This window comes from Roseovarius sp. A-2 (genome assembly GCF_002072155.1).
GTDB lineage: Bacteria > Pseudomonadota > Alphaproteobacteria > Rhodobacterales > Rhodobacteraceae > Roseovarius.
This window is the reverse complement of record NZ_BDIY01000011.1, coordinates 1-55,203: the sequence shown is the minus strand read 5'-3', so window position 1 is coordinate 55,203 and position 55,203 is coordinate 1. Positions and strand designations below refer to the sequence as shown.

Annotated in this window: 58 protein-coding genes and 3 tRNA genes (1 of these 61 only partly in view); 29 read left to right on the top strand and 32 right to left on the bottom strand. The window is 63.7% G+C overall.

The window, feature by feature from the left end; all coding sequences use genetic code 11:
- The 3 genes from BHD06_RS13490 to BHD06_RS13480 form a co-directional block, all read left to right on the top strand.
- A protein-coding gene (locus tag BHD06_RS13490) for an ABC transporter permease (RefSeq protein WP_080457502.1) crosses the window boundary here: on the top strand, positions 1–696 show its 3' portion. The gene continues 57 nt to the left of window position 1, outside the view; the window shows 696 of its 753 coding nt (coding positions 58–753); the start codon falls outside the window, past its left edge; its stop codon occupies positions 694–696.
- On the top strand, positions 693–1,517 hold the full coding sequence (locus BHD06_RS13485) for an ABC transporter permease (protein ID WP_080457559.1): 825 nt from the start codon (positions 693–695) through the stop codon (positions 1,515–1,517). The genes BHD06_RS13490 and BHD06_RS13485 overlap by 4 nt, the downstream gene beginning before the upstream one ends.
- A gap of 99 nt (positions 1,518–1,616) precedes the next feature.
- A complete protein-coding gene (locus tag BHD06_RS13480) occupies positions 1,617–2,372 on the top strand; it encodes an SDR family NAD(P)-dependent oxidoreductase (RefSeq protein WP_080457501.1) in 756 nt (251 codons plus the stop codon).
- A 7-nt stretch (positions 2,373–2,379) separates the two neighbouring features.
- Here BHD06_RS13480 and BHD06_RS13475 read toward each other — a convergent pair whose 3' ends face one another.
- From BHD06_RS13475 to BHD06_RS13460, 4 genes are all read right to left on the bottom strand, one after another.
- Complete coding sequence (locus BHD06_RS13475; protein WP_080457558.1) at positions 2,380–3,165, bottom strand: potassium channel family protein; 786 nt, start codon at positions 3,163–3,165, stop codon at positions 2,380–2,382.
- 43 nt (positions 3,166–3,208) lie between these two features.
- Positions 3,209–5,026, bottom strand: a complete 1,818-nt coding sequence (locus tag BHD06_RS13470; RefSeq protein WP_080457500.1) for an ABC-F family ATP-binding cassette domain-containing protein — start codon at positions 5,024–5,026, stop codon at positions 3,209–3,211.
- A gap of 41 nt (positions 5,027–5,067) precedes the next feature.
- Complete coding sequence (locus tag BHD06_RS13465) at positions 5,068–5,799, bottom strand: GNAT family N-acetyltransferase (RefSeq protein WP_080457499.1); 732 nt, start codon at positions 5,797–5,799, stop codon at positions 5,068–5,070.
- 79 nt (positions 5,800–5,878) lie between these two features.
- On the bottom strand, positions 5,879–6,349 hold the full coding sequence (locus BHD06_RS13460; protein ID WP_080457498.1) for an outer membrane protein assembly factor BamE: 471 nt from the start codon (positions 6,347–6,349) through the stop codon (positions 5,879–5,881).
- Between the two features lie 79 nt (positions 6,350–6,428).
- On the opposite strand from BHD06_RS13460, the gene BHD06_RS13455 reads away from it, so the two are divergent.
- The 8 genes from BHD06_RS13455 (at position 6,429) to BHD06_RS13420 (ending at position 12,119) form a co-directional block, all read left to right on the top strand.
- Positions 6,429–6,995, top strand: coding sequence for a DUF177 domain-containing protein (locus BHD06_RS13455; protein ID WP_254892417.1), 567 nt, complete (start codon positions 6,429–6,431; stop codon positions 6,993–6,995).
- Between the two features lie 165 nt (positions 6,996–7,160).
- Positions 7,161–7,367, top strand: a complete 207-nt coding sequence (gene rpmF / locus BHD06_RS13450) for a 50S ribosomal protein L32 (RefSeq protein WP_050661262.1) — start codon at positions 7,161–7,163, stop codon at positions 7,365–7,367.
- A 22-nt stretch (positions 7,368–7,389) separates the two neighbouring features.
- A complete protein-coding gene (gene plsX, locus BHD06_RS13445; RefSeq protein WP_080457497.1) occupies positions 7,390–8,496 on the top strand; it encodes a phosphate acyltransferase PlsX in 1,107 nt (368 codons plus the stop codon).
- Positions 8,493–9,467, top strand: a complete 975-nt coding sequence (locus BHD06_RS13440; protein ID WP_080457496.1) for a beta-ketoacyl-ACP synthase III — start codon at positions 8,493–8,495, stop codon at positions 9,465–9,467. Before plsX ends, BHD06_RS13440 begins: the two co-directional genes overlap by 4 nt.
- Positions 9,468–9,576: 109 nt before the next feature.
- Entirely contained in the window at positions 9,577–9,879 is a 303-nt protein-coding gene (gene ihfA, locus BHD06_RS13435; protein ID WP_080457495.1) for an integration host factor subunit alpha, read from the top strand.
- Between the two features lie 14 nt (positions 9,880–9,893).
- Positions 9,894–10,829, top strand: a complete 936-nt coding sequence (locus tag BHD06_RS13430) for a MerR family transcriptional regulator (protein WP_080457494.1) — start codon at positions 9,894–9,896, stop codon at positions 10,827–10,829.
- A gap of 57 nt (positions 10,830–10,886) precedes the next feature.
- Positions 10,887–10,963 (top strand) — tRNA-Pro (locus BHD06_RS13425).
- A 79-nt stretch (positions 10,964–11,042) separates the two neighbouring features.
- Positions 11,043–12,119, top strand: a complete 1,077-nt coding sequence (locus tag BHD06_RS13420) for a 2'-deoxycytidine 5'-triphosphate deaminase (RefSeq protein WP_080457493.1) — start codon at positions 11,043–11,045, stop codon at positions 12,117–12,119.
- Between the two features lie 9 nt (positions 12,120–12,128).
- On the opposite strand, the gene BHD06_RS13415 is transcribed toward BHD06_RS13420, so the two are convergent.
- From BHD06_RS13415 to BHD06_RS13405, 3 genes are all read right to left on the bottom strand, one after another.
- Positions 12,129–12,962 carry a 1-acyl-sn-glycerol-3-phosphate acyltransferase gene (locus BHD06_RS13415; protein WP_254892416.1) on the bottom strand — a complete coding sequence of 278 codons (834 nt, stop codon included), beginning with the start codon at positions 12,960–12,962 and terminating at the stop codon, positions 12,129–12,131.
- Entirely contained in the window at positions 12,959–13,726 is a 768-nt protein-coding gene (locus tag BHD06_RS13410) for a GNAT family N-acetyltransferase (RefSeq protein WP_080457491.1), read from the bottom strand. The genes BHD06_RS13415 and BHD06_RS13410 overlap by 4 nt, the downstream gene beginning before the upstream one ends.
- 106 nt (positions 13,727–13,832) lie before the next feature.
- Positions 13,833–14,015: a DUF3553 domain-containing protein gene (locus BHD06_RS13405; RefSeq protein WP_080457490.1), complete on the bottom strand. Its 183-nt coding sequence runs from the start codon at positions 14,013–14,015 to the stop codon at positions 13,833–13,835.
- 29 nt (positions 14,016–14,044) lie between these two features.
- Between BHD06_RS13405 and BHD06_RS13400 the strand changes: the two genes are divergently transcribed.
- Entirely contained in the window at positions 14,045–14,641 is a 597-nt protein-coding gene (locus tag BHD06_RS13400) for a histidine phosphotransferase family protein (RefSeq protein ID WP_080457489.1), read from the top strand.
- Between the two features lie 17 nt (positions 14,642–14,658).
- Here BHD06_RS13400 and BHD06_RS13395 read toward each other — a convergent pair whose 3' ends face one another.
- The 7 genes from BHD06_RS13395 to BHD06_RS13365 form a co-directional block, all read right to left on the bottom strand.
- Positions 14,659–15,924 (bottom strand): glutamate-5-semialdehyde dehydrogenase, encoded by a 1,266-nt coding sequence (locus tag BHD06_RS13395; RefSeq protein ID WP_080457556.1) that lies wholly within the window; start codon positions 15,922–15,924, stop codon positions 14,659–14,661.
- Between the two features lie 24 nt (positions 15,925–15,948).
- Positions 15,949–17,055, bottom strand: a complete 1,107-nt coding sequence (gene proB, locus BHD06_RS13390) for a glutamate 5-kinase (RefSeq protein WP_080457488.1) — start codon at positions 17,053–17,055, stop codon at positions 15,949–15,951.
- Positions 17,043–18,080, bottom strand: a complete 1,038-nt coding sequence (gene obgE, locus BHD06_RS13385; RefSeq protein ID WP_080457487.1) for a GTPase ObgE — start codon at positions 18,078–18,080, stop codon at positions 17,043–17,045. The genes proB and obgE overlap by 13 nt, the downstream gene beginning before the upstream one ends.
- A gap of 40 nt (positions 18,081–18,120) precedes the next feature.
- Positions 18,121–18,660, bottom strand: coding sequence for a GNAT family N-acetyltransferase (locus tag BHD06_RS13380; RefSeq protein WP_080457486.1), 540 nt, complete (start codon positions 18,658–18,660; stop codon positions 18,121–18,123).
- 189 nt (positions 18,661–18,849) lie between these two features.
- Positions 18,850–19,119, bottom strand: a complete 270-nt coding sequence (rpmA, locus tag BHD06_RS13375; RefSeq protein WP_080457485.1) for a 50S ribosomal protein L27 — start codon at positions 19,117–19,119, stop codon at positions 18,850–18,852.
- A gap of 11 nt (positions 19,120–19,130) precedes the next feature.
- Positions 19,131–19,772, bottom strand: a complete 642-nt coding sequence (locus BHD06_RS13370; RefSeq protein WP_080457484.1) for a 50S ribosomal protein L21 — start codon at positions 19,770–19,772, stop codon at positions 19,131–19,133.
- A gap of 212 nt (positions 19,773–19,984) precedes the next feature.
- Entirely contained in the window at positions 19,985–20,797 is an 813-nt protein-coding gene (locus BHD06_RS13365) for a DUF2059 domain-containing protein (RefSeq protein WP_254892420.1), read from the bottom strand.
- A gap of 160 nt (positions 20,798–20,957) precedes the next feature.
- Here BHD06_RS13365 and BHD06_RS13360 point away from each other — a divergent pair.
- A tRNA-Ser gene (locus tag BHD06_RS13360) sits at positions 20,958–21,047 on the top strand.
- A gap of 197 nt (positions 21,048–21,244) precedes the next feature.
- A complete protein-coding gene (locus BHD06_RS13355) occupies positions 21,245–21,844 on the top strand; it encodes a lysozyme inhibitor LprI family protein (protein WP_080457482.1) in 600 nt (199 codons plus the stop codon).
- 547 nt (positions 21,845–22,391) lie between these two features.
- On the opposite strand, the gene BHD06_RS13345 is transcribed toward BHD06_RS13355, so the two are convergent.
- Positions 22,392–23,477 carry an ABC transporter ATP-binding protein gene (locus tag BHD06_RS13345; protein WP_176214357.1) on the bottom strand — a complete coding sequence of 362 codons (1,086 nt, stop codon included), beginning with the start codon at positions 23,475–23,477 and terminating at the stop codon, positions 22,392–22,394.
- A 161-nt stretch (positions 23,478–23,638) separates the two neighbouring features.
- Between BHD06_RS13345 and BHD06_RS13340 the strand changes: the two genes are divergently transcribed.
- Positions 23,639–24,118: a DUF2059 domain-containing protein gene (locus BHD06_RS13340; protein ID WP_080457479.1), complete on the top strand. Its 480-nt coding sequence runs from the start codon at positions 23,639–23,641 to the stop codon at positions 24,116–24,118.
- A gap of 4 nt (positions 24,119–24,122) precedes the next feature.
- Here BHD06_RS13340 and lpxB read toward each other — a convergent pair whose 3' ends face one another.
- From lpxB to BHD06_RS13305, 8 genes are all read right to left on the bottom strand, one after another.
- Entirely contained in the window at positions 24,123–25,262 is a 1,140-nt protein-coding gene (gene lpxB, locus BHD06_RS13335) for a lipid-A-disaccharide synthase (RefSeq protein ID WP_080457555.1), read from the bottom strand.
- Positions 25,259–26,164 (bottom strand): UDP-2,3-diacylglucosamine diphosphatase LpxI domain-containing protein, encoded by a 906-nt coding sequence (gene lpxI / locus BHD06_RS13330; RefSeq protein ID WP_080457478.1) that lies wholly within the window; start codon positions 26,162–26,164, stop codon positions 25,259–25,261. Before lpxI ends, lpxB begins: the two co-directional genes overlap by 4 nt.
- A 3-nt stretch (positions 26,165–26,167) precedes the next feature.
- Positions 26,168–26,962 carry an acyl-ACP--UDP-N-acetylglucosamine O-acyltransferase gene (gene lpxA / locus BHD06_RS13325; protein WP_080457477.1) on the bottom strand — a complete coding sequence of 265 codons (795 nt, stop codon included), beginning with the start codon at positions 26,960–26,962 and terminating at the stop codon, positions 26,168–26,170.
- A 4-nt stretch (positions 26,963–26,966) separates the two neighbouring features.
- The gene (fabZ, locus tag BHD06_RS13320) at positions 26,967–27,431 is read right to left on the bottom strand and encodes a 3-hydroxyacyl-ACP dehydratase FabZ (RefSeq protein WP_080457476.1); all 465 of its coding nucleotides are present in this window, start codon (positions 27,429–27,431) and stop codon (positions 26,967–26,969) included.
- A 96-nt stretch (positions 27,432–27,527) separates the two neighbouring features.
- The gene (locus BHD06_RS13315) at positions 27,528–28,142 is read right to left on the bottom strand and encodes an OmpH family outer membrane protein (protein ID WP_080457475.1); all 615 of its coding nucleotides are present in this window, start codon (positions 28,140–28,142) and stop codon (positions 27,528–27,530) included.
- 2 nt (positions 28,143–28,144) lie between these two features.
- Positions 28,145–30,448, bottom strand: coding sequence for an outer membrane protein assembly factor BamA (bamA, locus tag BHD06_RS13310; RefSeq protein WP_254892415.1), 2,304 nt, complete (start codon positions 30,446–30,448; stop codon positions 28,145–28,147).
- Positions 30,449–30,548: 100 nt separating this feature from the next.
- On the bottom strand, positions 30,549–30,674 hold the full coding sequence (locus BHD06_RS24345) for a hypothetical protein (RefSeq protein ID WP_254892414.1): 126 nt from the start codon (positions 30,672–30,674) through the stop codon (positions 30,549–30,551).
- 105 nt (positions 30,675–30,779) lie between these two features.
- A complete protein-coding gene (locus BHD06_RS13305) occupies positions 30,780–31,922 on the bottom strand; it encodes a pyridoxal phosphate-dependent aminotransferase (RefSeq protein WP_080457473.1) in 1,143 nt (380 codons plus the stop codon).
- Positions 31,923–31,983: 61 nt separating this feature from the next.
- Between BHD06_RS13305 and BHD06_RS13300 the strand changes: the two genes are divergently transcribed.
- From BHD06_RS13300 to BHD06_RS13290, 3 genes are read left to right on the top strand one after another with little or no spacing between them, the layout of a single operon-like run.
- A complete protein-coding gene (locus BHD06_RS13300) occupies positions 31,984–33,318 on the top strand; it encodes a M48 family metalloprotease (RefSeq protein WP_080457472.1) in 1,335 nt (444 codons plus the stop codon).
- A complete protein-coding gene (locus BHD06_RS13295) occupies positions 33,315–34,064 on the top strand; it encodes a DsbA family protein (RefSeq protein WP_254892413.1) in 750 nt (249 codons plus the stop codon). The genes BHD06_RS13300 and BHD06_RS13295 overlap by 4 nt, the downstream gene beginning before the upstream one ends.
- A gap of 4 nt (positions 34,065–34,068) precedes the next feature.
- On the top strand, positions 34,069–34,584 hold the full coding sequence (locus tag BHD06_RS13290; protein WP_254892412.1) for a thioredoxin family protein: 516 nt from the start codon (positions 34,069–34,071) through the stop codon (positions 34,582–34,584).
- Positions 34,585–34,631: 47 nt separating this feature from the next.
- Here the strand turns inward: BHD06_RS13290 and gndA are convergent, their stop codons facing one another.
- From gndA to BHD06_RS13275, 3 genes are all read right to left on the bottom strand, one after another.
- Positions 34,632–36,032 carry an NADP-dependent phosphogluconate dehydrogenase gene (gene gndA / locus BHD06_RS13285; RefSeq protein WP_080457470.1) on the bottom strand — a complete coding sequence of 467 codons (1,401 nt, stop codon included), beginning with the start codon at positions 36,030–36,032 and terminating at the stop codon, positions 34,632–34,634.
- A 158-nt stretch (positions 36,033–36,190) separates the two neighbouring features.
- A complete protein-coding gene (argF, locus tag BHD06_RS13280) occupies positions 36,191–37,117 on the bottom strand; it encodes an ornithine carbamoyltransferase (protein WP_080457469.1) in 927 nt (308 codons plus the stop codon).
- Between the two features lie 79 nt (positions 37,118–37,196).
- The gene (locus BHD06_RS13275; protein WP_080457468.1) at positions 37,197–38,372 is read right to left on the bottom strand and encodes an aspartate aminotransferase family protein; all 1,176 of its coding nucleotides are present in this window, start codon (positions 38,370–38,372) and stop codon (positions 37,197–37,199) included.
- A 473-nt stretch (positions 38,373–38,845) separates the two neighbouring features.
- On the opposite strand from BHD06_RS13275, the gene BHD06_RS13270 reads away from it, so the two are divergent.
- Genes BHD06_RS13270 through BHD06_RS13260 form a run of 3 tightly spaced genes read left to right on the top strand, consistent with a single transcriptional unit; the run spans position 38,846 to position 41,119 of the window.
- On the top strand, positions 38,846–39,745 hold the full coding sequence (locus tag BHD06_RS13270; RefSeq protein WP_080457553.1) for a DMT family transporter: 900 nt from the start codon (positions 38,846–38,848) through the stop codon (positions 39,743–39,745).
- A gap of 46 nt (positions 39,746–39,791) precedes the next feature.
- The gene (locus BHD06_RS13265) at positions 39,792–40,184 is read left to right on the top strand and encodes a hypothetical protein (protein ID WP_080457467.1); all 393 of its coding nucleotides are present in this window, start codon (positions 39,792–39,794) and stop codon (positions 40,182–40,184) included.
- Positions 40,181–41,119, top strand: a complete 939-nt coding sequence (locus BHD06_RS13260) for a sterol desaturase family protein (protein ID WP_080457466.1) — start codon at positions 40,181–40,183, stop codon at positions 41,117–41,119. Before BHD06_RS13265 ends, BHD06_RS13260 begins: the two co-directional genes overlap by 4 nt.
- A 206-nt stretch (positions 41,120–41,325) precedes the next feature.
- Here the strand turns inward: BHD06_RS13260 and BHD06_RS13255 are convergent, their stop codons facing one another.
- The 3 genes from BHD06_RS13255 to BHD06_RS13245 all read right to left on the bottom strand — a co-directional run bounded on the left by BHD06_RS13255 (position 41,326) and on the right by BHD06_RS13245 (position 45,370).
- Positions 41,326–42,729 carry an MATE family efflux transporter gene (locus BHD06_RS13255; protein ID WP_080457465.1) on the bottom strand — a complete coding sequence of 468 codons (1,404 nt, stop codon included), beginning with the start codon at positions 42,727–42,729 and terminating at the stop codon, positions 41,326–41,328.
- A 93-nt stretch (positions 42,730–42,822) separates the two neighbouring features.
- Positions 42,823–44,085, bottom strand: coding sequence for an FAD-binding oxidoreductase (locus BHD06_RS13250; RefSeq protein WP_080457464.1), 1,263 nt, complete (start codon positions 44,083–44,085; stop codon positions 42,823–42,825).
- Between the two features lie 61 nt (positions 44,086–44,146).
- Positions 44,147–45,370, bottom strand: coding sequence for an acyl-CoA dehydrogenase (locus BHD06_RS13245; RefSeq protein ID WP_080457463.1), 1,224 nt, complete (start codon positions 45,368–45,370; stop codon positions 44,147–44,149).
- Between the two features lie 102 nt (positions 45,371–45,472).
- Between BHD06_RS13245 and BHD06_RS13240 the strand changes: the two genes are divergently transcribed.
- Both BHD06_RS13240 and BHD06_RS13235 read left to right on the top strand, forming a co-directional pair.
- On the top strand, positions 45,473–46,384 hold the full coding sequence (locus BHD06_RS13240; RefSeq protein ID WP_080457462.1) for a LysR substrate-binding domain-containing protein: 912 nt from the start codon (positions 45,473–45,475) through the stop codon (positions 46,382–46,384).
- 135 nt (positions 46,385–46,519) lie between these two features.
- A tRNA-Thr gene (locus tag BHD06_RS13235) sits at positions 46,520–46,595 on the top strand.
- Positions 46,596–46,836: 241 nt separating this feature from the next.
- On the opposite strand, the gene BHD06_RS13230 is transcribed toward BHD06_RS13235, so the two are convergent.
- The gene (locus BHD06_RS13230) at positions 46,837–47,115 is read right to left on the bottom strand and encodes a hypothetical protein (protein WP_080457461.1); all 279 of its coding nucleotides are present in this window, start codon (positions 47,113–47,115) and stop codon (positions 46,837–46,839) included.
- A gap of 86 nt (positions 47,116–47,201) precedes the next feature.
- Here BHD06_RS13230 and BHD06_RS13225 point away from each other — a divergent pair, with 86 nt between their 5' ends.
- Positions 47,202–47,432, top strand: coding sequence for a helix-turn-helix domain-containing protein (locus BHD06_RS13225; RefSeq protein ID WP_080457460.1), 231 nt, complete (start codon positions 47,202–47,204; stop codon positions 47,430–47,432).
- Positions 47,433–47,874: 442 nt separating this feature from the next.
- Here the strand turns inward: BHD06_RS13225 and glyA are convergent, their stop codons facing one another.
- Positions 47,875–49,197, bottom strand: a complete 1,323-nt coding sequence (glyA, locus tag BHD06_RS13220) for a serine hydroxymethyltransferase (protein ID WP_080457459.1) — start codon at positions 49,195–49,197, stop codon at positions 47,875–47,877.
- 99 nt (positions 49,198–49,296) lie between these two features.
- On the opposite strand from glyA, the gene BHD06_RS13215 reads away from it, so the two are divergent.
- A complete protein-coding gene (locus BHD06_RS13215) occupies positions 49,297–50,184 on the top strand; it encodes a LysR family transcriptional regulator (protein ID WP_080457458.1) in 888 nt (295 codons plus the stop codon).
- Between the two features lie 94 nt (positions 50,185–50,278).
- Here BHD06_RS13215 and BHD06_RS13210 read toward each other — a convergent pair whose 3' ends face one another.
- Positions 50,279–51,190: a LysR family transcriptional regulator gene (locus BHD06_RS13210; RefSeq protein ID WP_080457457.1), complete on the bottom strand. Its 912-nt coding sequence runs from the start codon at positions 51,188–51,190 to the stop codon at positions 50,279–50,281.
- 98 nt (positions 51,191–51,288) lie between these two features.
- Between BHD06_RS13210 and BHD06_RS13205 the strand changes: the two genes are divergently transcribed.
- The 4 genes from BHD06_RS13205 to BHD06_RS13190 all read left to right on the top strand — a co-directional run bounded on the left by BHD06_RS13205 (position 51,289) and on the right by BHD06_RS13190 (position 54,918).
- Positions 51,289–52,071, top strand: a complete 783-nt coding sequence (locus BHD06_RS13205) for a CmcJ/NvfI family oxidoreductase (protein WP_080457456.1) — start codon at positions 51,289–51,291, stop codon at positions 52,069–52,071.
- A 36-nt stretch (positions 52,072–52,107) separates the two neighbouring features.
- Positions 52,108–52,896: an SDR family NAD(P)-dependent oxidoreductase gene (locus tag BHD06_RS13200; protein WP_080457455.1), complete on the top strand. Its 789-nt coding sequence runs from the start codon at positions 52,108–52,110 to the stop codon at positions 52,894–52,896.
- 64 nt (positions 52,897–52,960) lie between these two features.
- The gene (locus BHD06_RS13195) at positions 52,961–53,869 is read left to right on the top strand and encodes a 2OG-Fe(II) oxygenase (RefSeq protein WP_080457454.1); all 909 of its coding nucleotides are present in this window, start codon (positions 52,961–52,963) and stop codon (positions 53,867–53,869) included.
- Positions 53,870–53,931: 62 nt separating this feature from the next.
- Positions 53,932–54,918, top strand: coding sequence for a zinc-dependent alcohol dehydrogenase family protein (locus BHD06_RS13190; protein ID WP_080457453.1), 987 nt, complete (start codon positions 53,932–53,934; stop codon positions 54,916–54,918).
- Positions 54,919–55,203 lie beyond the last annotated feature (285 nt).

The window sequence follows — 55,203 nt, the reverse complement described above, 5'->3', positions numbered from 1 at the left end:
TCCCCGCCGGGCTGGGGCAGCAACCTTCTGCGCGGGTTGCTGCACTCGCTCCAGATCGCTTTCGGGGCGTTCGGTCTGGGATTGATTATCGGGCTGTTTGGAGCCTGCGGAAAACTCTATGGCGGTCCGGTCCTACGCGATCTGCTCGCCATTTATACCACGGTGATCCGGGCGGTGCCGGAACTCGTCCTGATCCTGATCCTCTATTACGCGGGCTCTGACCTGATCAACAAGGCGGCCGAAGCCATGGGCTATGACCGGGTCGAAATCAACGGTGTGATCGCCGGTATCTGGGTGCTCGGGCTCGTTCAGGGCGCCTATGCGACCGAGGTGCTGCGCGGCGCGATCCAGGCGGTGCCGCCGGGCCAGATCGAAGCAGCACGCGCCTTTGGCATGCCGCCGCTGCTGCTGATGCGCCGGGTGACGGTTCCGGCGATGATGTCCTTTGCGACGCCGGGGCTGGCCAATCTCTGGCTGATCGCCACCAAGGATACGGCGCTTCTGGCCATCGTGGGCTTTAACGAACTGACCCTCGAAACCCGCCAGGCGGCCAGCAGCACGCGGGCCTATTTCACCTTCTTTCTTGCTGCCGGGGCGCTTTACCTGATGGTGACACTGGGCTCCGGCGTCGTCTTCGGCTGGATCGAGAAATGGTCCCGGCGCGGCCAGCCATCGCTGCGGGAGGGCCGCAGATGACCGGCTTGCGCGCACTGTTGCAACCTCACCGGCTGATCCTGATGGCGGTCTTCGCGGCCTTCGTGATCTGGTGCGCCTATGCCCTGCGATGGGACTGGCTGCCGAAATATGCGCCGCTCGCGGTCGAGGGGCTGTGGACGACGATCTGGCTGCTTGTCGTCACCTCGGTTCTGGGCATGCTGCTTGCCATACCGCTTGGCATGGCACAGGCGATCGGGCCATGGTACCTGTCGGCACCGGCGCGGGCGTTCTGCACCATTATCCGGGGCACGCCGTTGCTGTTGCAGATCTGGCTGTTCTATTACGGTCTGGGGTCACTGTTCCCGCAATTCCCCGAAATCCGCAACAGCGAGCTTTGGCCCTATCTACGCCAGGCCTGGCCCTATGCTGTTCTGGCACTGACCCTGTCCTATGCCGGGTATGAAGGCGAGGTCATGCGCGGGGCCTTCGCAGGCGTGGACAAGGGTCAGCTGGAAGCCGGGCGCGCCTTTGGCATGTCGCGCGTTACCGTCTTCCGCCGGATCTGGCTGCCGCTGGCGGTGCGCAACGTGCTGCCGACGCTGGGCGGCGAGACCATCCTGCAACTCAAGGCCACCCCGCTGGTCGCGACGATCACGGTAATGGAGATCTACGCCGTCTCCTCGCGCGTGCGGGCGGAAACCTTCATCGTCTACGAGCCGCTGTTGCTACTTGCCGTAGCCTACTTGCTGGTCGCGGGTGTCATCACCCTGCTCTTCAGCCGCTGGGAACGGCGCGGATCGGGCGCGCGCGCGCCCGGCGCAACCACAGCCACAACCGGGCAAGCCGCCACGAAGCCCTGAAACGATCCGGGCCGTGCGGGTCCGTGCAAAGACAAGCTTTGACAGCCCGGCGCGGGACGGGTAAATGAACAATCGTTCATTTTTTCAGGAGGGCATCCAATGCGTATCGAGGACAGTGCGGCGCTGATCACCGGCGGCGCCTCCGGGCTTGGCGAGGCGACGGCACGGCAGTTCCGGGCGCGGGGCGCGCAGGTAACGCTGCTCGACCGCGACCCAGTGCGCGGCGCGGATGTCGCCACCGAAATCGGCGCGGGCTTTGTCGAGACCGACGTGACCGACGAGGCGTCGGTCGCCACCGCCATCGCCACCGCGCGCGACCGGATGGGCCGAATCACCGCAGTGGTGAACTGCGCCGGCATCGCCACGGGGGCCAAGGTCCTCGGGCGCGACGGACCGCACCCGCTTGATGCCTTCCGCCGCACCATCGACATCAACCTCGTGGGCACGTTCAACGTGGCGCGCCTCGCCGCCGCCGCGATGGCCGCGAATGCGCCGGACGCGGATGGCGCGCGCGGCGTGATCATCAACACCGCCTCCATCGCCGCTTTCGACGGACAAAAGGGACAGGCCGCCTATGCCGCCTCCAAGGGCGGGATCGTCGGGCTGTCGTTGCCGATGGCCCGCGATCTCGTGCGCGAGGGGATTCGCGTCATGGCCATCGCACCGGGGATTTTCGCCACCCCGATGATGCGCGGGCTGCCGCAGGAGGTGCAGGACGACCTTGCCGCTGAAGTGACCTTTCCCAAACGTCTCGGCGACCCCGAGGAATACGCGCGGCTGGCGGCCTTCATCGTCGAATGCGGCTATCTCAACGGCGAGGTGATCCGCCTCGACGGCGCGCTGCGGATGCGCTGAGCGGCGCTCAATCCGCGCCCTCGGTCTCGATCTTCAACTCGCGGCCGCAATGCTTGCAATGGATGGCGTCGGGGTCTTGCTTGAGAAGCCCGCAATCCTGGCACTTGTGCCGTACCTTGGCGGGCACGAAAATCGCCCGCGCCAACCGCAGGAACAACCCCACGCCGGCCAGCATGATCCCCACCGCCAACAACCGCCCGGTGCCGGTGGTCATCAGGATATCGCCATAGCCGGTGGTGGTCAGCGTCGTCACCGTGAAATAGAGCGCATCGACATAGGTCTCCAGCCCCGGCTCCTGCCCGCCGCGCAGCACCAGCACGAGCGCGGTCATCGCGAAGATGAACACCAGCAGGTTGACCGTCGCGAGAATCGCATCCTCGTACAGGCGGAAAATCCGCACATCGCGTCGCAGATCCTTGAGCAGGTGATAGGAATGCACCAGCCGCAGCGCCCGCAACAGCCGCAACGCCGCCCAGCCCTGCCCCAGGAACGGCGCGGCGATCAGCGAGGCCAGAACCAGAACATCCACGATCACGTAGATTTGCCGCAAGTGTCGCAGGCGGTTCTCCGAAATCCACAACCGACAGGCAAAATCCGCGAGGATGATCGCGGCCACTCCCGCATCCGCCGCAATCAGCGCAGGGCTGAGCGGCAGTGTGGCGGTCGCGAGAAAGAAGACGATGGTCACCGCGTCGAAGATCAGCAGCCCGTACCGAAACCGCGTGGCACGTTTTGAGCGACCCTCGTACAAGAGCCTGACGCGGTCCCTGATGCTGCGATCCGATGAACTCATATGCGCGAGCATAGCCGCGCAACCCTGCGATTTACAGGTGAAATCAGCCCTCGGATTCGGCCTTTTCCGCCAGTGTCAGCCAGTCGTCCTCGGCCTGCGCCAGCGCCTGCTGCCGCGCGCTCAGCGCTTCGGTCGCCTTTTTGAACTTCACCGGTTCGCGGGTGAACAGATCGGCATCGGCGAGCAGCCCTTCCAGCTTAGCGATCTCGGCCTCCAGCCGCGCGATCACCCCCGGCAGTTCCTCCAGCCGGTGCTTGTCGGTAAAGCTCAACTTCGACGTCTTATCCTGCTTTGACTTTGCCGCCTTACTATCTGTTTTTTCTACTTTTCTCTCTACCGGCGCGGCTTCGTTCCGGCCCCGCTGCGCACGGTAGTCGCTCCAGCCGCCGGCATAGGCGGTGGCACGCCCGTCGCCCTCCATCGCGATGGTCGTGGTCGCCACGCGATCGAGAAAATCCCGGTCGTGGCTGACCAGCAGGACGGTGCCGTCATAATCGTCGAGCAGTTCCTGCAACAGGTCCAGCGTCTCAATATCAAGATCGTTGGTCGGTTCGTCAAGCACCAGCAGGTTGCTTTCCCGCGCCATAAGCTTGGCCAGCAACAGCCGCGCTTTTTCTCCCCCAGACAAGGACTTGACCGGTGCGCGCACCTGTCGCTCGTCAAAGAGGAAATCCTTCAGATAGCCCACCACATGGCGCGGTTGCCCGCGCACCAGCACCTGATCCGCCTGCCCCGAGACGCGCATGTCTATATCGCCTGTGAGGCTCTCCCAAAGGCTCATTTCCGGGGCCAGTTGCGCGCGCGCCTGATCGAACACGGCGGGCATCAGGTTGGTGCCATGCGTGACACGCCCGGTATCCGGTGCGACCTCGCCCATCAGCATCTTGAGCAGTGTCGTCTTGCCCACCCCGTTGGGCCCGACAAAGGCAACGCGATCGCCGCGCAGAATCTTGATACTGAACTCACTCAAGATGAGCTTACCATCGTAACGCTTTGAAATTCCGTCCGCTTCCATCACCTTGCGGCCAGAAGACGGGCCCGAATCGAGCGCCATTGCCGCCGTGCCTTGACGGCGGATCTGACTGCTGCGCTCCTCTCGCAACGCCTGCAAGGCGCGCACCCGGCCCTGATTGCGCTTGCGCCGTGCGCTGATGCCTTCGACGGCCCACCGGGCCTCGGCCTTGATCTTGCGATTAAGCTTGTGGCGCTGTTGGTCCTCTTCCTCCCAGACCTTGTCGCGCCAAGCCTCAAAACCCTCGAATCCGCGCTCTTGCCTGCGGGTCATCCCCCTGTCTATCCAAAGAGTTGCGCGGCTAAGCTCACGCAAAAACGCACGGTCGTGGCTGATCAGCACATAACCTTTGCGCGTCTCCCGCAGCTGCGTCTCCAACCAGCCGATCGCCTCGATATCTAGGTGATTGGTCGGCTCGTCGAGCAGCATCAATTCGGGCGCCTCGGCCATCAGCTTGGCCAGAGCCGCGCGCCGCCGCTCACCGCCCGAGGCGGTCGCGACCGGCCGGTCGGGGTCGAATTTCAAACCCTCGGCAGCCATCTCGACGCGGTACATCTCGCCTGCGTCGAGTTCGCTCATCGCGAACTCTCCAAGGGTGGCAAAGCCCTTCATTTCGGGCTCCTGCTCCATATAGCCGACACTCGTGCCCGGCGTCACGATGCGCTCGCCCCGGTCCGGCTCCACCAGCCCGGCCATGACCTTCATCAGCGTCGATTTGCCCGATCCGTTGCGCCCCACCAGCGCCACCCGGTCACCGGGCTGCACCACCAGCGACAGCGCGTCAAAAATCGGATCGCCCCCGAAAGTCAGGGAAATGTCATTGAGTTGGAGAAGCGGTGCACGTGCCATGGGCGCGGGCTATCCCGCCGCCCCGGCGCGGTCAAGCACCCTCAGCCCGCCATTGCGCGCAACAGCCGCTTTCGGGTGTCGGGAATGGCCCCGATCTCGACCCCGGTAAACACGTGCAACGTGCCCAGATTGCGGTCGATCACCGCATGATCGCTGACCCATCCGCCCATCATCAGATAGGTGCGCAACAAGGGCGGCATGTGGCGCATCGCCTGTTTCAGATCGGGCTTATGCCGCTTGAGGCGCTGCGCAAAGCGAAACACACTCGGCGCCTTGACCTGCGGCCACCAGCGGCGCGGCGCCAGATGCCGCGCGCGCAGCACCGCGAAGGCGTCGAGATATGCATCGGTCTCCACCCCCTTGAAGGAGGAACAACCAAACAGCATCTCGATCCCCTGCTCATCGACAAGGCGTGTCATCTCGGCCCAGGCCACGCGCAGGATATCAGGATCGTTGCGCCCGGGCGCGATGCAGAACCGGCCCATCTCGGCCATCTTGCCGTGGAACGCCTCAAGCGCCGACAACTCGTAGAACTGCGCCGAATAGCTCTGGGCGATCTCGCAGCCATCGTTGAGGGTGAGAACTCGAAAACAGCAGACAAGCCGCCCGGTCGCCCCCTCCTCGACCAGGATATGATTGCAGATACCATCGAAGGGATCGACATCCAGCCCGCCCTCCTGACCGAGAAACGCGACCGCGCGCAATGCCTGCGCCCGTCGGACATCTTCGGGGCCCGAGGCACATCGCGCCGCATACCGCCTCTCGCCTGTCATTGCCGCCTCATCCCGTGATGCCGCGAGTCTAGCCAACCGCGCGGTAGCACACAAGCCGTGACAGGCGCATGACGCGGGCTCAGGAATCGCCGAACGCGCCGCCGCTGCCGAACGGGTTGATGTTCCCGATATTGCCCAGCATTTGCCGCAGGAAGCCGTTATTGACCACCGAACTGTCAGTCACACGGCGCGCCAGCGGCACGATCTGCCCATCCTCAAGCCCGAAGGTCTCGATATTGGCAATGGTGTCGTCCTCGTTGAACGAGATTGCCAGAACCTGCCGCTCGATCACCTCGGGACGGAACATGGCAAAGGTCCGCTTGCGCATGCGCACATAATAGTAGTCACCCTGATCGGACATGCCCGAAAGCGACGGCGGCCCCACCACGTCATCCACCGTGGTGCGCGTATCGACACCAACGACGAGTTGCTGCAAGTCTTCCTCGGGCGGGATATAGCCGTGATTCTTGTAGGTGGCGGAACACGCCGCAACACCGAGCAGACCACACAACACGAGGCCGCGAAGCAGTCGGGATATCGTACCTGTCATGTCTGCCCTCTTGTCATGGCCGCGCGCGGCTTTTATCCCGCTTACATCAAGGTGGGCCGCAGGTTCAAGAAAGGAAGCGATGGCAAACGCAAGCGAGCAGATGCACAAGTCCGATACGATCCGCCTCGCGCAGCTGCGCGGCAAGGACGAGATCGGCTTCGAGATCGTGCCGGATGCCGAGGCACGCAAGCGTATCGCGGATGACCTTGGTCTTCTGGAGTTGCGCAAGCTGCGCCTGCGCGGGCACCTCGCGACGGAGGGGCGCACGGATTGGCGGCTCAGCGCGGAGTTGGGCGCGACGGTCGTGCAGCCCTGCGTGGTGACGCTTGATCCCGTGACGACCCGGATCGACGAGCCGGTGGCGCGGCTCTTCACACCCGACGCGACGTTCGAGGATGTGGTGCCGGGCGAGGAAATGGAAATGCCCGAGGATGACACGCTCGAACCCCTGGGGCACGAAATCGACCTGCGCCGCGTGATGATCGAGGCGCTCAGCCTTGCGCTGCCCCCCTGGCCGCGCCGTGACGACGTGGAACTCGGCCAGATGACCGCCGCCGCCGAGGGTGCAGAGCCGCTTACCGACGAGGATACCAAGCCCTTTGCAGGCCTCAAGGCCCTGCGCGACCGGCTGGACAGCGATGACTGACGCACGCGCTTCGCTGGCACGAAGAATCGCTTGCCCCGGCAACAAATCTCTGTATTTTCGCGCACTCATCGGAATTGAGGGTTGAACCGGCGGCTCACTACGGATTAAGAGCCGCTGACACTCGTGAAACCGGGCCGAATGGCCCACAGGAATTGAGGTTGTGACATGGCCGTCCAACAGAACAAAGTATCGAAATCGCGCCGCAACAACCGTCGCGCGCATGACTCGCTGGTTGCGGGCAACCCGAACGAATGCCCCAATTGCGGCGAGCTCAAGCGCCCGCATCACGTCTGCGCCGCCTGCGGCCACTACGCTGACCGTGAAGTCGTGAGCCTCGTTGACGAGATCGACCTGGAAGACGACGCGGCCTGAACACTCGAAGGCGACATGCCGAATGACCGCGCGGATGGACCAGATCAAGACGCGTGCGACGCGCACAATCATCTCGGTTGACGCAATGGGCGGCGATCAGGGGCCCGCGGCGGTTGTCGCGGGCATTGTGCATTCCGCCCGGAAAAATCCCGAGATCGGCTTTATCGTCCACGGACCGCGCGACGAACTGGAACGCCTCCTCGCCAAGCGGCGGGGGCTTGAGGGGCGCTGCGAGATCCGTCATGCGCCAGATGTCGTGACCATGAACGACAAGCCGAGCAGCGTCGTGCGGCACGGGCGGGACACCTCGATGTGGTCGGCCCTCGAATCGGTGCGCAACGGCGAGGCGACGGTCTGCGTCTCGTGCGGCAATACCGGCGCGCTGATGCTGATGTCGGTCCTGCGGTTGCGCAAGCTGCCTGGCATCTATCGCCCGGCCATCGCGGTGATGTGGCCGTCGCAGAACCCGCAAGAGCACAACATCATGCTCGATGGCGGGGCCGATATCCGGGCCGATGCCAAGGACCTTATGCAATACGCGCTGATGGGGGCGTCCTACGCGCGTAACGGGTTTGGCCTCGCGCGCCCGCGCATCGGCCTGCTCAACGTCGGCACCGAAGAGCACAAGGGCCGCGCCGAGTTACGCGAAGCCTACGATCTCATCGCCGCGAATGCCCGCAGCGCGGATTTCGAATTCGTCGGCTTCGTCGAGGGGCGCGACCTGCCCGGCACCGTCTGTGACGTGATCGTGACCGACGGCTTTACCGGCAACGTGGCGCTCAAGACCGGCGAGGGCACCGCCAAGCTGGCTGGCGATCTCCTGCGGGAGGCGTTCGCATATTCGCTGCTGTCACGGCTCGCTTCGCTGATGGCGCTGACATCGCTGCGGCGCATGAAAAAGCGGATCGACCCACGCCGCGCCAATGGCGGGGTGTTTCTCGGCCTTAATGGCACGGTCGTGAAGTCGCACGGATCGGCGGATGAAATGGGCGTCAGCGCCGCGATCAAGCTTGCCTTCGAACTGGCGCAGTCGAATTTCACCGAACGGTTGGCCGCGCGCGTGGCCTCAGCCGCGCTTCTGGAGGACGGCGAAAGCGCCGAGAACACGCCCGACAAGGAGTCAGAATGACCCGCCGTGCCGTCATCGAGGGGGCCGGTCACTACCTGCCCGACCGCATCGTCCCCAACTCCGAATTCGAAAAGACCCTCGACACCACCGACGAGTGGATCCGTACCCGGTCGGGGATCGAGCGCCGCCGTTTCGCGGCGGAAGGTCAGACGACCTCGGATCTCGCGCTCCGCGCCGCGCGCGCGGCGCTCGAGCAGGCCGGGCTGGTGCCCGAGGACATCGACGGGGTGATCGTGGCCACCTCCACCCCCGACCTGACCTTTCCCTCTGTCGCCACCATGGTGCAGAAAGATCTTGGCATGACGCACGGCTTCGGCTTTGACGTGCAGGCGGTCTGCGCCGGGTTCATCTACGCGCTGACCACCGCCAACGCGCTCATCCTGACGGGTCAGGCGAACCGGCTTCTGGTGATTGGTGCCGAGACCTTCAGCCGCATCATGGATTGGACCGATCGCTCGACCTGCGTGCTCTTCGGCGACGGTGCGGGTGCCCTGATCCTCGGGGCGCAGGATGGCGAGGGCAGCAATGCCGATCGCGGCATCCTGTCCTCGGATCTCAATTCCGACGGGCGGTATCGCGACATGCTCTATGTCGATGGCGGTGTCTCCAGCACCGGCACTGCGGGGAAACTGCGGATGCAGGGCAACCCGCTCTTCCGGCAGGCCGTCGAAAAACTCACCTCCACTGCTGAAACGGCCCTCGCCAAGATCGGGTTGAGCGGCCCCGATGTCGATTGGATCGTGCCACATCAGGCCAATATTCGCATCATCCAGGGCACCGCCAAGAAGATGGGCCTGCCGATGGACCGCGTGATCGTCACCGTACAGGATCACGGCAACACCTCCGCCGCGTCCATCCCGCTGGCCATGTCCGTCGGCGTCGCCGAGGGCCGGATCAAGCCCGGCGACCTCGTGCTTTCAGAGGCGATCGGCGGTGGTCTGGCCTGGGGCGCGGTTGTCATGCGCTGGTAATTGCCCGGAATTGCGCAAAAAAGCGCGGTTCAAGGGCGCCGCCTAAACCGTTGACATTGACTCGGAAATTGCCTTCCCGCAAAGTATCCCAAAAAACAGCGGGGACGTGATGGCCAACAAGACACTAACACGCATGGATTTGAGCGAAGCGATTTTTCGCGAAGTCGGCCTGTCGCGCAATGACGCGGCGCAAATGGTCGAGAGCGTTCTGGGCCACATGTCCGATGCGCTGGTCGACGGTGAACAGGTCAAGATTTCGTCCTTCGGGACGTTCTCGGTCCGCGACAAGACCGCCCGCGTGGGCCGCAATCCAAAGACCGGCGAAGAGGTTCCGATCAACCCCCGCCGCGTGCTGACGTTCCGACCATCCCACCTGATGAAAGGCCGCGTCGCCGCTGGCAACAAGAGCTGAGGACGCAGTAGGGAATGGCCAAATCCGCCGACGCCTTTCGCACCATCAGCGAGGTTGCCGAATGGCTGGAGGTGCCAGCGCATGTCCTGCGGTTCTGGGAAAGCAAGTTCACCCAGATCAAGCCGGTCAAACGCGCGGGTGGACGGCGGTATTACCGGCCTTCCGACATGCGCCTTCTGGGCGGGATCAAGGCGCTGCTGCATGACGAGGGCATGACCATCAAGGGCGTGCAAAAGCTCTTGCGCGAAGAGGGCGTGCGGCATGTCGCGGCCCTGTCGCAATATCTTGACGACGGGTCCGAGGACAAGACATTGGACATGGCCACGCCGGATCCGGCCGCACCGGCGCAGGTTCTGGCCTTCGAACGCCCCGGCCCCCGGCCCGAAGCCGAAAGCGCCGCCCCCGAGGACATGACCGGGGACGACGCCGAGGATACGCCAACCCCCACCGCCTCGGCGGATACCGATGAAGGCCCTGACGCGCGCCCCTTTGAAACGATAGGCGCGAGGCCCGCGTCCGAGAGCGATCCAGAGGCAGAGGCAGAGCCGGAGGTAGACACCGCAACCCCCGTCGAGACCGCGCCGGAGCCGGATCTGACCTCCCCCCCGGAAAACGATACGCACCCCGACCCGCCCCCGGTGCCCGAGGACACGCCCCCGGATAACATCTTTGCCGATGACATCGCGGACCGGCCGCAGGCGGACTCAGAGCAAGAGCACCCGGAACCCCAGGCGGAGCCATCCGACCCCGCCGCCCCGTCCCTGCCCCCGCTGCCCGACCTGCCCGCCGACCCTGCCGACGACTTGCCCGGTGCGCCCGGCGCTCTCAGCGCTCTTGCGGCGCTCAAGCACCCCGTCTCGCGCGACCTTGCAGCCGAACTCTCGGGGCTGTCGAACCGGTTGCGCACCTGCGCGGTCAAGAAAGACGCAAACGACGTGTCGGGAACCTGAAATTTTGGGATTTCCCCCTTGTCCCCACCCGGAAAACCGGTATGAACAGCGCATCGTCGGGCTATGGCGCAGCCTGGTAGCGCGTCCGTCTGGGGGACGGAAGGTCGCAGGTTCGAGTCCTGCTAGCCCGACCAAATTTACCGACGATCCCGCCCGCCTCGGCCCCTCGGGCACCGCAAAACGGATGCGGGGCACGCGCAGAGGGGGCCCGCGATGACCGGGGTTGTATCCAGCCAGCAGATCAAGCGGATGATTGCGGCGGGCACGCTTTCGGGCAGCCCCGACATCCTGCCCGAACAGATCCAGCCCGCGAGCCTCGATCTGCGCCTCGGGCAGGTCGCCTACCGGGTGCGCGCCTCGTTCCTTACCGGCGGCGGTCGCAGCGTCGCCGACCGGCTTGGCGAATTCGAGATGCACCGCATCGACCTCGGGCCCGGCGCGGTGCTGGAAAAGGGCTGCGTCTATGTCGTCCCGTTGATGGAACGCCTTGACCTTCCCGGGGGCGTGCAGGCGGTGGCCAATGCCAAATCCTCCACCGGGCGGCTTGACCTGCTGACCCGCGTGATCACCGATGGCGGGGTTGAGTTCGACCGCGTCGCCCCGGGCTATGCCGGACCGCTTTATGCCGAGATTTGCCCGCGCTCCTTTTCGGTGCTGGTGCGCCCCGGCATGCGGCTCAACCAGATCCGCTTTCGTGCCGGACAGGCGGTCCTTTCGGATGACGCGCTGCGCGCACTGCATGCCGAGACCCCATTGGTCGACGGCAACGCGGCGGTGATCGACGAGGGGCTTGGCTTCTCCGTCGATCTGCGCCCCGCGACCGGCACGCTCGTGGGCTATCGTGCCAAACCGCATACAGGCGTGATCGACCTCGACCGGATCGGCCACTACGCGCCTGCCGACTACTGGGAAGAGGTGCATGCCGAGAACGGTCATATCATCCTCGATCCCGGGGCGTTCTATATCCTTGTCAGCCGCGAGGCAGTGCATATACCGCCTCAATACGCTGCCGAGATGGCCCCCTACCTGGCCATGGTGGGCGAATTCCGCGTGCATTACGCGGGCTTTTTCGATCCCGGTTTCGGCCATGTGGCGGCAGGCGGGGCCGGATCGCGCGGCGTGCTCGAAGTGCGCTGCCACGAGGCGCCCTTTGTTCTGGAGCATGGCCAGATCGTCGGGCGGCTGGTCTATGAGCGGATGGACGAGGTGCCCGAACAGCTTTATGGCGCGGATCTCGCGTCGAACTACCAGGGCCAGGGCCTCAAGCTTTCCAAGCATTTCAAGACCTGAGCCACGCGTTCAGGGCCCGCGCCGATCCTCCGGCATGCCCGCGCGCACCGCCGCCTCCGCAGCCGCCGCAAGCACCTTGCGATCTCTGAACTCCGCCACCCGCAGCGGTGCGTGATAGATCACCGTGACACCGCCCTGTCGGGGTGCGCCCAGCACCTGCACAAGATGCCCACCAAAGCTCATGTCGCCCCACCAGCCATAAAAGCGAGGATCCTGATCGGTGGGCGCATCATAGATCAGCGTGACTGGCTGCACCTGCATCGGTTGCGCCTTATCCAGGTTGAAAAACGCCTCGAAAAGCGTTGATTTAAATTGGATAATCTGCATTCCGTCGGTCGAACTTCCCTCGGGGAAAAACAGCAGCCTGTGCCCCAACCTCAACCGTTCTGCAAAGATCGCGGTCTGCGCTCGGGCCTCGCGCCGGTCGCGCTTGATGAAGACGGTGCCGGTCAGCCGCGCCAGATTGCCGATCCCGGGCCAGCCCGCCACCTCGGATTTCGACACGAAATACACCCGCTTGCGCGCGTTGAGCGCGAAGATATCGAGCCAGGAGACGTGATTGCAAACCACCGCGCCTGGGCCGGTCAGCGGCTGTCCCTCGATGCGATGCGTCATGCCAAGGATGACGAAGACCGACCGGCTCACCCATTTGGTGATCGCCGGTGTCCAGGGCCGGTGCGCGCCATAGACCGGCCGCTCGATCAACCGTAGCGGCAACGTCGCCAGCACTCCAGCCAACAGCAGCAGCACCAGAAGCGAGCCGCGCAACGCGACCCGAGGCCAGTGCCCCGCGCCGCGCGGCACGTCGGGCAGCGGCGCACCCGAGCGCCAGGTCACGCTCACCGCGCCGCCCCCTTGGTGTAGATCGCCCGTTGCGTGGCACTCAGCCGCGCGGTGTCCATGATCAGGCATACATCGGTGGTATTGAAGGCATGATCCACATAGGCCCCCTCACCGACATGACCGCCAAGCCGCAGATAGGCTTTGATCAAGGGGGGCACCTGCACCATCGCCGCGCGCCGGTCAAGCGCTTCCTCCGCGATCAGATCCATCGGCTGGAAATACTCGGGCCGCGCCCGTACCCGTAACTCGGGCGGCGCGAGGTGACGGTGATGCAACAGCGACAGCGGCAACGCCAGCCGCTGCACGTCGGTGCCATGAAAACTCGCGACGCCAAAGAGAATGTCGCTGCCATGCGCATCGACATAGTCGCTCAGCCCCTGCCAGAGGTGATACATGCCCAGCCCGCCGCGATAGGGTTTGGCAAGGCAGGACCGGCCCAATTCCAGAAGCCGCCGCCCGCTCTGCCGCAACACGCCCAGTTCATATTCGTCCTCGGAATAGAACTGCCCCGCGCGCGCCGCCTGATCGTCGCGCAACAGCCGGTAGACGCCGACCACGGCATCTGCCCGCGTTGTATCAAGCAGCAGGAGGTGGTCGAAGAAGGCGTCGAAGCGGTCACGCTCCAGCCGTGCGGCATGATCGACCATCGCGCCGTCGCTGCCCAGTTCCTCGACAAAGACCTCGTAGCGCAAGGCTTGCGCGGCGCGCACCTCCGCCTCGGTCTCGGCCAGTTTCACACGGAACTTGGGGGCGGTGGCGGTCATCGGCCTCGTCTCTGTGTTCTGTCGCGGTTCTAGGCAAGCTCACGACAAAGTGCAACGCCGCCCGCGCATGCGGGCTTGGCGGATGTTAACGATTTGATAACCTTGATCAGGGATCAAGAACCGGACGCAGCTCCACCCGTGATCCGTCGATCACAACCTTGCCCTCTTCGCGAAAGTTGACCGTAATGCGCCCGCCGATATTAGACTGTACCTGCCCCACGCCCCAATCCGGACGCTCGGGATGTTCGACCAGCATCCCCGGCTCGAGGATCGAATTCATGTCGCTCATGTCACCCTCCGCGCCAAACGGTCTCCACCATGCCGCAAAATGATCCCGCGCTTGCCGCGCTGATAGGCTCGCGCATCTGTCACGATCTGGCAAGCCCTCTCGGGGCCATCGCCAACGGTCTGGAACTGCTCACGCTTTCGGGCCTGGTTGAGAGCGCGGAACTGACCCTCCTGCGCGACAGCCTGCGCGGCGCGCGCGCCTCGCTCGATCTCGCGCGGCTTGCCTTCGGGCGCGCGGGCGGCGATGTCACCACCGAGGCGCTGCATGGCATTCTCGCCGCCCATTACGTGACCAAGTCGCGGCTGACGCTCGACTGGCGGCTAACGGGCAGCACGTCGCGTGCCCGCGCCCAGATCATCGCGCTTGCCTGCCTCGCCGCCGAGGCGGCGCTGCCGCGCGGTGGGGTGTTGCAGGTCTCGGGCTGCCCGGCGGCCACGCGGATCACCGCAACCGGCACCGGTGTCACCGTCGATGCCGCGCTCTGGGAGGGGCTCAGCGGCGACACGCCCCTACCCGTCTCGGACCCGCGCCACGTGGAGTTTCGCCTGCTGCGCGACTGTCTCGCAGCGCAGGGTGCGCGCGCCGATCATTACCACACGGCGGATCGGCTTACGCTCACGGTCTGACGCGCCGCTGCCCGTGCTCAGGCCCGCGTCGCGCCGTCGCCCTCGACCAGATATTTGAAACTCGTGAGCTGCGCCGCGCCAACCGGCCCACGCGCGTGCATCTTGCCAGTGGCGATGCCGATCTCGGCCCCCATTCCGAACTCGCCCCCATCGGCGAATTGGGTGGAGGCGTTGCGCATCAGGATGGCGCTGTCGAGCCGGGCAAAAAACCGCTCGGCTGCCGCATCATCCTCGGTCACGATGCAATCGGTGTGGTTCGAGCCGTAGCGGCGGATATGGGCAATCGCGCCGTCGATATCCTCGACCACCTTGGCCGCGATGATACTGTCGAGATACTCACAGCCCCAATCCTCAGGGCCGGCAGACACCGTACCGTCGATCCCCGACAGCGTCTCATCGGCGCGCACCTCGACGCCCGCATCGATCAACGCGCGGATCACCCCCTGCCCGATGGTGCCCACCACATCGCGATGGATCAGCAGGCATTCCGCCGCGCCGCAAATCCCCGTGCGGCGCGTCTTGGCGTTGAGCACGACGCGCAGGGCTTTCTCCGGGTCGGCCCCGGCATCGAGATAGATATGCACGATCCCTTCGAGATGGGCAAAGACCGGCACCCGCGCCTCGCGCTGAACAAGGCCGACCAGCCCCTTGCCGCCGCGCGGCACGATCACGTCAATCGTATCGGTCATGGTCAGCATTTCCTGCACCGCCGCGCGGTCACGGGTGGGCACACGCTGAATTGCGTCCTCGGGCAGGTCGGCGGCGCGCAGGCCCTCGACCAGACAGGCATGGATCGCACCCGAGGAATGAAAGCTCTCTGAGCCGCCGCGCAGGATCACCGCATTGCCGGATTTCAGGCAGAGCGCGCCGGCATCGGCGGTCACGTTGGGGCGGCTCTCATAGATCACGCCGATCACACCGAGGGGCGTGCGCACGCGGCGGATGTGAATGCCCGACGGCTGATCCCATTCCGCCAGAACCTCGCCCACCGGGTCGTCTTGTGCCGCCACCGCGCGCAGCCCCTCGACCATGGCCTTGATCCGGGCCTCATCGAGCGCCAGCCGGTCCATCATCGCCGCAGACAGCCCCTTGTCGCGGCCAAGCGCCAGATCCTCGGCATTTGCGGTCAGGATCGCATCGCGCCCCTGCCAGACTGCATCGGCGGCGGCCTCGAGCGCATGGCGCTTGGTGGCGGGATCGGCCACGGCAAGTTCCGCCGCCGCTGCGCGCGCCCGCGCGCCGATCTCGGCCATCAGCGCGGCAATGTCGGTCTGGTCCTTCATGGTCTCGCCCCCTGCAAACACGTCTCAGATTGCCATATCGTCGCGGTGGATCAAAGGCCCGCGCGCCGGATAGCCCAGCACGGCCTCGATCTGGTCCGAGCGCAGATGCTTGATCCGGTCGGCATCGCCCGCGTCATAGCGCGTGAGGCCCTGCCCCAGCACGCGCCCCGCCTCATCGGCCACCTCGACCGGATCGCCCCGACCGAAACGGCCCGACACCTGCACCACCCCGGCGGGCAACAGGCTGCTGCCCTTGGCCAGCGCGCCCGCAGCACCTGCGTCAACGGTGATCCGCCCCTTGGGCTTCATCGCGGCGATCCAGGCCTTGCGCTTTTGCTGCGGGTCGCCCTGGGCCAGGAACCACGTCGCCGCTGCCCCCTCTTCCAGCGCGCGCACCGGGTGCAGCACGCCGCCATGGGTGATCGCCATGTCGCAGCCGCCCGCCGCGGCGGTCTTGGCGGCCATCAGCTTGGTCTTCATCCCGCCCTTGCTCAGCCCCGATCCGGCATCGCCCGCCATCGCCTCGATCTCGGGTGTGATCGTCTCGATGACGTCGAAACGGCGCGCGGTCGGGTCCTGCATCGGGTTGGCGGAATAGAACCCGTCCACATCCGACAGCAGGATCAACTGATCGGCCCCCGCCGTCACCGCCACCTGTGCCGCCATCCGGTCATTGTCGCCATAGCGGATCTCGTCCGTGGCGACGGTGTCGTTCTCGTTGACAATGGGCACCGCCCCAAGGCGCAACAACTGCTCCAGCGTGGCGCGGGAATTGAGATAGCGGCGTCGGTCGGCGCTGTCCTCCAGCGTGACCAGCACCTGCGCCGAAGTCAGCCCGTGACGGGCAAGCGCCGCGTCATAGGCCCCGGCAAGGCGAATTTGCCCCACGGCGGCGGCGGCCTGACTCTGTTCGAGGCTCAGAACCGTCGCAGGCAGCCCCAGCACCCCCCGCCCGAGCGCGATAGAGCCTGAGGACACAAGAATCACATCCATCCCCCGTGCCCGCAGCCGCGCCACATCCTCGGCCAATGACGCCAGCCAGTCACCCCGCAACGCGCCGCTCGCCCGGTCCACCAACAGCGCCGAGCCGATCTTGATCACCAGCCGTTTCGCGTCTCTTACGGTTGCCACGGCGCGTCGTCATCCTCTACCGGTCTGTGGCGCAGGCGGTTCGCGTCAATCCGCTCACGCAGCGCGCGCAGCACCTCGGTCACCCCCTCGCCCGAAACACCCGACATCAACATCACCGGCGTGCCACAGGCCGCCTCCAACTCATCCTTCAGAAACGCGCGTTCCTCTTCATCCAGCGTATCGATCTTGTTGAGCACGGTCAGGCGCGGCTTGTGCGCCAGCCCCTCGCCATAAGCCTCCAACTCGGTGATGATGGTCTGGTAATCGCGCACCAGATCGCCCGAACTGCCATCCACCAGATGCAAGAGCACCGCGCAACGCTCGACATGGCCAAGGAAAAGATCACCCAGCCCCCGCCCTTCGGACGCGCCGTCGATCAACCCCGGAATATCGGCCACCACGAATTCCACATTATCCACGCCGACAACACCCAGATTGGGGTGCAGCGTGGTGAACGGGTAATCGGCGATCTTGGGCCGAGCATTGGAGGTGGTGGCCAGAAAGGTCGATTTCCCGGCATTGGGCAGCCCCAGCAGCCCGACATCGGCAATCAGCTTCAATCGCAGCCAGATCGTGCGCTCGACCCCCTCCTGCCCCGGGTTGGCGCGGCGCGGGGCCTGGTTGGTCGAGGTCTTGAACCGCACATTGCCCCAGCCGCCATTGCCGCCCCTGGCCAGTTGCACCTTTTGTCCAACCTCGGTCATGTCGGCAATCACCGTCTCTTCGTCCTCGTCGAGGATCTCGGTGCCCACCGGCACGCGCAGCACGATATCCTCGCCGGTAAAGCCGGTGCGCTGACGGCCCATGCCGTGCTGACCGTTCTGGGCAAAGAAATGCTGCTGATAGCGAAAATCGATCAGCGTGTTGAGCCCGTCCACCGCCTCGGCCCAGACCGAACCGCCATGCCCGCCATCGCCGCCATCGGGGCCGCCGAATTCGATGTACTTCTCACGGCGAAAGCTGACGCAGCCCGCACCGCCCGAACCCGAGCGGATATAGACCTTTGCGAGATCGAGAAATTTCATGTGTCGTCCTTACGCAAAGGCCGCGCGCCGGGCGCGTGCCTTATGTCATCTTCTTGCTATAGGTCCAGGTGGGCACATTGGCACCACGCGCCACCGAATAGCTCTCGGCATCCCCAAGATACCGAAAGCCGCAATTGGTCAAGACCCGGGCCGACGCGGCATTGTCCTGGAACACGCTGGCGAAAATCGCCTGCGCCTCGTGCGGATTGGCGGCCAGCACTGCCTCCACCGCCGCCGAGGCGACGCCGGTATTCCAATAGGCAGGTGCCACCCAATAGCCAATTTCCGACCGGCCCACATCGACGCGGGTCAGGCTGAGCAGCCCCATCACCTCGGCGCGGCCCGACTTGGTGCCGTCGATGGCCCAGATATCTTCGGCCCGATCCTCGGATTGCGCACGTGCGATCAACGCCTCGGTGCTGCCCGGCGGCAAGGGGTGCGGAATCGACGACGTGGCCCGCGCGACCCGCGCGTCGCCCGTATTATGCGAGATCAGCCCCGCATCCGACACCCGCAAGGGCCGCAGATCGAACCGTTCGGCCTCGATCACCGGCTGATTGACGATATGTTCCAGTTTCATGCGCTCCTCCTCATGCTCCGGGCACGTCGCGTGTCTCATCCAGATGGGGGCACGCGTCCGCCTCACAAGATGGCGCGCGCCTCTTCGCACCGCAATGTGACGCAGGTTTGACCGCGCCCCGGCCTGAAAATGAAAAGGGGACCGGCAGCGTCGCCGATCCCCTCATGTCATTGACCTGTCAAGGACGGCTTATTCGGCGGCCTCCGCCACTGGCAGAACCGAAATGAAGGTGCGGCCCTTGAGGCCCTTGTGGAACTTCACGGCCCCCTCGGCGGTGGCAAAGATGGTGTGATCCTTGCCCTGCCCCACGCCCGCACCGGGCCAGAACTTGTTGCCGCGCTGACGCGCGATGATGTTGCCGGGGATCACGGCCTCGCCGCCGTATTTCTTGACGCCAAGGCGGCGACCGGCAGAGTCGCGACCGTTACGGGATGAACCGCCTGCTTTTTTATGTGCCATTTGGTCTCTCCTTAGCCTTTGGTCAGATCTTGGGCCTGCGCGATCCAGCCTTCCCGCTCGATCCGGCCCTTGAACGACAGTTTTTCGTCCATATCAGCAACATCGGCCTCCGTCCATGCCGCGATCTGGGCAAAGGACGTGACACCGGCCTCGTGCAGCTTTTTCTCAAGCGCGGGGCCGACGCCCGACAGTTGCTTGAGGTTATCTGCACCGGCAGCGGCCTTGGGGGCCTCCGCCTTCTTGGGCGCTGCTTTCTTGGCAGGCGCCTTCGCCTCGGTTGCGGCCGCGGCCCCGACGGACCCCGCACCGATAGCAGCCTTGACGCCGGAGGTGTCCGCACCCTTGGCGAGGATCTCGGTCACGCGCAGCAGAGTCAGCTGCTGACGGTGGCCCTTGGTCCGCTGCGAGCCGTGCTTGCGGCGGCGCTTGACGAAGTGGATGACCTTGTCACCCTTGACCTGATCGACGACCTCGGCCTGAACGGCGGCTCCCTCGACGAAGGGTGCACCGATCACCGGCGTATCACCGCCCAGCATCAGCACATCGTTGAATTGAATTGTCTCACCGGCATCCGCTGCAAGCTTTTCAACACGGAGCATGTCACCCGACTGCACCTTGTACTGCTTGCCACCGGTCTTAAGGACCGCAAACATGGGCTCTTCCTTTTTCTTCCGCGCTCTGTGGTCCCTGCCCTGGCAGGTGTTTCCGGCCCCGTGGCCACCTCGAACGGCGCACCCGTCAAGGGTGTCATGAACAACGAACCCGGCAAGATCATCCCGCCGGGTTGCGGGCGTATGCGACAGTGGGGCCACAAAGTCAAGACCCGGTCAGGGCAAAGCCATGTAATCTCGGGTCGCGCGCGCCCTCACAATTCCTGCGCGGGCTGCAACTCGGCCATCCGAGCGGCCAACGCCTCGAACCGGTTGGCCATGATCTCGTATTGAACGGCATTCATCAACTCGTAGACCCGCGCCATCACGGGATCCTCCAGCGCCTCTACATAGGCCTGCAGACCCTCGGTCGAAAGGTTCGCATAGGTGGCCGCCGCATTGGCCAGTGCCGAGGCCTCGATCTGTGCCCGCAACTCCGTCTCGCCCTCGGCCATCAGCGCGCGCAGCGCCTGTTCGTCGAGATCGTAAGCGAGCACGCCGGCATAGGACGCGGCCAAGAGGAACCGCACCTGGATTTCCTGCACCGCGCGCACCCCCGTTCCGGCGCTGTCCACGGCGGCGTTCATGTCGCGCAGAACCTCGCGCCGCGCCTCCGGCATCTCGGCCAGCAACTCCAGCCCCTCGGCGCGTTTGGCATCGTCGTCCTCGCGCATGTGCGAGGCATTCTCGACCGCCACCAGCCGCTGCCCCAGATCCGAGGCATAGAATTCGGCGGCATGGCTCAGCATCTCGTCGCTCAGCGTCTCGCTCAGCATGTCGAGCGCCGTCTCGCGCATCTGGTCGGTGTCAAACACCTCTGTGGCCACGCGCTCCCACTCATATCCGAAATCGCTGGCCTCGAGGCCCAGCATCGCGGGCGCGTCGGCGGCGGCCAATGCGATGGAATCGAGCGCCACGCCAAAGCCGGTGACGTCCAGGTAAGCCTCCAGCCGGTCCCGGTCGGCGGCCCGCGCGGGTATGGTGGCGGCGCTGATCACCGCTGCGATGAATGCCGCAAAGAGCATCATGGCACGCAAGAGCGGTCGTGGAGCAAGGTGGGGGCGCGACATCTGGTAATCCTTTCTCGCAGTCATCGCCGCCAACCTAGGCAAATTCCCACGCCAAACAATGCAAATCCCCCTTGCCCCTCCTGTCAAAGGCGATTACACGCCACCTCCAGACCCCCGCGGAGAGGTGCCGGAGTGGTCGAACGGGGCGGTCTCGAAAACCGTTGACCCTTCACGGGGTCCCAGGGTTCGAATCCCTGTCTCTCCGCCACAACACCATTGAAATCATTGAATAATTTCCCCATCGGGGATTTCTATTGCCGATCTAGTGACAGTTTTCACCCGATGGTTTTATGGTGCCCACAACTATTCCGACACGAAATTGTGTCCGAACGATTGGCGCTAGGCACGGATTGTGCGCCGCAATGACTTCCCGTAAGTTTCCCGAAATGATTGTGAGGAACACTTATGGAATGGTTAGTCGGCTTCGTCCTTGGGTTTTTCGCAGACCTGTTTCGTTCCGTCTTCATGCCTGCCAGCACGGAATGGATAAACAAGTTCATCCCCGCCGCTCGCAGAAAGGCCAACGTTGAAGAAAACATTCTGACCTTAGAAATTATGGACAAACTGAAATCGCTTGGAAAAGACCCCAACATAGCGAAACATGCCCGTGACGACGCTGCACAATTCTTGACCATTCTTACTAGCCAGCAGGAAGCTTTCGTCGAAAATGCTATCGAAGTCATTGACAGCACTTACATGACCCAACCCGAAATGAACATGGAAGCAGGCCGCCGCGCTAATGTGGCTCAACAACAGATGGAACGCGCCATAGTAGCTTTGAAGCGGTCGGGATGGCTGGAACCGCGCCAAATTTCAAACTTAGACGAAGCACAAGAAAACTGGGAAGCCTATGCGAAGTCGCAAGCGGAATTTGCCGCAGCAGAGTTCGAAGGCGGATCAATGGCCCCGCTTGTGTATGCAAGCGAACTGGAATCGGTTACAATTAGCCGAACAGGCGAACTTAATCGTATGTTCCAAGAAATGCAGGAACGCTACGGCGACTAAATTTCAATCCTGCGAATAAAAAAACCAGTCGCTTCGCAGCAACCGGGGTCAGTTGGCTTCCAAGTGGCCCAAGGAAGATCGTTAGAAAAAGGCTGCGGGGATGCCCACAATCAAGCGGTCGGCTTCGGGGTCAACGCCCGCAGCAACAGCCGCTTGGCGCAAGGTCTGCCCTTCGGCGACCCGAACCACATGACAGGCCGGGAAGCCCCGCAGCGGGTCGGAAATCGCGGCCCCTGACAGCCAAACAACATGCGCGGCGCGTTCGTCTAGCTTGGCTCGCGCCTGCGGTGCCACCAAGCCGTCACCACGCTCGCAAGATGGCGCATGAATTTGCTCTGGGCCATTCTCCTAAACCGCGAACCCTTCCGTGAAAAGTTCAAAGCGCCGCTTCGCTGAAGCATCAGGCTATGGCCTGTTCTCCGCCTGCATCTCGCGCATCGGGTCGATCGGTTTCCGGCGTTCCTCGTCGAGGCGATCGTAAGCATCCCCAAGATGGGCGCGCCACCCAAGGGCCCGACAAGACGCCGAGAACCCGACCGCGTGTCCCTCATCCCGTCCTGGGAAAAACAAAGCACCGGTCCCGCCGGATCATCAGCCAGAGCGGTTTGCCCGGCTTGGGCAGGAACACGTTGGGCACCGTCGCCTTGAGGAGCGAGCCGTCGTGATCCATGCGAAATTCCACCAGGCTCTCTGAGCCGATAAAGCGCGCGCGCTCGACCACGCCGCGCGCGGGCGCGCCGTCCTGCGGCGTGGGGTTGGGGCCGCGCCCGTGCCGGTCAAAGTCGATCTTGATATGCTGCGGGCGGATCACGATCTCGACCTCCTGCCCGTCCGGCACGCCGGGGGCCAGGAAATGACCGAACGGCGTCTCGGTCAGCGCGCCCTGCACCGTGCCCCGGATCACGTTGATCTCCGAGAAGAACGCCATCGCGTTGCGATCCACCGGGGCATTGTAGACATTATAGGGCGCGCCCTGCTGCACGATCCGCCCGTCGCGCATCAGCGCGATCTCATCGGCCATACGCATCGCCTCTTCGGGCTCATGCGTGACCAGCAGCACGGCGGTATCCTCCTCGCGCAGGATATCCAGCGTCTCGTCGCGGATACCGTCGCGCAAGCGGTTGTCTAGACCGGAAAACGGCTCGTCCATCAGCATGATGCGCGGGCGCGGCGCGAGCGCGCGCGCCAGCGCCACGCGCTGCTGCTCGCCGCCCGACAGCTCGTGCGGATAGGCGCGGTGATATTGCGACAGCCCCACCCGGTCGAGCAGCTCCGCGATCCGCGCGGCATTGGCCACCTTGTCCCCCGACAGGCCAAACCCCACATTCTGCGCCACGCTCAGATGCGGGAACAGCGCGAAGTCCTGGAACATCAGCCCGATATGCCGCCGCTCGGGGGGGACGCGAAACACCGTGTCGCAGATCAGCTTGCCATCGACATGAATTTCGCCCTCGTCCTGCATCTCGACCCCCGCGACCATCCGCAGCGTCGTCGACTTGCCACAGCCCGACGGGCCCAGCAGACAGGTCACATGCCCTGGCATAACGCGCAATGACACGTCCTCGACCACGACGCGCCCGTCATACCGGCGCGTGAGGTTCCTGATTTCAAGCCGGGGAATCGGGGTCTGCACCGGGGCCTCTTCCGTGTCTTTCCGAGCGATTTGATCGGGCTTTTCGCCCGCTGATAGCAACCCCGCCGCCCCCATGCAAGCGCCACAGCCTGCGGCCCGTTGACAGCAGGCGCGATAGCTGGTTCGCTGCGCGCGATTTCATTTAGCGGAGTTCTGCCCCCATGCGCGTTTTCACCGGCCTTGTCCTTGCCCTCTGCCTCGCCCTGCCCGCCCATGCCCAAAGCGACCGCGACGCCCGCCTCGCCGTGGCCAAAGAGTATGTCGCGGCGACCATGGAGGGCATGGACATGCAGGACTTTATCCGCCAGATCTGGCAGCCGATGGTCGATCAGATGGCCCAGAACCGCCAGCATCTCACGCCCGACCAGATCGCACGCATCGAGACGCTGTTTTCCGAGGAACTGACCGAGCCGCTGACCGAGGTGATGCATGACCAGGACGAAATCCTCGCCGACCTGCTGACATTGCAAGAACTCGAGGCGCTGCGTGATTTCTACAATTCCGAACACGGGCACGCGGTAATGGAAAAGATGCCGCGACTCGCGCAGATCCAGCAGCCGATGATCTCCCGCGTGCTGCAAGCAAAGATGCCGGTGATGATGCCGAAAATCCGCGAAATCACCACCGGCGAGACCGAATAGGCGCTCAGAGCCGGGCCAGCACCGCGCGCGCCGCGCGCAGGCCCGGGGCCTCGCCGCCCCGGCCAAGACGCTCCATCGTCAGCCGCATTGCCGCGCGCTGCGTGCCGGGGTTCTGCATCAGCGCCAACAGCGCGGGCGCGATCCGCTCCGCCCGGCACGCACGCCCGATGAATTCGGGCACCGCGCGCGTCTCGCTCACCAGATTGACCAGCGTCACCGTGTCGACCCGCAGCATCCGCGACAGAATCACCCGGCTCAGCCAGGTCATGTCATAGGCAATCACCATCGGCGTGTCGGAGGCGGCCAGTTCCAGAGACACCGTGCCCGAGGCCGCAAGCGCCCAATCGGCGGCGCAAAAGGCGCAGGCTTTTTCCTTTGCGAAATCAGGGCTGTCAGGGGCGAGGATCAGCGGCGCAACCGCCCAGCCCGCCACCGCCTCACGCACCAGCGGGGCCATCTGCGCCGTGGTCGGCAGCACCAGCCGCATCCCGGGCCGCGCCTTGGCGACCTGAGCCATCGCCTCACCAAAGACCGGGGCGAGCCGCGTCACCTCGCCCCGGCGCGAGCCGGGCAGCACCATCAAAAGCGGCTGATCGCTCAGCCCATGGCGCGCGCGAAACCCCGCCACCTCCTGCGCCGTGGGCTGCGGCTCCGCCACCACCGGATGCCCCACGAAATCGCAGGCCATGCCCGCCGCTTCCATCAGCGGCGGCTCGAACGGCAGCAAGGCGAGCACATGGTCGATCACCTGCGCCATTTTCGCCGCCCGCCCCGCGCGCCAGGCCCAGACCGAGGGGGCCACGTAATGCACCGTGCGGATATTGCGCCGCGCCTTGACCCGGCGCGCCACGCGCAGGCAGAAATCGGGGCTGTCGATGGTGATCAGGAGATCGGGATCGTCCTCTAGCACCGCCTGCACGGTCTGACCCAGCCGCTGCCGCAGATGCGAATAGCGCGGCACGATCTCGGCCAGCCCCATGACGCTCAGATCCTCCATCGGAAAGAGGCTATCGAGTCCCTGCGCCTGCATCTGCGCGCCGCCGATGCCGTGAAACTCCACCTCTCTCAGCGATCGCAGCCCGGCCATGAGCGCGGCCCCCAGCCGGTCGCCCGACGCCTCGCCCGCGACCACAAAGACCTTCACCCCGCCCCCCCGGGACGCACCCACAGGAAACGCCCTGCATCGGCCAGTATGCCGCGTATCTCGTCGGGGTGAAGCAGCATCACGCCACCCGCCTCGATCACGATGCCATCCAGCCCTGCCCTGACCACGCCGCGCGCCGTCTCGGGCCCGACCACCGGCATGTCGGCGCGCAGATCCTGCCCCGGCTTCGGCGCCTTGTAGAGCAGACCACACGCCTCGCGCGCGCCGTCCTGCCCGCTCAGCCGATCCGCCGCCCCGCCGATCATCTGACCGGCGATGTCGGCCGGGTCGAGGCTCCGGCCGCCGCCATTCTCCCCACCTCCTGCCAGATCCGTCAGCATCGCGTCGGTGCCGCGCGCATCTTCTTGGGCGACCACGTGGCCCCCGCGCACCACCACCGCCTGCCCAAGGTCATCCCGCCCCATCCGGTCGAGCGCGGCGACTGCCGCCGCGAGATCGGCCTCGATGCCCTCGGGCAAGACCCCGACCCGCAGCCCCGGCCCCGGCAGCAAATCCGGCGCTATCTCGGCAGCCCCGATCACCGCGATCCCCGCCGCCTCGAAAATCGCGATGATCTCGCGCAGGAGACCGTCATCGCCCTTGGCCATCGCGCCTTGCAGGTGCGGGATGTAGGGCATCGTGGCGGCGTCGATCAGGGACGAATCGACCGCCGGGCGGCGCATCGCTCCGGCCATGCAAAGCCGGGTGATGCCGCGCGCCTGCAACTCCGCCAGAAAACTGCCTAACCCCTCCAGCCGAAAGCCGAGGCGGGGCAGATCGACGGTTACCTCCGAGGGAAACTGCGCCACCTCGCAGATCAGCGGCACCTCGCCCCGCGCCAGAAGGCATCTGACCAGATGCGGCGGCACCCCGCCCGACCCGGCAATGAGCGCGAGCGCCATGGCCTAGCCCTGCCCCGGCGTCAGATAGGAGCGGTCGGAATGCGGCGTCACGAACTCGACGATATGGCGCACATACGGGCTGTCAGCCTCGTCGCTCAGACGCTGGGCGCGATTCTGAAAGGTGCCTTCGCCCTGCGCCAGCATCTGAAAGGCGGCGCGCAGGGCGGTGATATCGGCGCGCCCCACGCCGCGCCGCTTCAACCCGACAAGGTTCAGCCCCTCCAGATGGCCGCGCGGCCCCTGCACGAGCGCATAAGGGATCACATCATGGGTAACCATGCTCAGCGCGCCGATGATCGCCCCGCGCCCGATCCGCACGAACTGATGCACCCCCACAAGGCCGCCGATGATCACGTCATCCTCGACACGGCAATGCCCGGCGAGGGCGGCACCGTTGACCATGATCACCCGGTCGCCGATCCGCGCGTCATGCGCCACGTGACAGCCCGCCATGAACAGTCCGTCATCACCCACCCAGGTGACGCCGCCACCGCCCGCCGTGCCGGTGTTCATGGTGACATGTTCGCGGATACGGTTGCGCGCGCCAATCCGCAGCGCCGTCTTTTCATCAGAGTATTTGAGATCCTGCGGCACCTCGCCGATACAGGCGAAGGGAAAGATCACCGTGTCCTCGCCCACCTGCGTGTCGCCGGTGACCACGACATGCGACCTGAGCACCACCCGATCCCCGAGCTGCACTTCCGGGCCGATATGGCAGAACGGGCCAACCCGGCAGCCCGACCCGAACCGCGCGCCGTCTTCCACGACCGCCGAGGGATGGATCTGCGGCCCGGACATCGCGCTATGCCCCCGGCAGATCCATCATCGCGGTGAATTCGACCTCGGCGGCCATCTCGCCCGCGACCTCGGCCACGCCGGAAAATTTCCAGACCTTCGCGCCGGGCTTGCCGCGCAACGTCTCGAGCTTCATCTCGAGCACATCGCCCGGCACCACCATGCGACGGAACTTGGCGCGCTCGATGGCCATGAAATAGACCAGCATCTCGCGATCCTCCATGCCAAGCGCGCAGCCCACCATGACCGCCGCGGTCTGCGCCATCGCCTCGATGATGGTCACGCCGGGCATGATCGGCTTGCCCGGGAAATGTCCCTGGAAATGCGGCTCGTTCATGGTGACGTTCTTGAGGCCGCGCGCGCGCTGAAAGCCGTCGATATCCACCACCTTGTCGACCAGCAGAAACGGATAGCGATGCGGAATAAGCCGCTGGATCAGGTGAATGTCAGCGGTCTTCAACGGTTCTGTCATGGCACATCCTTTCTGGTTCTTCTTCGTGCTTGTTCGTTCCGGTGCACGCCGCGCGCCGCCCCCGTGGTGCCGCGCGAAACCGCGTCCGGGTCACGCTCAGTTCCCGTCAGGCACGGGAAGCTCCGGCATCGGGCGCGCATCCCCGGCATCCTCTTGCGGTTGCGGAAGCGCGTCCGGCCCCGCGCCGATCTGCGCGTCGATCCGGCTGATCGCAAGATCGGTCACATCCGCCACATCCGCATGCAGCAACACGCCGCGCCTATCCAGCATCGCCACCGCGTCCGCCTCGTTCAGCAGATCGGCGAGAACCGGCTGCACCACGCGCATGAATTGCAACGGCGCCAGTTCGCGACGGCGTTCGAGTTCGCGCGACTTGGTCTCGCTCTCGCGGCGCAGCTCGGTCACCTTGGCGTCGAAGGCATCGGCCATGTCGCGAAACTCCTCAGCCGGAACCGTGCCCCGCATCTCGGTCAGCGATTGTTCCTCTTCTTCGAGCTGCGCCGCGACGCGCTCATTATGCGCGATCAGCCGCTCGCGTTCCTCCTGCACCTCGCGTTGCAGGCGCTGGCCATATTCGGTCTCGGTCAACAGCCGCTCACTGTCGATGACCACCACATCGCTGTTGACTACGCCAAGCTGCTGTGCCGGGGCCGCGTCCGGCGATCCGAGGGCAAGCGCCAAGAGCCCGATGAGAGCGAAGGCGCGGCGCATGGTCAGAAATCCGTACTGACGGTAAGGTTGAAATTCTGCACGATATCGCTCGGCTCTTTCTTCAGCGCCTCGGAGAAGTTCATCCGGATCGGGCCAAAGGGCGACGTCCAGAACAGCGACACGCCTATGACATGGCGGTCCTGGAACCCGGTCGATTGCAGCGGCGCTGTGGCCGCGGCCTTGCTGCCGATGCCCCAGATCGAGCCGACATCGTAGAACACGCCCCCCGTAACCCCGAATTCCTCGGGCAGGCCGAGCGGGAATTCCGCCTCGAATTTCAGCGCCGCGAAATACTCGCCGCCGAGATGCTGATTGCCCTCGATCGGCCCCATGCCATTGGGTTCAAAACCGCGGATCACCTGATTGCCGAAGCGATTCAGGAACCGGCTTTCCTGCGAGCCGAAGAAGTCGATCGCGCCACCCTCGGCAATCGCGCGCAGGGTCACTTCCTCGTTCCACACGGTGGTCTGCCCGACAAGTCGGCCGGTCGTTTTGACATACTCGTTATCGCCGCCGACACCCGCGAACTCCTGTCCGAAGCTGAGCAGGACGCCGGCATTCGGGTTCAGGCCGGTGCGCCGGGTGTCATAGGTGTATTCATACCCGAGCGCACTGGTGATGAGCGCCCCTTGCGCGACCTCGAAATCAACGATGGTCGAGGAGCTATTATTGTCCGACATGTCTTCGTAACGGGCGTTGTAGAACACCGCGAGACGCCCGTTCTCGCCGGTCGGGAAGGTCAGGCTGGGGCGGAACGTGCCGATATCGGTGTCAAACAGGCTGTTATCCGATTCGGTTTGCTGAAAGGCGAAATCGAGACCGAAGGCAACGTCGCGCCCGAGGAACGCGGGTTCGACGAAGCTGAGATTGTAATTGACCCGCTCGGTGGTGCCGAAGATGCTGGCCGAGAGCCGCTGGCCGCGCCCGACGAAGTTGCGCTCGGAAAAGCCCGATTGCAGACCGACCCCGGAGTTGGTCGAAAAGCTCAGCCCGAGCGAGACCGTCCCGGTCGTGGTTTCCTCCACCTCGGTTTCGATCACCACCTGATCGGGCCGCGAGCCCTCGCGCGCGTTGACCTCGACGCTTTCGAAGAATTGCAGGGCGCGAATGCGGTCCGCCGCCTGACGGATGGCCCGCGGGTTGAACGGATCACCCTCGGCCATGTCGAATTGCCGCCGGATCACGCGGTCGATCGTGGTGGTGTTGCCCTCGATGTCAATACGCTCGACAAACACGCGCGGCCCGCGCGTCAAAGCGAACTCGATATCGAGCGTCAGGTCGCGGTCATTGCGCGTCACGCGCGGCTCGACCCGCAGGAAATCCACGCCGTTCTTGATCGCCAGCCGCTCCATCCGCGCTATGGAATTCTCGACCAGCGTCGGCGAGTAGACAACGCCAGGCTTGATCTTGAGCGTGTCGTGATAGGGTTCCGCCTCGGCCGCTGTATGTTCGCTGACCGTGGTGATCTCGCCAAAGCGGAATTGCTGACCTTCCTCGAGGTTGAAGGTCACGAAATAGGAGTCGCGCTCGCGGGCAAGCTCGGCATTGGTGCCGGTCACCCGGAAATCCACGTAGCCGCGCGAATTGTAGAAATCCGTGAGCACCTGCCGGTCGAAATTGATCCGGTCCTCGACAAAGGTATCGCGCTCGATCAGCGCGCGCAGAATCCCGGTCTGCTTGCTCTCGATCACGCGCCGCAGACGGCGGTCCGAAAAGGCGCGGTTGCCCACAAAGCCGATGCGATCCACCTCGATCTTTCGACCCTCGAAAATCTCGAACACCAGATCGATCCGGTTGTCGCTGCGGCGGATCACCTTGGGACTGACGCGCGCCGAAATCCGGCCGTTCTGCGCATAGGCCTCGGCGATGGTCTCGGCATCGCGTTCGGCCTGCGTCGGGCTGAAGACCTGACGCGACTGGCTCTGGATGAAACCCGAAAGATCCTCGTCCTTGATCTTGTCGTTGCCTTCAAAGGCGATGCGGTTGATGGTCGGGAATTCGGTCACCCGGATGACCAGACGGCTGCCTTGCGGCTCCACCTCGACCTCTTCGAAAAGACCGGAGGCGAGAATGCGCTGATAGGCGTCGTTGAGTTGCCCGGCCGAAACCGTTTCACCCCGCTCGATCCCGGCATAGGACAGGACCGTTCCAGCCTCGATGCGCTGGTTGCCCTCGATTGCGACGGTCGAGAAACGGTAGGATTGCGCCTCGGCGTCCTCGGGTGCGACAAGTGTGAACAGTGCCAGCAGAACGGTGAAAACCCCGCAAAGACCGCGCTTCACCAAGCCCTGGAGCGGTCGCTCCATGTCACAATCTTTCATCGCTCACACCCAGTCAGACATCCCATTGATCGAAGTCACTACCCGGTCTGTCTGGGCTTGTCAAAACGCGAGTGCGCCACCGGCGTCAGAGCGATGCGAGGTAACCTGCGGCGAAAAGCGCGACGGTCAGCGTCGCGGCAAAGATCAGCAGATCGGCATTCACGCCGATCAGCACACCGATGCTGCGATATCCGTTACGAAACTGAGACATGTCATGCCCCCTCGGTCCAAAGTCCAACCCGAAGACTGCCGGGAAATCACGGCGATTGCAGGAGGAAATCATGACGATTGTGTGGCCCGCCGCGACGGGTGCCGATCACCGCGCGGCCATGAACCGTTCCAGCCGCGCCAGCCCCTCCTCGATATCCGCCGTGGCGCGGGCATAGGAAAACCGCAGCGTGCCCGCCCCGCGCGCCGGATCGAAATCCAGCCCCGGCGTCACCGCCACGCCCGCCCGCTCCAGAATTTCGGCGGCAAAGGCGCGGCTGTCATCGGTCAGATGGCTGACATCGGCATAGACATAGAACGCGCCATCGGGCGGCGCGATGCGGTCGAACCCGGCGCGCGGCAGCCCCTCCAGCATCAGCGCGCGGTTGGTGCGGTAGACCGCCATGTTCGCCTCCAGCTCCACGCCGCACTCCATCGCCGCCAGCGCGGCCACCTGGCTGGCATGTGGCGGACAGATGAACAGGTTCTGCGCCAGCCGCTCGACGGTGCGCACGTGATTCTCGGGCACCACCATCCACCCAACCCGCCAGCCGGTCATCGAGAAATACTTGGAAAAAGAGTTGATGACATAGCAGTCATCGGTGATCTCCAGCGCGCTCACCGCCTTCGCCTCATACTCGATTCCGTGGTAAATCTCGTCGCTGATGAAACTTGCCCCCGCCGCCTGCGCCGCCCCGATCAGCGCCCCGAGCGCCTCGCGCCCCAGCATCGTTCCAGTCGGATTCGCCGGGCTCGCCACCATGAGCCCGCGCAGATCCCGCCCCGCCAGATCGCCCGGCACCGGTTGCAGGCGGTTTTCCGCCGCCGTCTCGATATCCACCGGCACCAGATCGAGCGCGCGCAGGATCTGGCGATAGCTGGGATAACCCGGCGCCCCGATTCCCACCCGGTCACCGGCATCGAAAAGCGCGGTAAAGGCCAGGATGAACGCCCCGGACGAGCCCGGCGTGATCACCACCCGGTCGGGGTTCAGATCAACGCCGTACCACTCCCGGTAAAGCCGCGCGATGCGCGCGCGCAACTCCGGCAGGCCAAGCGCCACGGTATATCCCATCGCCTCGCGCTCCATCGCGCGGGCCAGCGCGTCGCGCGCGCCCCTGGGCGCGGGCGTGCCGGGCTGGCCCACCTCCATATGCACGATATGCCGCCCCCCGGCCTCGGCACGGCGCGCGGCCTCCATGACATCCATGACAATAAAGGCGTCGACCTTGGACCGGATTGAGTTCCGCATTACATTCTCCCTGAGGCTTGGGCACACGCCCCCTCTTCACGTCGAAAGGCAGGGCAGGTCAATGCAACTCTTCCGTTTTCTCATCCTGGCGCTGATCCTGACGCTCACCCTCGTAGCACCCGCACGCGCGGTCACCCTGCTGCGCGACCCCGATATCGAACACGCGCTGCGGTCGCTCAGCGCCCCTGTCCTGCGCGCCGCCGGGCTCAACCCCGACCGGGTCGATATCCTGGTGATCGACGATCCCAGCATGAACGCCTTTGTCATCGACGCCGATAGCATCTTCATCCATTCCGGGCTGATGCTGCGCATGCAGACCCCGGCGATGCTGCAATCGGTGATCGCGCATGAGGCCGCGCATATCGCCAATGGCCATCTGATGCGGCGCCCGCTCAACGCGCGCAGCGCGCGCACCGCCGCCGCCCTCGGCACCGCACTTGCCGCGGCCGTCGGGGCGGCGGCGGGCAGTGGCGAATTCGTGGCGGGCGCGGCGGCTGGCATCCAGGGGGCCGCGCAGCGCAGCTTTTTCGCCCATACCCGCGCCGAGGAAAACGCCGCCGATTCCAGCGGCATGCGGTTCATGCACGCCGCCGGGGTCGATCTCAACGGCGCGGTGCAGGTGATGGATCTGTTTCGCGGCCAGGAATCGCTCTCGCTCTCGCGACAGGATGCTTATGCACGCACCCATCCGCTCTCGCGCGACCGGTATCGCCGGGTGCAGGCCCTGGCCGAGGCGCAATCGGGGCAGGCGCAACCCGACCCGGAGGCGACATACTGGTTCGCCCGCGCCAAATCCAAGCTTTCGGCCTTTCAGCGCTCGCCCAAATGGACGCTGACCCGCGCGGGCGAATACGGCTATGAGGACGTCACGCTGATGCGGCAGGCCATCGCCCATCACCGGCAGGCTGACCTGCGCCGCGCACTCAAAGCCATCGACGGGGCCGTCGCCCGCCGCCCCGACGATCCTTATTTGCACGAATTGCGCGGCCAGATCCTGATGGAGAGCCGTCAGATCAAGCCCGCCGTCGCCGCCTACGCCCGCGCCGCCAACCTCGCGCCCCGCAACGCACTGATTCTCGGCTCTTACGGGCGCGCGCTGCTGGCCGACGGGCAGGTGCAAAAGGCCGCGCAATTCCTCGAATCCGCCCGCAGCCGCGATGGCCGCGATTTTCGCGTGCTGCGCGATCTGGCACAGGCCGAGGCACATCTTGGCAATAACGGCATGGCCTCGGTACTCACGGCAGAGCGATATGCGATGGCGGGCCGGCTCAAAGATGCTAAGATACATGCCGAACGCGCCTCGGGCCTGTTGCCGCGTGGCTCCGCCGCATGGCAACGCGCGCAGGATGTACTACACGCGGCAAAAGCCGCAGAAAAACGGAGCAAGAACCAGTGATCAGACGCCTTATCGCCGCCACCGCCCTCAGCCTGCCCCTGGCCCTGCCCGCGCAGGCTCTCGATCTCGACAACCTGACCGAGGCCGAGCGGGCGACACTGCGCACCGAAATCCGCGCCTACCTGCTGGAAAACCCCGAAGTGATCATGGAGGCCGTGGCCGTGCTCGAAGAGCGTCAGGCCCAAGGCCAGGCCCAGGCCGATGTCGATCTCGTGCGCGCCAATGCCGATACGATCTTCAACGACGGGCATTCCTGGGTCGGCGGCAACCCCGAGGGCGACATCACCCTCGTCGAATTCATGGATTACCGCTGCGGCTATTGCCGCCGCGCCGTGGACGAGGTCAAGGGCCTGCTCGAAGAAGACGGCAATATCCGCTTCATCGTCAAGGAATTCCCCATTCTGGGCGAGGAGTCGGTACAGGCCTCGCGCTTTGCCATCGCCACACAGCAGGTCGCCGGGGACGCGGCCTACAAATCCGTGCATGACGCGCTGATGGCCTATAACGGCTCGATGAACGACACAGGATTCACCCGCCTGGCCGATTCGCTCGGGCTCGATGCCAATGCCATCGTGGCCGCGATGGACAGCGACGCCGTGACCGAGGTGATCGCCGCCAACCACGCGCTCGGCCAACGGCTCCAGATCAGCGGCACGCCGTCTTTCGTGATGGGCGACCAGATGCTGCGCGGCTACCTGCCGCAGGACGCGATGCAGAACATCGCCAACGACATTCGCACGCAATAACGCGATGCTCTTCCGTCTTTTCGGCGTGGCCCTCCTCGGGGGGCTGCTGCTGCCAGTCGCAAGCCCGGCACAGGACACCGGCCCGCAATCGCGCCCGCCGCTCGGCTCCGCGATCCGCGAGGTGCTGATCGCCACCCCCGAACTGCTCTCAGAGATCACCGGCCTGTCGCGGCCCGCTCCCGACCTCTACGGCGCAGAGGCCGAGCGCGATCTGGCCACGCTCGACCAATTGGCGGCACAGCTTTTCAACCCAAACCAACCCGGCTTCGGCCCCGCCGACGCAGCAACGCGCCTGGCCTTCTTTACGGCCGAGAACTGCCCCGACTGCACGCGCGCCAAGGATGAGTTGCGCGCGCTCGCCCAACGGCTGGGCTTTCGCGTCGCGGTCTTCGACATCGGCTCCGACACCGCGCTTGCCCGCAGTCTCGGCCTCGACATGGCCCCCTCCTACGTGCTGCCCGACATGATGCTGCGCGGCGCGATGCCCGCCATCGTGCTCGAACGCTACCTGGTCGAGTGACCCCTGCCCTTCATCGTTCCAAAAATACTCAACTGACCCCGCCTGCCTCAGTCCCACCACGGGCCGTGATGCACACCCGCCTGCCCCAGCCGCTCGAACCCGTGATGCCCGAACATGTCGCGCTGCGCCTGGATCATGTTGGCGCTGCCATGGCCCAGGCGCATGCTGTCATACCACGCCAGTCCGGCACTCAACGCGGGCACCGGATGCCCGCCATGCACCGCGCTACATACCACCTGCCGCAGCGCGGGCATGCAGCGCGCAAGAGTCTGCGCAAGACCGGGGTCGAGGATCAACTGACCGCGCGGCAAATCGCCCTCACAGGCGACTGCGATCTCGTCGAGCAGGGCCGACCGGATGATACAGCCCGCCCGCCAGATCCGCGCGATGGTCGCGAAATCGAGCGACCAGTCGTAGTCCTCCGACGCCGCCGCCAGCACCCGAAACCCCTGCGCATGGGCAAGGATGCGCGCAGCCAGAAACGCCTCCGCCAGAACCTCCGGACTGGCCTCGATCACGCTAACAGTGCCGCCAAGAACAACCTCCGCCGCCTGCCGCGTGTCTTTCTCCGAGGACCAGCTGCGCGCGCCCACGGCGGCCTCGATCATGCTCGCGGATTGCCCCATGCGCAGCGCCTCGATCACGCTCCAGCGCCCGGTTCCCTTCTGACCCGCCGCATCCTTGATCACGTCGATCACCGGGTGCCCGGTCTCGGGATCGGCATAGGTCAACAACCTGGCGGTGATCTCCACGAGGTAAGAGCGCAGCGGGCCCTCGTTCCAGGCCTCGAACAGCGCGCCGATTTCGGCAGGCGGCAGTGCCAGCCCGTTGCGCAGCAGGCTGTAGATTTCCGCGATCACCTGCATGTCGGCATACTCGATGCCGTTATGTACGGTCTTGACGAAATGCCCAGCCCCGTCGGGGCCGAGATGCGCCACGCAGGGACTGCCCTCGTGACGGGCCGCGATGGCCGTCAGGATCGGCGCGATCCGCGCCCAGGCCTCGGCGTCGCCGCCCATCATCATCGACGGACCATACCGCGCGCCGGCCTCGCCGCCCGAAACACCGAGACCGACGTAATTCAGACGCGATCCCGACAGATTACCGACCCGCCTTCGGGTGTCGTGAAAATCGGCATTGCCCCCGTCGATCACGATATCGCCGGGCTCCAGCAGCGGCGTGATCTCGCGCAGCATCGCATCCATCGGTTCCCCCGACGGGATCATGAACAAGACGACACGCGGACGCTCCAGCGCGGCGACGAAATCCTGAATTTTGTCATGTGGATCAAGGCGCTCAGCCAGATTGCCCGCCTCCGCGATGAAGCCCGCAATCCAGTCGGTCTCGCGGTTGGTCACAGCCACGTCAAAGCCGTGCTCCGCCATGTTGAGCGCCAGCGCGCTGCCCATGGTACCAAGTCCGTAAACCCCGATCCGCGCCTTGCCCATCCGCCCTCCGATACCGCTAACGGGACGAGGTAAGCCTAGGCCGCAAAACGATAAACTGCAAGCACCCGAGCGATCCTCGGGTCAGGCCTGAGGGTGACGGCGGCACAAGATCAACGTCATCCTCCGGCTTGACCGGAGGATCTCCCGTCACGCCACCCTCAGACCCCGAGCGTCCAGCGCATGATCGCCTTTTGCGCATGCAGGCGGTTCTCGGCCTCGTCGAAAATCACCGAGGACGGCCCGTCCATTACATTCGACGTCACCTCCTCGCCGCGATGCGCGGGCAGGCAATGCATGAAGAGCGCGTCAGGCTTGGCTTGTGCCATAAGCGCGTCATTGATCTGGTAGGGCCGCAACATGTTGTGGCGGCGCTCCTTGGTGGATTGGCTGTCATGCATGCTGACCCAGGTATCGGTGACCACCAGATCGGCCCCTTCGACGGCCTTGGCCGCGTCACGTTCGATGGTGATCGTACTGCCCGCTTTGCGTGCAAGGCCGATGAATTCCGGTTCGGGATCAAGTTGCATCGGGCCGGTAAAGGTCAGATCGAACCCGAATTGCCCGGCGGCATGCAAAAAGGAGGCGCAGACATTGTTGCCATCGCCCGACCAGACCACCTTCTTGCCTGCAATGGGTCCGCGATGTTCCTCATAGGTCAGGATATCGGCCATGATCTGGCAGGGATGGGTGCGATCGGTGAGGCCGTTGATCACCGGCACGTCGGAATATTCGGCCATCTCCAGCAGCACGGATTCGTCGAAGGTGCGGATCATGATCATGTCGACATAGCGCGACAGAACACGCGCCGTGTCGGCAATCGTCTCGCCATGACCCAGTTGCATGTCAGCACCCGACAGAACCATCGTCTGCCCGCCCATCTGCCGCACGCCCACGTCGAACGAGACCCGGGTCCGCGTCGAGGGTTTCTCGAAGATCAGCGCCACCATGCGACCTGCCAGCGGCTGTTCGGCATCGGGCATGCCGCGCGGATGACCATCGCGCGCATCCTTCATCTGGCGCGCCTGATCTATGATCGCCCGCAGATCGGCGGGATCGGTTTTGTGAATATCGAGAAAATGGGTCATGTCGCAGTTCGCTTTTTCAATCGGGGCCTCTCGTGGGGGCCAGCCCCCACACCCCCGGAGTATTTCGGGAACAGTGAAATCAGGCGGTTTCCAGGGCTGTGGCGGCGGCGTCGAGACGGGTGACCGCCTCGGCGATTTCAGCGTCGGTGATGGTGAGCGGCGGCAACAGGCGGATCACGTTGTCGGCGGCGGGCACGGTGGCGACAAGCGCGTCATAGCCCGCCTTGACCACATCGGTGTTGGTGGTCTTGCATTTCAGCCCCAGCATCAGCCCCAAACCGCGCACGCCGGTAAAGATATCGGGATGCGCGGCCACCAGCCCTTCCAGACGCTGCCGCATCAGCCCCGCCTTGCGGTTGACCTCGGCCAGGAACTCCGGCGTGGCGACATGCTCCATCACCGCGCAACCCACGGCACAGCCTAGGGGATTGCCGCCATAGGTGGAGCCATGCGTGCCCGCGCCCATGCCCGTAGCGGCGCGCTCCGTGGCCAGCACCGCGCCGAGGGGAAAGCCGCCGCCGATGCCCTTGGCGACCATCATGATATCGGGTGTGACGCCCGCCCATTCATGCGCGAAAAGCCGCCCCGTGCGCCCCACCCCGCATTGGACCTCGTCGAGGATCAGCAGGATGCCCCTCTCGTCGCAAAGATCGCGCAAGCCCCTGAGGCATTGATCGGGCAGCGGGCGAATACCGCCCTCGCCCTGCACCGGCTCGATCAGAATCGCGGCGGTATTGTCGTCGATCGCGGCATGGAACGCGTCATGATCGCCCCAGGGCACATGCTTGAAGCCGGGCAGAAGCGGCCCGAAGCCCTTGGTCATCTTCTCCGATCCGGCAGCCGCGATCCCCGCAGAGGAGCGTCCGTGAAACGCGCCTTCAAAGGCGATGATATCCGTGCGCTCCGGCTGGCCTGCGTCATGGAAGAACTTGCGCGCCATCTTGACCGCCAATTCGCAGGATTCGGTGCCGGAATTGGTGAAGAAGACCGTATCGGCAAACGTCGCCTCGACCAGCCGATCGGCCAGTTCCTGCTGCGCAGGGATCTGGTAAAGGTTCGAGGTATGCCACAGCTTGCCCGCCTGCTCGGTCAGCGCCGCCACCAGCGCGGGATGCGCGTGGCCCATGGCGTTTACCGCGATCCCTGCGCCCAGATCGAGAAAGCGTTGGCCATCGGCCTCGATCAGCCAGGCGCCCTCGCCTTTGACGAATGAGAGCGGCGCGCGATTGTAAGTCGGCAGGATCGACGGGATCATGGCAGGTTCCTTGTCAACAAGAGGCCCTTTGAGTGCCGCAAGGGCGGGGCCAAGTCAATCATTTGGGAAAATTGGCGCGAATGCACCGGGATCACGAGGGGACGGGACGTCAGGCGCGGGTGCGTCGGCGTCGGATCGGAGTATATGTCGCGCTGGTGATCATGACGTGGCTTTAGCCGGTTTCGCGCGTCAGGGAAAGCGGAATGTCGCGGGCCATCGCCTCGGTGCCCGCCAACATTGCGAATCCACAGACCGAGGGGTGAGCGCGTGGCGGAGCCATTCGGGGATGCGGCGGTTATGCATGTCTTCGGGTCTTGGATGTTGTTTCCACATATCCTGCCCGCAAACCGCCACGCCTGCGCAACCCGGCACGACATCGCGTCGCTTTCCGGCCATGGGTCACGCGCATTTGTCGGCGGGTGTCGGGCCGTTACCGCTTGCAGACCGACATGCAGCGCGGCAAAGCTGCGCGCATGTTCACGCCCCGCCCCCCCGATCCCGGCCTCGCCGCCGGGCTGACGCTGCTGGCCGCGGCATTGCTGGCGGGCACGACACTTCTGGCCAAGGCGCTTGGAACGGAGGCGCTTGGCCCACCGCTGCATGCGCTGCAGGTCAGCCACGGGCGGTTTCTCTTCGCCTTTCTCGCTATCGCCGCAATGACGGCGCTGATCCGGCCGCGCCTCACGCGGCCCGATCTCGCGACCCATGTCAAACGCTCCTGCTTCGGCTGGACCGGGGTCACGCTGATGTTCGCCGCCGCCGCCTTCATCCCGCTGTCAGATGCCACGGCGATCAGCTTTCTCAATCCGGTTTTCGGAATGATGCTGGCGATTCCGCTCCTGCGCGAAAAGGTCGGTCCCATCCGCTGGTGCGCCGCCGCCATCGGCCTGTGCGGTGCCGTGATCCTGATGCGACCGGGCAGCGGCGCGATTGCGCCCGGAGCACTTCTGGCGCTTGGCGCGGCGATCTGCCTCGGGGCGGAGCTTATCTTCATCAAGCGTCTGTCGGGGTGCGAGGGACCGTGGCAGATCCTGCTGATCAACAACGCAATCGGTCTGAGCATCGCGACGCTTGCGGTGATCTGGGTCTGGGCCGCACCCACGCCCGCGCAATGGGCGGCGCTGATCGGCATCGGGCTGCTGATGGCGCTGGCACAGGGCTGTTTCATCAACGCGGTGGCGCGGGGCGACGCGAGCTTTGTCGCCCCATTCTTTTACACCGCGCTGGTCTTTGCCGCGCTCTATGATGGGGTGATTTTCGGGGTCTGGCCGGATTCGGTCTCGGTCACCGGGGCGGCGGTCGTGCTCTGCGGAGCCGGCCTTCTGGTCTGGCGCGAGGGGCGGCGGCGCGGGGTGACGCAACGCCCCCTTTGACAAATGCGCCCGGCCTCTGGCTAAATCCAGCGGGAGGGAGGAGAGCATGCCACTGAGCATCCTGTTGCCGATGGTCGTTGTGGGCATCGCTTGCATCGCGGTGCTACTGCATCTGCTCGGCCTGTCGCGCCGCGCGACACTGCCGGACACGGCAGCGGCGCGGGCAGCCTGGCTACGCGAATTTCCCGCTGACGCCCCCATCCATGTCACACTCTGCGACAACCGATCCGCCGCGCTGATCGCGACCGAGACCAGGCGCGGCGTGGTCTGGCCGATGGGCGCCGATACCACCGCGCGCTACCTCACCGGCGCGCGGGCACGCCGGACCAAGACCGGGCTGCGGCTCAACTTGCCCGACTACACCGCGCCGCAAATTCACCTCGCCCTTGATCCAGACGAGGTTGCCGCGTGGCAAGACGCGTTGAAGGAGACCGCATGACCGACATAACCCCCTTTCCCGACGTTGTGAATTTGGCGGTGCCGCTCTTCATCGCCGCCATCCTCGCCGAACTCTTGTGGATCGTGATCAAGGGGCGCGGCGGGCGCTACGAAACGCGCGACGCGCTCACATCGCTCATAATGGGGGCGGGTAACGTGGCGTCGGGCATCTTGCTGGGCTTTGTCGCTTACGGGTTCTTCATGGTGCTGTGGAATATCTCGCCGCTCGATCTCGGCACTTCCATAGGCGTGATCGCGCTCTGCTTTGTGCTGGACGATCTGCGCTATTACTGGGTGCACCGCTTTGGCCACCGCATCCGATGGGTCTGGGCGAGCCACGTCAATCACCACTCCTCGCAGCATTACAACCTGACCACGGCGCTGCGCCAGACATGGACCGGAACCTTCACGTTCATGATGGTGGTGCGCGCGCCGCTGATCCTGCTGGGGTTTCACCCAGGGATGGTGCTGTTCGTCGGCGGGCTCAACCTGATCTACCAGTTCTGGATCCATACCGAGGCGATCGGGCGCATGCCACGCTGGTTCGAGGCCGTGATGAACACACCCTCTCATCACCGTGTGCATCACGGGCGCAACCCACGTTATCTTGATTGCAACTATGCGGGCGTGTTCATCATCTGGGACAAGATGTTCGGCACCTTCGTGCCCGAGTTAGAAGAGGACAAGGTCGATTTCGGCCTCGTCCGCAATCTCGGCACGTTCAATCCCATCCGCGTGGCGTTTCACGAATGGATCAGCATCTTTCGCGACGCCACGCAGCCGGGGCTGACTTGGCGCGAGCGGCTCAAGTATTGCGTGATGCCCCCGGGCTGGAGTCATGACGGCAGCCGCGAAACCTCGACCGCGATCAAGGCGCGATTTCTGGCCGATCACCCTGAAAATACGGGAACACCGGGATTTCCGCTCAACCGATGAGTGTTTCACGCGCTGTTTACCAAATTGTTAATTGACCGGTCGTTCCAAATAGGAGTTAATCGGGCAAGCAAGAGGATCCGCTAAACTCATTGCACAGAGCCGATCTTGCTTTAGCAGGTCTGGATCGGCGCAAGAATCCGGTGCCCTGTGCAAGGCCCATTACTCAGCCTTGTGCAGGGTGCCGGTGTCATCCCCAAAGGCCCTGCTCAACGCTGCGCGCGGTTGGTCATCACCTGCATGCGCTGATCGGGGCAGGTGTAATGCGCCGCAAGCGGATCGCGGCACGGTGCCTCGATCACCCGCAACGCCAACCATGCCGCCAAGGCCGCAAAGACCGCCCCGCCAAGCGCCTGCCCGACCAGAACGCCCTGCGCGCCCCAGATCATCCCGAACGCCAGGACAAAGGGCCAGGTGCCGATCGTGTGCCGCGCCCAGTTCACACCGGTCGAATAGCCGGGGTGGCCGAGATTATTGAACGACGCGTTCGCCACGAAGATCGCACCGTTGAAGAACGAGCCAAGCGCCAGCGGCCCGAGATAGAGATAAAGGATCGCACGCATGTCGCCATTGGCGTCGAACATGTCCGCAATCGGGGCGCGCAACACGAAGAGCAGCGCCGACATGCCCAGCACATAAAGCGCCAGGAATTTCAGCCCGTCGATAAAGGTCTCGTAGACGCGGTCCATGCGCCCTGCCCCGAAATTCTGCCCGAAAATCGGCCCGATCGCCCCCGACAACGCCAGCACGACCGAGAAGACCACCGGCACCATCCGGTTGATCACCGCCATCGCGGCCACCGCGTCAGTGCCGTATTTCGCCATTTCCCGCGTCACGATGGCGGTGCCCAAAGGTGTCGCCACCGTGCCCAGAACCGCCGGCAGTGCGATGCCCGCCGCATCCTTGAAATCGCGCGCCACGCATTGCGGGCGTGGCCGGGCAAAGGCCTGATATCGCATCACCGCGAGGACTATCGCCAGTATCGCCGTCGCGAGACGCGCTAGCACCGTCGCCACGGCGGCCCCTTCAAGGCCAAGCCCGACGGCAAAGATCAGAATCGGGTCGAAGACGAGGTTGACCCCGGCCCCGAGAAGCGCGGGATACATCGCACCCCGCGCATCACCGTAGGCGCGCAAGACCGCCACCGCCACCATCGACAACCCCGACAGGAACGTCGTCGGCAGGATGATCCACAGATAGCTCGAAGCCATTTCTGCCATGGCCCCGCTGGCCCCGATGAGGCCCAAGAGAACGTCGAGAAACGGCAGCATCAGAAGCGGCAGGACGACGCCGGTCGCCACCGCGATCACCGCCGTGCTGGTCGCATACTCGCGCGCGTCTGTGCGGTTGCGCTCCCCCTCGGCCCGAGCCACCAATGCGCCCGCCGCAACCGACAGCCCTATATTGACGGCACTGGCAAAGAACATCAGCGCGCTCGCATAGCCCGCCGCAGCTGCCAGCTCCTCGCGCCCCAACATGGAAATGAACACGATATCAATGAGATCGACGGCAAAGATCGCCATCAGCCCGATGCTCGACGTGAAGGACATCACCGACACATGCCGGAAAAGATTGCCTTGGGTGAAGCTGCCGCCGCTCTCGGTCAGGGCCATTGTCATATTCCTTTTACACAACGTCTGGAGCACATAGCCGGCTTTGCCGTCTGCTCAATGCCCGGCCAATCAACACTCTGTGTGCGAATTTGCTCAGCCGCGCGCGGCGATCAGGTGCACCATCCGCGCACCGGTCTCGTAATAGAGGGTTCGCAGCCCCGCGAACGGCTCGCGATGCGCCTCGACGACCCTTACCGGCAGATCGTCTTCCTGGCCGTTCAGAAGGGCGCGCGCGGCGGCCCGGCCAAACACCGTGCCCGGCGCGATGCCGCGCCCGGAATAACCATAGACCGCAAGACCGCCCTGCCCGATGCGCTGAATCCGTGGCAGGTGGTCGCCGGTCATCGCGATGCGCCCCGCCCAGGCGTGGTTGATCCCGGTTCCGCGCAGGCGCGGGAAAAGCTGCACCAGCTTGCGTTCTGCCCAGTCGGCATGTGCGCTCGCCTCGCCGCCCATGCCGCCCAGGATAATCCGCCCCACCGCATCGCGGCGCAGCGAGGTCATCACCAAACCGGTATCCCAGCACCCTTCGCCGCCCGCCAGAATGTCGCGCGCGAGGTTGTCGCCCAACGGCTCCGTTGCCAGTTGGTAGAATTGCACCACCGGCATCTCGGGCAGGCGCACGGGGGGCGCGGGGCAGTGATAGGCGTTGGTCGCCATGAGCAGATGCTTTGCGCGCAGCTTGCCGCCCGGCGTGTGGATCACCCATTGCCCGCCATGGCGCGTGGCCGCCGTGACCGGGCTCTGCTCGTGCAGCCGCGCGCCCTGCCTTGCGGCCGCGCGCGCCAGTCCGCGCGCATAGGCCAGGGGCTGAATCGTGCCCGCGCGCGGATCATGCAATCCGCCGTGAAACCGGTCAGTTCCGGTGCGCGCCGCGATCTCTGTATGATCCAACAGCCGCACCGGCGCGCCGCGCGCCTGCATCTGCGCCAGCCGTTCGCGCAATTGCGCCACGCCCTTGGGCGCATGCGCCAGATGCAGCGTGCCATTGCGTACCGGCTCGCAGGCGATGGCATGCCGCGCGATCAGGTCAAAGACGACATCCGGCGCCCCGGCCAATACAGAGTTGAGCCGCTCACCCGCCGCCTGACCGAGCGTCTTGCAGACCTCATCAGGGGGCAGCCAGAGCCCGGCATTGACCAGCCCGACATTGCGCCCGGAGCCGCCATGCCCGACGGTCTCGGCCTCAAGCAGGGTGACATCTGCGCCCTGTCCGGCCCCCTCCAGCGCCGCCGATAGGCCGGTATATCCGCCCCCCACGATAGCCAGATCTACGCTGCGTTCGCCCTGCAATGCAGGCGCTGCGAACACCTCCGCCGCGCTCGCCTGCCAAAGCGAGGAGAGCGGGCCGCTCATACGCGGCAGCCCCTTGATCTTTTACATATTAATATCAGAGACCTGCGCCCCATTCCTCACCTTAGAAAAACGCCTGCAACCCGGTCTGCGCACGGCCCAGGATCAGGGCATGCACATCATGCGTTCCCTCGTAAGTGTTGACCGTCTCCAGATTGACCATGTGGCGAATGACCTGAAATTCCTCTGAAATCCCGTTACCACCATGCATGTCACGGGCGTGGCGTGCAATCTCCAATGCCTTGCCGCAATTGTTGCGCTTGATCAGGCTGATCATCTCGGGCGCGGCATTGGCTTCGTCCATAAGCCGCCCGACGCGCAGCGCCGCCTGCAGGCCAAGCGCAATCTCGGTCTGCATGTTTGCCAGCTTGAGCTGAAAGAGTTGCGTCTGCGCCAGCGGGCGGTTGAACTGCTTGCGGTCAAGGCCATACTGCCGCGATGCGTGCCAGCAGAACTCCGCCGCGCCCATGACGCCCCAGGCGATGCCGTAACGGGCCCGGTTCAAACATCCAAAAGGTCCCTTAAGCCCCTGAACATTAGGCAAAAGTGCCGATTCTGGCACCTCGACGCCATCCATCACGATCTCGCCGGTGACCGAGGCGCGCAAGCTCAACTTGCCGCCCACCTTGGGCGCACTCAGGCCCGTCATTCCCTTTTCAAGCACGAAGCCCCGGATCTTGCCGTCATGCGCCTCGGATTTGGCCCAGATGACGAAGACATCGGCAATCGGGCTGTTGGAAATCCACATCTTGGAGCCGGTCAGCCGATAACCCGTGTCGGTGCGTACCGCGCGGGTCTTCATGCCCGCCGGATCGCTACCCGCATCGGGCTCGGTCAGGCCAAAACAGCCGATCAGGTCGCCACTCGCCAGCCCCGGCAGGTATTTGCGGCGCTGCTCCTCGCTGCCATAGGCGTAGATCGGATACATCACCAGCGAGCTTTGCACGCTCATCATTGAACGATAGCCCGAATCGACCCGTTCGATCTCGCGCGCCACCAGACCGTAGCTTACATAGCTTGATCCCAGCCCGCCATATTCCTCGGGGATGGTCGTGCCCAACAGGCCCATCCGCCCCATTTCACTGAAGATTTCCGGCTCCACCCGCTCTTCGCGATAGGCATCAATAACCCGCGGTTGCAGGCTCTCCTGCGCGAAGGTGCGGGCGCTTTCGGCGATCATGCGCTCCTCTTCCGAGAGTTGGTCACTCAGGCGGAACGGATCGCTCCACTCGAAAGAGTTGAGATCCGGCGCATCCTTGGCGCGCAGCGTGGGGGTATTGGCATTCATGGCGCAATCCTCATGCATTTTTATCAGTCGCAGGCAACTTACACTGGCCAAACCTGCCTGAATAACGATAAATTCACATAAACTCATGAGTTTTTCGCAAGTATGACCCTGCCCCGCCGCTTCCTGCCCTCGATCTCCTCGCTGCGCGCGCTCGAGGCGCTGGACCGCCTGGATAGCGCTACCGCCGCCGCCGAGGAACTGGCACTGACACAAAGTGCGGTCAGCAGGCAATTGAAAACGCTTGAAAATCAGCTTGGTGTGACGCTATTCCTCCGGCAGGGGCGCAGCATGCGCCTGACGCCTGACGCGGCGGTCTATGCCGACAAGGTGCGCGGTGCCTTGCAGCAGATCGCGCAAGCGTCGGTCAACATAACGGTAAACCCGGTCGGCGGCAGTCTGAGCCTTGCAATCCTGCCCACATTCGGCATGCGTTGGCTGGTGCCGCGCCTCGCGGATTTTGCGCGTCGCCACCCGGAGGTGACGATCAACCTCTCCACCCGGCTCAAACCATTCAACTTCGCCTCTGAACCCTTTGATGCGGCGATACATTTCGGCAATGCAGATTGGCCGGGAACCGATGCGCTGCGGCTGAAGACAGAGGCGGTTCTGCCGGTTGCAGCGCCCGATCTACTGGCCGCCCACCCCCCGGTCACCTCTGCCCGCGGCCTGCTGCGCCTGCCGCTTCTGCATATCGAAACGCGGCCCCATGCCTGGGTGGACTGGTTCGCCGCGCATGGCATTGAAGGGGCGCGCGCAAGCGGTACAATCTATGATCAATTCTCAACCATTACGCAGGCAGCGTTGCACGGTCTGGGCGTGGCGCTCCTGCCGGATTACCTGGCAGAACAGGATCTGGCGACGGGACGATTGACCCGCGTCTGGGGCGAGACAACCGTGATGCCGGGTGCCTATTACCTTGTCTGGCCACAAGAGAACGGCCGGGATCCGTCACTGCTCATGTTCCGCGATTGGCTCTCGGGGCAGACCGAGGACGAGGATCTGCTGCCGCGCTAGACCGTTTGCCGCGCGATTGTTCTTGCCTGACCGCAGGCCACATATCTCCGACGATCCGCCCATTTTGCCCGTTGCGCGGCATCATGCCCTATGCTAATCGGCCCTCGATGTGCGGATGCGAGGCAATCGTCATCAGCCCCTATAGCTCAGCTGGTAGAGCAACTGATTTGTAATCAGTAGGTCCGCGGTTCGAGTCCGTGTGGGGGCACCATTAAATATCAATAAAACAATATATTAGAGGGATCGGCAGCCAAACCTCGCCTTGTGATACTTTACCTTGTCACCCGATTTGTCACTAGATCTCACAACCATACAAAAGACCGGGCGAATCCCGCCCGGCCCCTTGTCGATCTGTTGAAGTCGTCACTCGCGCCTGGCGAACAGGCAATCCTCTGGCTTGTCCAAGGCGTGGTGTAGGGCGTCCGGCCGTTCAGCCATGTCCGGATAATTGCTCATTGCTGGACATCCCCGGCCTCACCGGGTTCCTCAAGCATCATCTCGGCTGTTTTGCCGCCGTGCCCTACCCATTCGATACCGTGAGCCTGGTCAACGTCGAACAAACGGTCTTGCGTGGCCGCAATCAGAACAAACATACTTTCAGTCTCGGGTGAGTTGGGCAGCCTTGCAGCCTCCGCCATCTGCTCGACGGCGCGCAGCATTGCGCGCGCCTCGTCTAGCCTCTCGGAGGTTCTTTCGTGATTCCGGCGGACGTGGTCGGGAATGTTCGTCATTGTCTCGATCTCCTATTGTGGTATTACATTATCAGTGCAACACTGCATCAATAGCGCATACTGCATTAAAAGTGCAAGGTTTAAATATGACGCCCGAACAATGCCGTGCCGCCCGTGCAATGCTGGCCATGTCCCAAGATGATCTCGCAAGCGCCACGGGCGTTGCAAAGCGCACGATTGCGGGCTTCGAAATGGGACAGAGTTCTCCATATGCGCGCACCATTGCCGCCCTCCGGACCGCCCTCGAATCCGCCGGGGTCGAGTTCATCGCAGAGAATGGCGGCGGCGCAGGCGTCCGGTTGCGCAAGGATACCTGACGACAGTCAGTGCGGGCCTGACCATTTCGCCGTGTTCGGAGATCCGGTGACGGTTCGAGGATTAACGCCGGTCTTGACGAGCCGATCTTTGTCGAAAGACCAACAATGTGAGGTCCCCGGTCGAGGGCTCGAAGATGGGGCTGCCTCTGACTCTTTGGCATCACCGGCGCAAGACACAACGACAGTGAGCGCTCGCCAAGTCAGTGTTGGGCGGCAGCTCTGCGGGTGGAAGCACCGTTGGTAACGCGCGATCTCCTCCTCGCATCGGCGACCGTCACGACCGGCCCAGACCGGCCATTGGCCTCATCGTCGAACCCTGCGAGGCAGGGTCTCCGAACCGGCCATTCGTTCATCGTGCAGCATTTCTTAGAGCCGGATGGCAACAGTGCGCAAAAGTTACCGTTTTGAAAGTGCCTTCAAAGGCATTTTCAAGCAAGCACGCTCACGCCCGGATGAAGTGCAGTCGGTCGAAGCTGCCGCGCCACTCCGCGACCTCCGATGCCAGTGCTTCGGGCTGCGATGACCGCAGCGCCTTGGCGATGATGCCCGCGAGTTGCGGCATGTCACGTTCGGTCATGCCCCAGCGGCAAAGCTCTGGCGTGCCCAGACGCAGACCATTCATGTCGCCGTCGACAGGCGAGATCGGCAGGCCGATCCCGCAGGCAAGAATATTGGCGGGGCGCAGGTGTTTCGCCGCCGCTTGGCCGCCGCCGAACGCCGCAGCCTCCAAAGCGAACTGATGAGACCCTGTATAGCCCTGCGAGGTCGCGAACACCGGCATGTCCTCAGCCGCGAGCGCCTCGGCCAGAGCCTTGGCCGTGGTCACCATCGCCCTGGCATAGGCCGAACCGAATTCCCGCCAGTCCAAGAGGCCGATCGCGAGTGCTGCTGATTTCGCAACGTCAAAGTTCGCGGTCAGGCCCGGAAAGGCGATCTTGTCGAGACGCTGCGCCATATCATCATCGCTGGTCACAATCAGGCCGCCTGCTGGACCGCCAAGGCTCTTGTAGGTGCTCATGGTCATCATGTGCGCGCCTTCGGCCAGTGGATCGGCGAAGACGCCACCTGCGATCATGCCACATTGATGCGCAGCATCGAACAGCACCTTTGCCCCGACTTCGTCCGCGATAGCGCGAATCTCCGCGATTGGATGGGGAAAGAGGTTCAGGCTCATCCCGATTGTAATCAGCTTCGGATGCACTCTCAGGGCCAGGTCGCGCAGCTGGTCGAGATCAACCGTATAACCGTCGACGTTGACGGGTGCAGGATGGGTTACGAGGCCGTAGTGACCTGCGCAGCCCGCCTTGTGGTGGGTGACATGACCGCCGATGCTGGCCGGCGGAGCAATGATTGCATCACCCGGTTCGCAGGTGGCCATGAAGGCGTAGAGGTTGGCCAAGGCGCCGGACGCCACCCGGATCTCAGCATGCTTGGCGTTGAAGATCTCGCAGGCAAGATTGGCGGCGATGACCTCGATTTCTTCTATCGCCTCGAGACCCATCTCATACTTGTCGCCCGGATATCCCAGCGAAGGGCGCGATCCGAGGCCGCTTGCCAGCAACGCCTCCGCCTTCGGGTTCATGACGTTGGTCGCCGGGTTGAGGTTGAAGCATTCGCGTTCGTGAATGGCGCGGTTGCGCTCGGCAAGTGCTGCAATCCGTGCCGCGATCTCGTTGGAAGCGGCATGTGCTGTCTCGGCGGTGATCGTGGCGATGCGTGCAGCGACGGTCGGCGTCAGCCAGGGGCAAAGGTCATGATGGGTCATTCGGGTTCTCCGGTTTGAGTTGTCGTCATTCTCGGTAGATCAGAGCTTCCACGCAAAGCAGATTTCTGAAATAGTAGGCTTAGAAAATATGAGGCTGTTTTGGCTGTTGACCCCCAGTTTCCGCGTCTACCCTCCCTCAATGCCTTGAGGGCATTCGAGGCATCTGCGCGGCTCGGCGGCTTCGCACTCGCGGCAGAGGAGTTGCGGGTAACGCCAGGCGCCGTGGCGGCGCAGATCAAAGGGCTTGAAGCCGAACTCGGGGCTCCGCTTTTCAAACGACAAGCCCATGGCGTCGTCCTGACCGACATCGGCGCGCGCGCTTTGCCCAGCCTGGTCGACGTCTTCGACCGGCTCGGCGAGGCGGTTCAGGATCTCCGTCAGGATTCTGCGCCAAGGCGGGTGCATATCGCCACCTTGCCGGCGCTGGCGCAGCTCTGGCTTGCACCGCGTCTCCCTGCGCTGCGCGCGGCCATTCCCGATGTCGAAGTGTCCGTCACCGCTGTCGAAAAGCCGCCGAACCTGAAACGCGTCCCGTTCGACATCTGCCTCTTCTATGCTGACCCCATTCCCGCCGAGGGCATTCGCATTTCCGCGGACGAAATCCTTCCCGTCTGCACACCAGAACTTGCAGGGCGCGTTCGCACGGCGGATGACTTGCGGAAAATGACCTGCCTGACCGACGCGGCCTGGGCCGACGATTGGGGAACATGGTCGGCGCAGGCGCTTCCCGGTCAGCTGTTCACGCCGCGCGGCCCCGTTTTCTCGCTTTACGCCGTCGCCGTCGAAGAGGCGTTGAACGGGTCAGGCATCCTGATCGCACGGAAGACGCTCGTGGCAAGGCACCTTGACGCAGGAGATCTTGTCGCGCCGCTCGGACCCGGGGTCGGCACGCCTCAGTCGATTGGCATCTGGACACTACCGGGGTCGGCCGCAAGCCGCCACCAGCGGCGGCTGGTTGATGTGCTACGCCAGCTGGGCTGCACGTGATGGAACGGCCCAGAGCCGACATTTACGCCATCGTATGGCAAACGTCCGCTATTGTTCGGAACAGCAAAATCCGTCGGTCACATAAACCTTCGGATTAGGACGTCTTGCGTGCTCCATTCTGACGCCCGAAATGATCGATCAGGAAATCCATGAACACGCGGACTTTGGCGGAGACGACGTTGCTTTTGGGGTAGATCAGCCAGAGCGCAGGTTTGTTTGCCAACTCAAAGTCGGGCAAGACGCGCGTTAGGCTTCCAGTCGCAAGCTCTTTTTGCACGGCCCAAATTGAGTTAATTGAAATACCACCGCCATCGAGCGTCGTGAGTTTTTGCGTTAACCCGTCGTTCACGATCAGATAGTGGGTTGCAGTAGTTGGGTTAAATTGTGCCTGCATGCCGTCTTGTGCGACGAGCGCTTTTGGTTCGATATCTTTAAATGCAATCAGGCGGTGTTGCGCCAAATCTGTGGGCCTTTGGGGGGTGCCGTAGCGCTCAAGATAGGCGGGGGAAGCACACAGGATGCGTGTGTCGTCCGCGAGTTTGCGTGCGGTGAGGCTGCTATCGGCCAGGACTGCGTTGCGCAGCGCCAGATCGTAGCTCCCCTCGATCAAATCAAACTCGGCGTCGGAGAGATGGAGGTCGAGACGTAGATCAGGATATTGGTCCATAAACAGCGGCAGCAGCGGCGCAATGTAGAGTTGTGCAAAGGTGCTGGGCGCGGCAAAGCGCAATGTGCCGCTGATCGTCGTCCGCCCCATTCCGAGTGCTGCGAGCGCGGTCTCCTCCAGAGCGATCATTTCGCGTGCATAGGGCAGAAAATCGCGGCCTTCTAACGACAGCGACACTTTGCGGGTTGATCGGTGCAGCAGGTCTGCGCCGACCAAATGCTCCAGCTTCGCGATGCGGGTGCTCGCGACAGCGGGTGCCATACCGAGCGCGCGACCAGCCGCGCTGATGTTCAAAGTCTCACTGGCGAGAACAAAAAGGCGGAGGGTCTGAGTGTCCATATTTTATACTTTTTCGGAATACTGAATTCAAATATGCCTTATTTATATAATTTTTGGAAGTGATAAGTCTGATTGCAAGACAGACACAGGAGCTACCTATGGCCCAGATCGCGACCGTAAATTACCATATCCATAAACCGCAGCGGCAGGCATTTGTGCTTGATGCGGACGGGATTGTCGGCAACCTGATTTCGCCGGAGCTTGCGTCTACGCAGGTGACGGTTCGTGATGTGCGTACGTCGAAGGCGGGCGTGTCGTTCGAGAGGACCTCTGTCGGGTTTGCGAGTTTCCCGACCTCTGTGGCATCTTTTGCAGGCAACGATTGGCAGGACGCCTATGATGCCGAGCTCACCAAGCTGCTGGGAGACGAGATGGGCGCACAGGAGGTCATCGTGTTTGACCATACGTTGCGCGTGGATGACCCGAATGCAGATCGCGCGCCGGCCCGCAACGTGCATAGCGACTACAGCGTTAGGGGAGCCGAGAAGCGACTGATTGACATTCTGGGCGAGGACAAGGCCGCCGATTGGGCCAAAGGCCACTTCGCATTCGTGAACGTCTGGCGACCGGTCGGCGCCCCCATTAACTCGGCACCACTGGGGTTTATCCGCCCTGCCAGTGTCGCCAAGCAGGACTGGATTTTGCTCGATCTGATCTATCCCAGCCGCAAGGGGCAGATCATGGGGATCGCGGCGAACCCGCATCATGACTGGCTTTATATGTCCAAAATGACGCCTGATGATGTGGCTTTCTTTAATATCTTCGACAATCGCGGCCTGCCTTCGATCGCCCATAGTGCTTTGGACATGAGTGAAGACCCAGACAATCACACCATTCGGCGCAGCATCGAGAGCCGCACCCTGGTCCGTTACGCGGCCTAACTCCCGAAATCGAGACCACCACAGAAAGATTACCCAATGACGAAGACAATTCTCATCACAGGCTCCACTGACGGCATCGGCCTTTTGACCGCGCAAACCCTTGCTGCCGAAGGGCACACGGTCCTGCTGCACGGACGCAATGCAGCCAAGCTGGAGGCAGCGGCCAAAACAATCAAAGGCCCCGTCGCGCAATACAAGGCCGACCTGTCAGATGTGGCTGAAGTTCATGCATTGGCCAGCGCCCTTCGCGCCGATCACAGCCAGATTGATGTGGTGATCAATAACGCAGGTATCCTAAAGGCCCCAAATGCCGTGACCCAAAGCGGGTATGATCTTCGCTTTATGGTGAACGCGATTGCCCCCTATGTGCTGACCCGTGACCTGTTGCCGATCATCGCGAAAGATGGCCGCGTCGTGAACCTGTCCTCGGCGGCACAAGCGCCCGTTGACCTGGATGCGCTGCACGGACGCAGTCAGTTGAGCGATATGGACGCCTATGCGCAAAGCAAACTGGCGCTCACCATTTGGTCGCGCGAAATGGCAAAAGAACTACCCGACGGCCCTGCAATCATCGCGGTTAACCCAGGTTCTTTGTTGGCTTCCAAGATGGTCAAAGAGGGCTTTGGCGTGGCGGGCAGCGATCTTAGCATTGGCGCGAATATCTTGCGCGACGCGGCTGTGGGCGCTGGTTTTGCCAAGGCGAGCGGGAAATATTTTGACAACGACAGCCAGCAGTTCGCCCAGCCACATGCCGCAGCGCTTGATGCCGCCCACAGCGCAAAGGTGATGCAAGGCCTTAACGAGGCCGCAGCCGTGCTTGGCTAATCACATTCGACGCACATTTTTATTCGGGCCGATACCGCGCACGGCCACATCAGGAGCATAGACAATGCAAACCAACGCCCTCGAACGCGCCCGCGCGATCAGTCGACCTATGCGTGACGAAATGTTGCAACGCAGCCCGTCAGTTCAGACATTTTGGGCGCAGAACACGCCCTTGTTTCAGGACGCATGGACGCAATGGGAGGCCAACACTGGCCAAGCACCCATTCTGGACAGCAGCCTTTATGACCCGCAATTGCGTGAGGCCATTGCACAGGCTTGGCAAGATCCCAGCAAGGAGGGCGCTGTCAGAAATCTTTGGACAGAAGTCTTTCCTGGCGTCTTTGAGGCGCAGTTCTTTGATCCCGCCCGCCTATCGGTCCTGCGTGACTATCTTGAAAGTGTTGCCGACGCGAATATCCCGCTGCGCCCGCCTTATGGCATTTCGCTCAACCGTGGTGGCGCGATGCTGGACCCACGCTCTGAGGGGTATCTTGCTGCGCCGAATTTTCAGTCTTTCTACCGCGATTTGATGGACGCCTACATGCGGCCCATCTCGCGGCTCTTGTTTCCTGATGTTGTTGGATACGACACGCAAACCTTCGGCTTTTCGATCCAGTGGCAGGCGGATGCGGACAGATCTTTGCGGGCGCACACGGATGCATCTTCGGTGACGTTGAACCTCAACCTCAATCTTCCAGGCGAAGCGTTCTCAGGATCGGGCGTGAAGTTCTTTGACCGCGAAACCCGTCAGGTTGCCGAATTGGGTTTTGCGCCCGGAAAGGCGCTGATCCACCACGGCAGCGTGCCACATGAATCCATGCCGATCACCCAAGGCGAAAGGACAAACTTTGTTCTATGGCTCTACGGCGAAAACGGTCAGGTGCCTTGGTTTGGCGCACCCTACGACGACATCGACGCCAAAGAACGCTGGACTGTTCCGATGGCCCTCAAAGACGGCTTTGCCCCGTTCTAAGACGCAACCGTAAGCACGCCTTCTCACATAACTTTCTCCAAACATATCCAAGGATACTTCCCATGAAAGCCTCAACCCTTACGTCCTACGGCGAGACCGCAACATTCGAAATCGCAGAACTTCCTAAACCCACGGTGACCGCAGGCCACGTGGTCGTGCGCGTTGCAGCAAGCAGCGTGAATACCGTTGACACAATGATCCGGTCAATGGGCACCGATTTGCCCTTGTCTCCCGCGCTCCCCGCTGTGTTGGGGATGGATTTCGCAGGTGTCGTAGAAGAGGTTGGCGAAGGCGTAACCGCGTTTGCTGTCGGCGACGAAGTCTACGGCTGCGCAGGTGGTCTGGCCGACCTCCAAGGTGCGCTTGCTGAGTTCATGTTGGCTGATGCCCAACTGATCGCCCACAAACCTAAATCCATCTCGATGCGCGAAGCCGCGGCCATGCCGTTGGTTGGCATCACAGCCTACGAAGGGTTGGAGCGCGCAGGCATCACGGCAGGCCAAAAGGTTCTGGTGCAAGGTGGCGCAGGCGGTGTTGGCCACTTGGCGTTGCAACTGGCCAAACATTTCGGCGCGGACGTCTATGGCACGGGCACTGGCGACGCGCAGCTGGCTGTCATCAACGGCTACGGTGCGACCGCAATTGACTTCGCCACGACAAAGATCGCCGACTATGTGGCGCAATACACGGGTGGGGCCGGCTTTGACATCATTTTTGACACCGTTGGCGGTGCCAATATGACCAACTCCTTCGAGGCGGCGGCACTCAATGCCAACATCGCGTCCACTGTGGGCCTGCTGGAAATAGATCTGTCACGTGCGCACTTCAAAGGCCTGTCTTTGCACATCATCTTTATGCTGTTGCCCATGCTCAGCGGACAAGGCCGCACCAAGCACGGTGAGATTTTGACAAAGCTCGCCGAGATTGTAGATGCCGGTGCGATGAAACCGCTGCTTGATGATACAACATTCGACCTTGACCGCGTTGGAGACGCCTATGATCGCCTGACAAGCGGCAAAGCCATTGGCAAGGTTGTCGTCGAGGCCTAAGCAGGACGGGATGAAAAAGTGGGGGGGTGCCAGCCAAATATGGATTTGGCAACCACTTGAACTGTTATAGGGTGTTCCCAACACATTCCGAAAAGAAGCATTGCGCGGCACCACAAACCAAACCGGACTTTCGGCCAGCATGCAGCGAAAGTCTGGAATCCTGAAGGTTTTTCGATGCTGGCCGGGGTGCAACTTTGCCGTCAGAGCTGCGTTCGGCCCGCGTTGACAAACCTCGGAAGGAGGAAGCCGCGGGGGCTGGTTGCGGCCTATGGGGAAAGAGCGCAG

Bases quoted from the DNA above. Each gene is read 5' to 3' on its own strand.
- BHD06_RS13200 (WP_080457455.1), top strand. From the start codon at position 52,108: ATGACGAAGACAATTCTCATCACAGGCTCCACTGACGGCATCGGCCTT.
- BHD06_RS13315 (WP_080457475.1), bottom strand. From the start codon at position 28,142: ATGCGCCGCGCCTTCGCTCTCATCGGGCTCTTGGCGCTTGCCCTCGGA.
- lpxI (WP_080457478.1), bottom strand. From the start codon at position 26,164: ATGGCGCTCGCGCTCATTGCCGGGTCGGGCGGGGTGCCGCCGCATCTG.
- ihfA (WP_080457495.1), top strand. From the start codon at position 9,577: ATGGCCAACAAGACACTAACACGCATGGATTTGAGCGAAGCGATTTTT.
- BHD06_RS13255 (WP_080457465.1), bottom strand. From the start codon at position 42,729: ATGGCCCTGACCGAGAGCGGCGGCAGCTTCACCCAAGGCAATCTTTTC.
- BHD06_RS13410 (WP_080457491.1), bottom strand. From the start codon at position 13,726: ATGACCGCCACCGCCCCCAAGTTCCGTGTGAAACTGGCCGAGACCGAG.
- fabZ (WP_080457476.1), bottom strand. From the start codon at position 27,431: ATGACAGAACCGTTGAAGACCGCTGACATTCACCTGATCCAGCGGCTT.
- plsX (WP_080457497.1), top strand. From the start codon at position 7,390: ATGACCGCGCGGATGGACCAGATCAAGACGCGTGCGACGCGCACAATC.
- lpxA (WP_080457477.1), bottom strand. From the start codon at position 26,962: ATGTCCGGGCCGCAGATCCATCCCTCGGCGGTCGTGGAAGACGGCGCG.
- glyA (WP_080457459.1), bottom strand. From the start codon at position 49,197: ATGACCCATCATGACCTTTGCCCCTGGCTGACGCCGACCGTCGCTGCA.
- BHD06_RS13205 (WP_080457456.1), top strand. From the start codon at position 51,289: ATGGCCCAGATCGCGACCGTAAATTACCATATCCATAAACCGCAGCGG.
- BHD06_RS13485 (WP_080457559.1), top strand. From the start codon at position 693: ATGACCGGCTTGCGCGCACTGTTGCAACCTCACCGGCTGATCCTGATG.
- BHD06_RS13395 (WP_080457556.1), bottom strand. From the start codon at position 15,924: ATGAAGGACCAGACCGACATTGCCGCGCTGATGGCCGAGATCGGCGCG.
- BHD06_RS13470 (WP_080457500.1), bottom strand. From the start codon at position 5,026: ATGGCACGTGCACCGCTTCTCCAACTCAATGACATTTCCCTGACTTTC.
- gndA (WP_080457470.1), bottom strand. From the start codon at position 36,032: ATGGGCAAGGCGCGGATCGGGGTTTACGGACTTGGTACCATGGGCAGC.
- BHD06_RS13260 (WP_080457466.1), top strand. From the start codon at position 40,181: ATGACCGACATAACCCCCTTTCCCGACGTTGTGAATTTGGCGGTGCCG.
- rpmF (WP_050661262.1), top strand. From the start codon at position 7,161: ATGGCCGTCCAACAGAACAAAGTATCGAAATCGCGCCGCAACAACCGT.
- BHD06_RS13430 (WP_080457494.1), top strand. From the start codon at position 9,894: ATGGCCAAATCCGCCGACGCCTTTCGCACCATCAGCGAGGTTGCCGAA.
- BHD06_RS13455 (WP_254892417.1), top strand. From the start codon at position 6,429: ATGGCAAACGCAAGCGAGCAGATGCACAAGTCCGATACGATCCGCCTC.
- BHD06_RS13380 (WP_080457486.1), bottom strand. From the start codon at position 18,660: ATGAAACTGGAACATATCGTCAATCAGCCGGTGATCGAGGCCGAACGG.
- rpmA (WP_080457485.1), bottom strand. From the start codon at position 19,119: ATGGCACATAAAAAAGCAGGCGGTTCATCCCGTAACGGTCGCGACTCT.
- BHD06_RS13270 (WP_080457553.1), top strand. From the start codon at position 38,846: ATGTTCACGCCCCGCCCCCCCGATCCCGGCCTCGCCGCCGGGCTGACG.
- argF (WP_080457469.1), bottom strand. From the start codon at position 37,117: ATGACCCATTTTCTCGATATTCACAAAACCGATCCCGCCGATCTGCGG.
- BHD06_RS13405 (WP_080457490.1), bottom strand. From the start codon at position 14,015: ATGAGCGACATGAATTCGATCCTCGAGCCGGGGATGCTGGTCGAACAT.
- BHD06_RS13300 (WP_080457472.1), top strand. From the start codon at position 31,984: ATGCAACTCTTCCGTTTTCTCATCCTGGCGCTGATCCTGACGCTCACC.
- BHD06_RS13420 (WP_080457493.1), top strand. From the start codon at position 11,043: ATGACCGGGGTTGTATCCAGCCAGCAGATCAAGCGGATGATTGCGGCG.
- obgE (WP_080457487.1), bottom strand. From the start codon at position 18,080: ATGAAATTTCTCGATCTCGCAAAGGTCTATATCCGCTCGGGTTCGGGC.
- BHD06_RS13365 (WP_254892420.1), bottom strand. From the start codon at position 20,797: ATGATGCTCTTTGCGGCATTCATCGCAGCGGTGATCAGCGCCGCCACC.
- BHD06_RS13290 (WP_254892412.1), top strand. From the start codon at position 34,069: ATGCTCTTCCGTCTTTTCGGCGTGGCCCTCCTCGGGGGGCTGCTGCTG.
- BHD06_RS13265 (WP_080457467.1), top strand. From the start codon at position 39,792: ATGCCACTGAGCATCCTGTTGCCGATGGTCGTTGTGGGCATCGCTTGC.
- BHD06_RS13225 (WP_080457460.1), top strand. From the start codon at position 47,202: ATGACGCCCGAACAATGCCGTGCCGCCCGTGCAATGCTGGCCATGTCC.
- BHD06_RS13305 (WP_080457473.1), bottom strand. From the start codon at position 31,922: ATGCGGAACTCAATCCGGTCCAAGGTCGACGCCTTTATTGTCATGGAT.
- BHD06_RS13275 (WP_080457468.1), bottom strand. From the start codon at position 38,372: ATGATCCCGTCGATCCTGCCGACTTACAATCGCGCGCCGCTCTCATTC.
- BHD06_RS13195 (WP_080457454.1), top strand. From the start codon at position 52,961: ATGCAAACCAACGCCCTCGAACGCGCCCGCGCGATCAGTCGACCTATG.
- BHD06_RS13400 (WP_080457489.1), top strand. From the start codon at position 14,045: ATGCCGCAAAATGATCCCGCGCTTGCCGCGCTGATAGGCTCGCGCATC.
- BHD06_RS13340 (WP_080457479.1), top strand. From the start codon at position 23,639: ATGCGCGTTTTCACCGGCCTTGTCCTTGCCCTCTGCCTCGCCCTGCCC.
- BHD06_RS13190 (WP_080457453.1), top strand. From the start codon at position 53,932: ATGAAAGCCTCAACCCTTACGTCCTACGGCGAGACCGCAACATTCGAA.
- BHD06_RS13465 (WP_080457499.1), bottom strand. From the start codon at position 5,799: ATGACAGGCGAGAGGCGGTATGCGGCGCGATGTGCCTCGGGCCCCGAA.
- BHD06_RS13250 (WP_080457464.1), bottom strand. From the start codon at position 44,085: ATGAGCGGCCCGCTCTCCTCGCTTTGGCAGGCGAGCGCGGCGGAGGTG.
- BHD06_RS13370 (WP_080457484.1), bottom strand. From the start codon at position 19,772: ATGTTTGCGGTCCTTAAGACCGGTGGCAAGCAGTACAAGGTGCAGTCG.
- bamA (WP_254892415.1), bottom strand. From the start codon at position 30,448: ATGGAGCGACCGCTCCAGGGCTTGGTGAAGCGCGGTCTTTGCGGGGTT.
- BHD06_RS13440 (WP_080457496.1), top strand. From the start codon at position 8,493: ATGACCCGCCGTGCCGTCATCGAGGGGGCCGGTCACTACCTGCCCGAC.
- BHD06_RS13230 (WP_080457461.1), bottom strand. From the start codon at position 47,115: ATGACGAACATTCCCGACCACGTCCGCCGGAATCACGAAAGAACCTCC.
- BHD06_RS13245 (WP_080457463.1), bottom strand. From the start codon at position 45,370: ATGAATGCCAATACCCCCACGCTGCGCGCCAAGGATGCGCCGGATCTC.
- BHD06_RS13240 (WP_080457462.1), top strand. From the start codon at position 45,473: ATGACCCTGCCCCGCCGCTTCCTGCCCTCGATCTCCTCGCTGCGCGCG.
- BHD06_RS13480 (WP_080457501.1), top strand. From the start codon at position 1,617: ATGCGTATCGAGGACAGTGCGGCGCTGATCACCGGCGGCGCCTCCGGG.
- BHD06_RS13475 (WP_080457558.1), bottom strand. From the start codon at position 3,165: ATGAGTTCATCGGATCGCAGCATCAGGGACCGCGTCAGGCTCTTGTAC.
- BHD06_RS24345 (WP_254892414.1), bottom strand. From the start codon at position 30,674: ATGTCTCAGTTTCGTAACGGATATCGCAGCATCGGTGTGCTGATCGGC.
- BHD06_RS13355 (WP_080457482.1), top strand. From the start codon at position 21,245: ATGGAATGGTTAGTCGGCTTCGTCCTTGGGTTTTTCGCAGACCTGTTT.
- BHD06_RS13460 (WP_080457498.1), bottom strand. From the start codon at position 6,349: ATGACAGGTACGATATCCCGACTGCTTCGCGGCCTCGTGTTGTGTGGT.
- BHD06_RS13210 (WP_080457457.1), bottom strand. From the start codon at position 51,190: ATGGACACTCAGACCCTCCGCCTTTTTGTTCTCGCCAGTGAGACTTTG.